Genomic DNA, 57,671 nt, shown 5'->3' with positions numbered 1-57,671 from the left:
GCCGACGCCGGAGATCTTGCGGCCGCGCGCCTTCTCGCCGAGCACGACGGTCAGTGCCGAGTAGACATAAGGCTGGCTCGGTGCCAGCACGCCGACCGGCACGCGACGGCGGCGATCGTCACGGGTGGCGCCCTCGAAGTCCGGCAGCTTTGCCGCCTTGACGCCGGGCACCACGAGCGCGTCCTTGGTGAAGGCATAGCTGCCGACCAGCGCACAGCGGCCATCGGAGAGCAGGGCATTGGCTTCGAGCGCCGGGCTCGAGGTTTCATCGAGCTTGCTTTCAAACCACTGGATCTTGAGCGGACGACCGAGCCGCGCGGCGACAGCCTGTGCGAGCGCGACATCAAACCCGCTGTCGGGCTTTCCACGCTGATGCAGTGATAGGGGAGGCAGATTCTCGTCGAGACAGACCTTCAGCGGGTCTTCAGCCGCGCGCGCAGTCGACGCCAGCGCAAGCAGCGCAGCAGCGGCTGCGAGCCGCCTCTTCATCGATTCCTCCGGCTCGATACAAAGGCCCAGATCTCCGTGATCTCCTGATCACTCAGAATGTCCTTCCACGGCGGCATGTTGTTCTTGCCCTGCTTCACCGTCGTGGTGAAACGCTCGTTATCGTCCGGGAATGCACGCAAGTCGGGTGCGACCGTGCCCGCAGTGACCATGTTGGGACCATGGCAGTGCCCGCATTTCTGCGCATAAGTAGTCCTGCCGGGACCGATCAGCGCCTGATCGATGGCAGCTTGTTGTTGCGCGGTGGCCGGCATCGTCATCCACGTGATGGCTACCACCGCGACGGCGGCAAGAGACGCCGCCGTCCACTTCGACACTTTGTCAATCATTCGCGTCCCGAAATCAGTTCTTTAACGCGAACACCCACAGCGAACCGCCTGTCGGCACTTTCGCAAGCCGTTCATCGCCGGAGAAGATCGAGTAGACGCCGCCATAGCCGCTGGTGACGGCGATGTACTGGACGCCGTCTTGCTGCCAGGTCACCGGTTGTCCCTCGATGCCCGAGCCGGTCTGGAAGCTCCACAGCTTCTTGCCGTCATTGGCGTCAAAAGCGTCAAACTCGCCGGTCAACTGGCCAGAGAACACGACGCCACCCGCTGTCGACAGCACGCCCGAGAAACGCGGAATGTCGCTCGGCACTTCCCATTTTGATTTTCCGGTCATGGGATCGATGGCCTTGAGGTGGCCGCGCGGTCCATCGGGCCACGCCCAGATATCGGTCAGGTCCATGCCGAGATACCATTCGCCCTGTTTGTACACCGCCGGCTCGGCCTTGTAGTTGCCGCCGATATTGAGCGTATTGGCGTAGGCGAGGCCGGTCTGCGGATTGTATGACATCGGCTCCCAGTTCTTGCCGCCGAGGATCGACGGCTGAACCGTGACCTTCTTGCCTTCACGGGCATCCTTGGTGATGTCGGTTTCGATCGGACGGCCGGTCTTCATGTCGATGCCGCTGGCCCAGTTCACCTTCACATAGGGATTGGCCGCGAGCAGTTTCCCGTTCGTCCGGTCAAGGACATAGAAGAAGCCGTTGCGATTGGCATTCATCAGAGCCTTGGTGGGCTTGCCTTCGATGGTCATGTCGGCAAGCACCATTTCGGCCACCGCGTCATAGTCGAACGGATTGTTCGGCGAGAACTGATAGTGCCATTTGATCTTGCCGGTCTTCGGCTCGAGCGCCAGCACCGCGCAGGTGTACAGATTGTCGCCGGGACGGACCGCCGCATTGAACGGTCCGGGGTTACCGACGCCCCAATACACCGTGTTCAGCTCGGGGTCATAGGAGCCGGTGATCCAGGTCGAGCCGCCACCGAGTTTCCAGGTGTCGCCTTTCCAGGTGTCGCCGCCGGGCTCATCGGGACTAGGTATGGTGTGGGTCCGCCACAGGCGCTTGCCCGTCTCCGGATCGTAACCATCGATGAACCCGCGCGTGCCGAACTCCGCGCCGGAAACGCCGGTGATGACGACGCCGTCCGCGACGAGCGGCGCCACGGTCATCGAATAGCCTTCCTTGAAGTCGGCCGCCTTCTGACGCCACAGCTCCTTGCCGGTCTTCATGTCAAGCGCGATGACATGGGCGTCGAGCGTGGTGCGGAAAAGCTTGCCGTTGTAGATCGCGCCACCGCGGTTGATGATGCCGCAACACACGATGCGCGGCGTCTCGGCCGGATACTCGACCTTGGTTTTCCAGATCTGCTTGCCGGTCTTCGCGTCCACCGCCATCGTGGCGTTGTGGCTGGTGACGTAGATGACGCCTTGGTATACCAGCGGCTGCGACTGCGCGCTTCGATCATCGGCGAAGCTGTAGTTCCACACCGGCACCAGGTTCTTTATGTTGTCCTTGTTGATCTGCGTGAGCGAACTGAACCGCTGCAGATTATAGCCCATACCGTAGTTGAGAACGTTGGCTGTATCGGTCGCTCCCTTGACCAATTGCTCGGTCGTCTGAGCGCTAGCGCCGAGCGGCGCAAGAATGACTAGGCTTGCGGCAAACGCAATGCTCTTCATGCGGTCCCTCCCAATGAACTTTATGCGCGCCTATTTTCTGGCGCTGTGGGACAACCATCCCTGAAACGGGAAAAAGCGTCAATACGAAAGTCGAAGACGACGCGCGAGCTCTCAAAGAGGGAGCAAGAAGCTTGTCTCTCCACGCTTTCGGAACGCGGCGGGCGTTGCGGCTGCACCGCACCATTGGCTTCAGAGAAGGAAGATCAGGCAAGGAATGCAGATCGTTGTCGACCGTCGTCGCGCAACATTTGCGTGCCGTCAATTGTCAGTCGGCGGAGTCGAACGACAGGTCCGCTGAGGCGGTTAGAGAACTCGTGGCGAGCGAAGCCGCAGGCTTAAAATCCAATGCGCCGGCGAGCAGGGGAGAATCAGCGTATCGCATCACGCCGTGCTGACCGATCACGAATGTCGGCCGATAGTTTCTGACGTTGGCATCCCAAACCATAGCCATACGGCGATTGTCGAGCATCAACCAACGCCCTTCCAGCCGCGCGGCAGCAACAGCATGGTCTTCGCCTCGTATTATATCGTGCATGATCACGATCCTGAGGTCGTCGGGCGCGATGCCGGCGCGACGCAACGCCACGAATTTAGCAATCGCATAGTCTTCGCAATCGCCGCCGCCCCGCTCGAGCGTGGCGAGCGGAGAGCTCCAGACGTCGATCTGACGGTGTTGGGCGAGGTCGCTCGTAGCCTTGATGGAAAGATTTATCGCGCGGTTGATTTCGCCAAGGCGGGCGCGGCCGTCGCGGAGTCTCGCATTCTCGACGATATCGAGGAACTTGAGCGCCGCCGGTAGCACGCAGCCCTCACGGTCGCCTTCGCAGAGCGCAAGCTGGACCATCTCATCGTCGAGCCGGCGCTGCACGCCAAGCCACTTGTCGTGCAGTCCGCCGCTGGTGAGGGATGAGGTGACAAGCCCGAACGGCTCAGTCGATGGCTGGATCAGTTCGATTGGCGCGGATGGCTCAGGCGTCTCCGCGCGCAGTTCGGCTGACCCCAACCAGGCCAGACCGCACGCGACGATGCCCGCACGCCATGCGTGCGCATAGACTGAGAACCCCATCTGACACCCCTTGTCCGGGCATCGGCGGGCTTGCTCTGCCTGCTCGTGACCGGATCATTTCAGAATGGTCAGGATGGGCAACGGCGCTTTTGATCCGTTTAAAACGAGGGGGAGCCGGTCGGGAGTTTGCGAAACGACGTGAACGCCGCCTTGCCGCTTTGCAGAGGACTTTATCGATCGGCTCGATTCGACGCTCATCAAGGCCGCTCGGCTATCCGGGGGCAGGCTGCGGCATACGGCGCGAAAGTTTACGGTTGCGAAAGGGTCACAGGTCATCCGAATTAACCTTGCTCGCCGAATCGCTCGGTGCGCGATTGCAACCGTTCCGGATGCTTGAAGGGGTGACGGCTTCCCATGAATCCGGCGAACTGGTCAGCCTTGGGCGGATGTCGCATTCCTTAGCACGGGGCAACCGCAGCGCGGCGGCAAAGGTAAGGTATTAAGACTGCTTATCTTTATGTCTTGGGAAGGCTGTGCCTATTTTTTAAGCGGCCCGCGGCAAACGCCGCCTTTTCCTTGCCAAACTGTCGCCCGACAATTTTATCCGGACCTTTTGGGTCTGTTGCCGACTTACCCCATATTGGGGGTATCGCGCCGCATGTGCTTTTGTGTTCCTTACCTGCATGGTATGAAAACTTTGCAGGGAAATTTCATACTTATTAACCATTTAGCTCTGGTGCATCATTGAACTATGCCGGCAAATTCGGATCGGGTGGCCTCGACCCAATTTCCGGCGTGGATGCGGATCTCGGGCCGCTGCTGTCACCGCACGGTCATCTTTCGTCCCCCAGCAAGTTCCACGTCGACAAGGTTTCGACACAGGCGCCTTCCGACGCCATCGTCATTTCTGATGCCCATCTGCTGTTCCATGGCGAGTTCAAGCGGACCGGCGTCGACCTGATCCTCACCAGCCCCGACCGCGAAGTCGTGCTGCGCGATTACTTCAAGGGCGAGAAACGCGCTGCGCTGGCCTCGCCTGATGGCGCCCATCTCACCGGCGACATCGTCAACGCGCTCGCCGGCCACACCCAGCTCGCGCAGGCTGACGGCAGCGCCAGCGTCGCGCCCGCCATCATCGGGCATGTCACCAAGCTGAGCGGGAACGCAACCGCGATCCGCAACGGCGTGGCGATCATCCTGAACCAGGGCGATACCGTTCATAAAGGCGACGTCGTCCAGTCCGGTTCGGATTCGACGCTCGGCATCACTTTCATCGATGGAACCGTGTTCGGCCTCGCCTCGAACGCCAGGATGGTGCTCAACGAAATGGTCTACGACCCCAACGGGTCGGACAACAAGTCGCTGCTCAGCCTGGTGCAGGGCACGATCTCCTTCGTCGCCGGGGCCACCGCCAAGAAAGGCGACATGAAGGTCGACACCCCGGTCGCGACCATGGGTATCCGCGGCACCGCGGTGCTGGTCGAGATCGACTTCGAGGTGCCCGGCTCGGGTATCGCGCCGCCGGCGAAATTCCAGGTGCTGGTCGAGCCCGACGGCACCACCGGCTCCTACATCCTGTTCGACAAGACCACGCTGACGCCGATCGCGACCGTGAACCGGGCCGGCACGCAGACGATCATCAACGGGCAGGGCGCAGTCAGCTTCCAGTCCTCGGTGCAACTGTCGCCCGACGCGCAGAAGATCATCAGCGACGTGTTTTCGCTGAAGTTCAGTGACCTGAACAACCCGAACACCAAGCTCACGACCAATTTCACCGACTCGATCGTCCCGGAAACGGTGTTCCTCAAGCTGGCCAGCAACGAGTTCATCCCGGTCACGCTGCAGTTCGTCAACATCCCGGAGAGAGTTGCGGTTGCTCCGGATCCGGCGCCGGTCGAAAGGCTCCAGCATATTCCGGGCCCGCCGCTGGCGGCCGCGTTCGGCGGCGCCACGACCGAACGCGTCGATGTGACCGCGAGCTCTGCGATCAACAGCATCTCCGGCGTGGTCAACTATCTCGACATCAATGTTGGCGACACCCCGAGCGTCAGTGCGCAGTTTTCTTCCTTTACCTATCAGGACGCGCAGGGCGCCGACGTCACCGCTACGCTGACGACGCAGCAAGAGGCGGCGATCAAGGCCGTCGAGGTGCCGCTGGTCGTGGCGCAGGACCCGAACGGCAAGAACTTCGGCACGGCGACCTGGACCTACAACGTCCCCGATGGCGCGTTCGACTTCCTCGCCGCCGGCGAGACGCTGCAGCTGACCTACATGGCGCGAGTCGATAACAATTATGCGCCGAACAACGAAACGGCGTTCGTGCCGTTTACGATCGTCGTCACCGGCACCAACGACAAGCCAACGCTCTCGGCAACCGGCGGCGCGATCACGGAGCGGATCGGTACCGGCAATACGGCGATCGATACCGTGAGCGGCACCATCACCTTCGCCGATGTCGATCTGACCGACCGTCCCATTGTCAGCGCAGCGATCTCCACGACCGATCCGTTCCGCTACTACGACGCCGAGGGCAATGACATCACCGCGACGCTGACGCCGGAGCAGTTGGCAGCGATCCTGGCCGTCGAAGTACCGCTGAGCGTGGCGCAGGCGTCCGGCAACACCAACACCGGCTCGGCGACCTGGACCTACAGCATCGAGGACAGCAAGTTCGACTTCATCGCCGAAGGCGAGACGCTGACCCTCAACTATGTCGCCCAGGTCGACGACGGCCATGGCGGCGTCGTCTCCACGCCGATCACCGTCACGATCAAGGGCGCGGACGTCGTTGTGGTCGGCACGAACGATGTGCCGACCATCACCACCACCAGCTACGCTTTTGCCGAGCTTTCCAACGTCAACCAGCCGAATCCGACCGGCTCCAACACGCTCCATGTCGCGTCCGGCACCATTAGCTTCACCGACGTTGACCTGACGGACCGGCCGGTGGCGAGCGCCGCTTTTAGCTCGTTCAGCTACCTCAACGCATCCAGCGTCGACATCACTTCACAGCTCACGGCCAAGCAACTCGCGGCGATCGCCGCTGTCGATGAGCCGCTGACGGTGGTGCAGGTTGCCGGCAATACCAACAACGGATCGGCGAGCTGGAGCTATAGTGCAGCCGACGGCGCGTTCGATTTCCTTGCCGACGCCGAGATCCTGACTCTGACCTACACTGCAACGGTCAATGACGGACACGGTGGCGTGGTGACCAAGCCGATCACCGTTACGGTCACCGGCAGCAATGATACGGTCGACATCACCAGCGATCCGCAAGTCGCGATCATTGCGGAAAAGGCCAATACCCACGGTTCGCCCGCGCCGGACACGGCGAGCGGCGCGATCACGTTCATCGATGCCGACCTGACCGATACGCATGAGGTCAACATCGCTGGCGTCAGCGCTTCCGGCGTGACGGCGGGGCTTGCCAATGGCTCGGTCCAACTCAGCTGGCTGTCGCTGGATCCGCTAAGCGACGCCACCGACGGCGTGCAGGGCGTGCAGAACTGGTCGTTCTCGGCGCCGGACAGCTATTTCGACTATCTTGCTGACGGCGAGACGGTCACGCTGACCTATATGGTAGAGATCGACGACCATCATGGCGGTCTCATCTCGCAGGATGTCGTCATTACGATCAATGGCAGCAACGACGCGCCTGAAATTGTCGCCATCGCACAGCAGGGCCTGACCGAGCCGAGCGATACCGCAGCGCTGACGACGACAATTCCGGTCACCTTCACCGACCTCGACCTGTCAGATGTCGGCCACACCGCAACCATCACCGGAGCGGTGGCGTCCGGCGTCACTGCCGGCCTTGCGCTTGACGAGACGGCGCTGATCGCCCTGGTGGCCCCTGGCGCGGTAAGCAAGCCTGCCGGTTCCTCCGACGGCTCGGTCAACCTGTCCTTCTCCGCGGCCTCGACCGCGTTCGACTATCTCGCTAAGAGCGAGGTCCTGACGCTGACCTATACGGTCGCGATCAACGATGGCGATGGCGGGATCACGTCAGAGACTTTCACGATCACCATCATCGGTAGCAACGACGCGCCGGTCCTGACCGCGGCGGCTCCCACGCTGACCACGCTTACCGAGGACGAGACCGTGAATGCCGGCCAGACCGTCGCCTCGTTCCTTGGAGCCAGCATTGCCGACGTCGATCACGGCGCGCTGCAAGGCATCGCAATCACCGCTACGACCCGCGCGCATGGCCACTGGGAATATTCCACCGACGGCAGCACGTTCGTCGCCTTCCCGGCGGTGTCGGTCGGCTCAGCCTTGCTGCTGGCGGCGACCGACATGGTCAGGTTCGTTCCCGACGGTGAACACGGCGGTACGGACACGTTCACGTATGTGGCGTGGGATCAAACGACGGGCATCCATGGCACCATGGCGGACGTCTCGGCATCGGGCGGCTCTACCGGCTTCTCCCTGACGTCGGATACTGCAACGCTGACGGTGATGGCGGTCAACGACGCGCCGACTGCGGCCGCGCCTGCGGCGCACTACGCTACGACTGAACAAACTCCGCTGGTCATCAGCGGCACCGGCTTGCATGTCGCTGATATCGATGGCAATGGCGGCACCGAAACGGTGACCCTCTCCGTCGGCGAAGGCATCCTGGACGTCGATCTGGGTGGAAACGCCGTTTCGATCACCGGCAACGGCACGTCCTCTGTGACGATCACCGGACTGCTCGACGACATCGAAGCGCTGCTCGCCGGGGAAAATTCCGGTACGATCAGCTTCACCGCGAATTCGGACACTCCTAGCGCATCGACCGCGCTGACGCTATCCGTCAGCGACGGTGGCAACAGCGGATCGGGCGGCAGCCAGACCGCAACCGCCACCGCGACCATCGACATCACGCCGGTCAACGACGCGCCGGTCACGACCGACGATGTCGCATCAATTGCGGGCCGTACGGGAAGTATCTCGGGTCACCTGCTCGCCAACGACACCGACGCTGAACACGACACGCTTTCCGTGTCTAACGTCGTCAACGGCGTCGCGGCGTCCGGCTACTTTACGGTTGATGGCACGTATGGCCGGGTTGTCATTGATCAGGCGACCGGCAACTACACTTACACGCTCGGAGTAACGACCGAGCAGGCCGCCGCGGTGGCCGCGCTCGGTCAAGGCCTAACTGCGCACGATGAATTCACCTACACAGCCTCCGACGGCGCGCTGGGGACGAACGGCCATCTCAAGGTCACCGTAACGGGCGTCAATCAGGCTCCCGTGTTGAGCGCCGAAAGCATCTGGGTTGAGGAGAGCGGAGACGCCGCAGTTATCACCACCCTCTTTGACATCAACTTGTCTGATGACGACCAGGCGTCCGATGTGACGATCACGGCAAGCGCTTTGCATGGCACGCTTTCACCGGTAGATGTGGGCAACGTTTCGGAAGTCAATGCCCAGTTTGCCAACGGCATCATTTACACGCCGACGGATTACAACGGCGATACCAAGGTAAACGACATCGTCACGGTGACTGCAACGGACGCAAATGGCCAAAGCGGCATCTTGAATTTCGTGTTCCAGCAATCCGGTTGGGGTGGCGCTACGCTCGATGGGACGTGCGAAAAAGACGTTATCTTCGCAACGGAAGGCAATGATACGCTGACCGGCAACGCCAAAGCCGACCAGTTCGTGTTTGCGCCAGAATCCCAATACGACCCGAGCGCCGATGTCATCACCGACTTCACGCAGGGTGAGGACCATATCGATCTCCGTGCGTTCGCCCACTTCGTGAACGCCGAAAACATCACCGCATGGCTTGCAAATCCAGACCATGTGACGACGAGTGGGGACGACAAGCTGATCATGCTTGAGACTGGCGACACCATCACCTTAAAGGGGCTCCACGCGACTACCTTGCATGCGAGCGACTTCATCGTGTCGCCGTATCACTGAGAATGGCCCTTCGCCGTCCGTGCCAATTCAGGATATCGATGCCATCTTCTGGCTTGTCTGGCGCTCTCAGTTAGCCAACAATCCACGCCATGAAGCTCCGACCCCTACCAAGGTGGTTCAAGCGGCGCATCGGCTATGCCCGGCTGCTCTGCCTTGTGCTCCTGATCGGGTTCGCTGCGCTGCGCGTCGCCGATCCGGCGCCGGTGGAGGAAATCCGTGTCAGGACGTTTGACGCCTTCCAGCGCATTGACCCGCGCAAGAAGACCGTGCGTCCGGTCACCATCGTGGACATCGATGACAAGAGCCTGGAAAAGCTCGGGCAGTGGCCGTGGCCGCGCACGCGGATCGCCGATCTCGTCACCGAACTGACGAGGCTCGGCGCCGTCGTGATCGCCTTCGACGCGGTGTTTTCGGAACCCGACCGGCTCAACCCGGCCGTGGCGGCCGAGACCTTCCCGCAGCTCGATGAGGAAACCCGCGCCAAGCTGCGCACGCTGCCGAGCAACGACCAGATCTTGGCCGATGCGATTCGCAAGTCGCGCGTCGTGCTCGGCGAGTCCGGCCTGCCGGAGGAGATCGCGGCCCTCGACAAGACGCTGCCGGTGACCGGCCTTGCGATGCTCGGCGAAGAGCCGCAGCGCTTCATGTTCGAATTCCCCGGCCTCCTGCGCAACGTGCCGGTGCTGGAACACGCCGCCGCCGGGCGCGGCCTGTTCACGATCAAGCCCGAGCGCGATGGCATCGTGCGGCGGGTGCCGATGATCATGCTGGCGCAGGGCCAGACCATGCCGTCGCTGACCTTCGAGATGCTCCGCGTCGCCACCGGTTCCGGCACCATCCTGATCAAGGCAGAGAAGGGCGGGATCAAGAGTCTGGGCATCGGGAGCGTCCAGATTCCGGTCGACCTTAACGGCCAGCTCTGGGTCCATTACGCCCGCAACGATGCCTCGATCTACGTTCCGGCGGTCAACGTCCTGGAGAAGAACGTCGCGCCCGACATGATATCGGGCAAGCTGGTCGTGATCGGTACCTCGGCGGTCGGCCTCAACGACATCAAGACGACGCCGGTCGCGCGCGCCATGCCGGGCGTGGAGATCCATGCCCAGGTGCTCGAGAGCGCGCTGACCGGCGCGGTGATCTCGCAGCCGATCTACGGCATCGTGCTCGAATTCGCCGCGGCGATGCTGTTCGGGCTGCTGGTGATTGCGTTCGCGCCGCTGTTCGGTCCGGTCTCGCTCGTCGTCGTTGGGAGCGCGTTTGCAAGCGTGCTGGTCGGAACGTCCGTCTATTTCTACACACAGCAGCGGCTGCTGATCGACTTCACCTATCCGCTGATGTCGACCACCTCGATCTATCTCACGCTGATCTTCGCAAGCTTCGTGCGCGAGCAACAGCAGCGGCGGCAGATCCGCTCGCAATTCGCCCAGTACATGTCGCCTGTCCTGGTGGAGCAGCTGGCGCAGCAGCCGGAGCGGCTGGTGCTCGGCGGCGAGGAGCGCGAGATGACGATCATGTTCTCGGACATGCGCGGCTTCACCTCGATCTCGGAGACCTACAAGGACGATCCGCAGGGCCTGACGTCGCTGATGAATCGTTTCCTGACGCCGCTCACCCACGCGATCCTCAACCGCAGGGGATATATCGACAAGTACATGGGCGACGCCATCATGGCGTTCTGGAACGCGCCGCTCGATGACAAGGACCACGAGGTCAACGCCTGCGAGGCGGCGATCGACATGCTGGAGCGCGTCGATGAACTCAACCGGGAGCGCGAGCAGGAAGCGAAGGAGGCGGGGCGTCCGTTCATTCCGCTCAACATCGGCGTCGGCCTCAACACCGGCACCTGCGTGGTCGGCAATATGGGCTCGGACGTCAAGTTCGACTATTCGGTGTTCGGCGACAGCGTCAACCTGGCCTCGCGCCTGGAAGGGCAATCCAAGGAATACGGCTTCCCCATCATTGTCGGCTCGAAGACCGCCCTCGCGGTCAAGGACAGGTTCGCCATCCTCGAGCTCGACTTCATCATGGTGAAGGGCAAGAAGGAGCCGGAGGTAATCTACGCTATCGCCGGCCGCAATGACGTCGCGCAGTCCGGACGCTTCCAGCGCCTGCGCAATCTGACGATCGAGATGCTCGCCTGCTACCGCAGCCGCGATTGGAGCGGCGCACTGGCCGCGATCGAGCGCGGCCGCAAGACCGACGAAGCGAACGCGCTGGAGCTGCTCTACGGATTGTACGAAGCGCGCATCCGCAATTATCTCAAAAATCCGCCGCCGGAGGATTGGAACGGCGCGTTTGCGCTGCTGACGAAGTGACGCGGCAACGCGTCATTGCCGGGCTTGACCCGCGCATCCATCGCTCTTCAGAGGAATTTTGCGAAGGGAGATGGATTGCCGGGTCAAGCCCGGCAATGACAGCGGGCCTACTCCAGCCCAATCTGCGTCAAGTCCTGGAACCAGTGCTGCGCCTGCACGAACTTCTTCACCTTCGGCGACAGCGCATGCGGGTTGGTGTCGTGCACCACCCAGACCAGTGTGGCGTCGTCGACGATCAGCGCATGCGCCTGCGCCAAGAGCTCGTCCTGCTTGGCGACATCAAAAGTCTGCTTGGCCTCGTCGATCAGCGCATCGACCTTCGCACTTCTGTAGCCGCCCCAGTTGACGCCAACAGGGGCGATCTGGCCGGAGTGGAAGAAACGCACGATCGCATAGAGCGGATCTGACGTGACATAGGCGATGTTGTTGGAGGTGATGCCGGCGTTCATTTCATCGGCTGCACCCTTGCGCCAATGCGTATAGAGCGTCTCGAGTTCGACCACCTTGAAGTCGATCTCGATGCCGATCTCCTTGAAACTCTGCTGCAGGAATTCGTTCATCGGCAGCGACAGCATCTGTCCGGTGCCGCCTTGCGCGATGATGAAGGTCGTCTTCAGCGGCTTCTCCTTCGAATAGCCGGCCTCCTCGACAAGCTTCTTTGCCGCCGCGACATCATATTTCAGTTCGAAGGACGGCTTGCCGAACCACGGGCTCGACGGGTCGACCTGACCCTTGGCGGGTTTGGCGAGCCCGTTCATCAGCCCGACCACCGCCTCGCGATCGATCGCAAGATTAAGCGCCTTGCGCAGGCGGATGTCAGTCCAGGGCGAGCCGGGCAGCACGCTTAGGTGATAATTCCAGACATGCGGCGTGACGTTGTCGACGATCTTCATGCCGGCGGATTTGAGCTGCGGCACCGCATCCGGCGCCGGCGTCTCGATCAGATCGACCTGCCCCGCCAACAGCGCATTGGTGCGCGTCAATGCCTCCGGCATTGGGATCAGCACGATCTTGTCGGCCTTCGGAAGTCGCTTCTTGTCCCAGTAATCGCCGTTCTTCGTCAGCTCGGCGAGCTCGCGCGGCACCAGCTTTGTGAGCTTGAATGGCCCGGTGCCGGAGGGCTGGCTCGCGAACTTGTCCCAATCCTTGCCGAGCTTTTCATATTGTGCGGGGCTGGAGACCAGGAACCAGAGCATCTGGTAGGGGAAGAAAGAGTCGATCGCCTTGGTCGTAATCTCGATCGTGTTGTCGTCGATCTTGGCGTAGCTCGCCACCGAAGGCAGGCGTGTCCTGACCTGCGCGCTCTGCCGCTTGTCGAACTGCGGTGCCTTCTCGTTGAGCACCTTGTCGAGATTCCAGATTACGGCGTCGGCGTTGAACTCGCTTCCGTCGTGAAACTTGACGCCCTTGCGCAGGGTGAAGCGCCATTTCTTCTTGTCCTGCTCGTCGACCTTCCATTCGGTCGCAAGCCCCGGCACCAGTTTGCCGGGCCGGTCGGAGACGTCCATTTCCCAGGCGATCAAGGGATCGTAGATCGTATAGGCCGAAAACTGATAAGCGCCGGCGCCGCGGTCGGGCTGGCCGGTGGTCAGCGGAATGTCCGCCATCGATATGCCGTAGCGCACAACGGTCTCCGCTTGCGCTGAAATTGTAGGCAGGCCAAGAGAAAATCCGAGGGCGAATGCTGTGGCAGCAAGAAGCATCGAAATTCGGATGCGCATGATTTAAGCTCCATTGGGCGGGGGTCGGAGCCAAAAAATGCAAGCTTGATGCCAGAGGGAGCATGGAATTACGCTTGCATGCGCCTTCACAGGGTGTTGTGCGGCTAATGGCCCTTGGCGGCGCGCCATCCTTGGCACAGGCGTTGCATACCTTTGCATAAGAATTAGTCACCCAAAGTCGAGAAGGGATTGCTGCATATGCGTAACGACAATTCGAAGAAGACGGCCGCGTGGCTGCTGGCGACGGCGCTGGTGGTCGGACTGCCGCAACTCGCAAGCGCCGAAACGGTGCTGCGGATCGGCATGACCGCCGCCGATATTCCGCGCACGCTCGGCCAGCCCGATCAGGGCTTCGAGGGCAATCGTTTCACCGGCCTCACCATGTATGACGGCCTGACCATGTGGGACCTGTCGTCCCGCGACAAGGCGAGCGTCATGATCCCCGGCCTCGCGACCGAATGGAAGGTCGACGACGCCGACAAGAAGAAATGGGTGTTCAAGCTGCGTCCCGGCGTCAAATTCCATGACGGCAGCGACTTCAATGCCGACGCCGTGGTCTGGAACGTCGAGAAGGTGCTGAAGCAGGATGCGCCGCATTTCGATGCCAGCCAGGTCGGCGTCACCGCCTCGCGCATGCCGACGCTCGCCTCCGCGCGCAAGATCGACGACATGACGGTGGAGTTGACCACCAAGGAGCCGGACAGCTTCCTGCCCATCAACCTGACCAACCTGTTCATGGCGAGCCCTGCGAAGTGGCAGAAGCTCTATGATGCCGCCGAAGGCGCCGACGCCAAGGCGAAGTCGCAGGCTGCCTGGGCGGCGTTCGCCAGGGACGCCTCGGGCACCGGCCCGTGGAAGATGTCGAAGTTTACGCCGCGCGAGCGGCTCGAACTCGTGAAGAACGAAGGTTATTGGGACAAGAACCGCGTGCCCAAGATCGACCGCATGGCGCTGCTGCCGATGCCGGAGGCCAATGCCCGCACCGCGGCGCTGCTCTCCGGGCAGGTCGATTGGGTCGAAGCGCCGGCGCCGGATGCCGTCAAGGAAATCAAGGCGCGCGGCTTCCAGCTGCAGGCGAATGAATCGCCGCATGTCTGGCCGTGGCAGTTCTCGCGCATTGAAGGCTCGCCCTGGAACGACATCCGCGTGCGCAAGGCTGCCAATCTCTGCATTGATCGCGAAGGCCTCAAGGATGGGCTGCTCGCCGGCCTGATGGTGCCGGCCACTGGCACCTTCGAACCCGGCCATCCCTGGCGCGGCAAGCCGACCTTCGAGATCAAGTACGATTTGAAGGCCGCCCAGAAGCTGATGCAGGAGGCGGGCTACGGTCCGAATAAGAAGCTGACGGTGAAGACCCAGACCTCGGCGTCCGGATCGGGCCAGATGCAGCCCTTGCCGATGAACGAATATCTGCAGCAGGCGCTCGCCGAATGCTACTTCGACGTCCAGCTCGACGTCATCGAGTGGAACACGCTGTTCACCAACTGGCGCCGCGGCGCCAAGGATCCGAGCGCCAACGGCGCCAACGCCACCAACGTCACCTATGCGGCGATGGACCCGTTCTTCGCCTTGGTGCGCTTCCTGCAGTCGTCGATGGCGCCGCCGGTCTCGAACAACTGGGGTTACATCAACAATCCCAAGTTCGATGAGCTCGTCACCAAGGCCCGCCAGACCTTCGACCCCGCGGCGCGTGACGCGGCGCTCGCCGAGCTGCACGCCGCCTCGGTGGACGATGCGGCGTTCCTCTACGTCGCCCACGACGTCTCGCCGCGCGCGATGAGCCCGAAGGTCAAGGGCTTCGTGCAGCCGAAGAGCTGGTTCGTCGACTTCTCGCCGGTGTCGATGGCGCCGTGAGGTGAGCACACTGGTAGGGCTCCCCTCCCCCTTGCGGGGAGGGGGTGGGGGAAGGGGTTCACACGGGCAGTGCCGGTGCGGCCACCCCTCTCCCTAACCCTCCCCCGCAAGGGGGGAGGGAACCCTCCTATCGTACGTCCCTTACTGTAGCCTGCGCACCTCATCGTGCAGCATCTCGTTAGGTAAGTCTGTGCTCGTCTACACCCTCAGACGTATCGTCTACGTCATTCCGATCGTGATCAGCGTCGCGCTGGTGTGTTTCCTGCTCGTGCACATCACGCCCGGCGATCCCCTGGTCGCGGTGCTGCCGGCGGATGCCTCGCAGGAACTCGCCGCGCAGATGCGCACCGCTTATGGCTTCGACCGGCCGCTGCCGGTCCAGTTCGGGCTCTGGCTGTGGCGCGCCATCCATGGCGATCTCGGCAGCTCGATCGCGACCGGCCGCCCGGTGCTGACGGAAGTTTTGCGCGCGGTCGGCAATACGGTCACGCTCGCGGTTGCCGCCGCGCTGATCGGCTTCACGCTCGGGCTGTTGTTCGGCCTTATCGCCGGCTATTTCCGCGACACCTGGGTCGACAAGGTCGCAACCTCTTTCGCCATTGCCGGCGTCTCGGTGCCGCACTACTGGCTCGGCATGGTGATGGTCATCATCTTCTCGGTGCAGCTCAACTGGCTGCCCGCGGTCGGCGCCGGTCCCGGCGGCTCAGGCGCGTGGGGCTGGGATTGGGAGCACATGAAATATCTCATCCTGCCGGCGATCACGACGTCGGTGATTCCGATGGGCATCGTCACCCGCACGGTGCGCGCATTGACCGGCGACATCCTTTCGCAGGATTTTGTCGAGGCGCTGCGCGCCAAGGGCCTGCGCGAATGGGAGGTGTTCAAACACGTTGTCAAGAACGCGGCGCCAACCGCGCTTGCAGTGATGGGCCTGCAGCTCGGCTACATGCTCGGCGGCTCGATCCTAATCGAGACGGTGTTCTCCTGGCCCGGCTCCGGCCTCCTGCTCAATTCGGCGATCTTCCAGCGCGACCTGCCGTTGTTGCAGGGCACGATTTTGGTGCTGGCGCTGTTCTTCGTCACCCTCAATCTCCTGGTCGATATCGCGCAGGCCGCGATCGATCCGCGCATCAAGCGGGGCTGATCATGGCCGTAATGTCAGATACCGCGCTGCAGGCTGCCCCCATCACCAAGGCGCGCGGCTATTGGGCCACCGTCGGCCGCCGCATCGTGCGTGACAAGGTCAGCATGGTCTGCGCCTTCGTGCTGGTGCTGATCTTTCTTTCCGCACTGCTTGCGCCGTGGCTCGGCCTTGCCGATCCCTATCAGGGTTCGATGATCCGCCGGCTTCGCCACATCGGCACACCGAACTATCCGCTCGGCACCGACGAGCTCGGCCGCGACATGCTGGCGCGGCTGATCTATGGTGGCCGGCTGTCGCTGATCATCGGTATTCTGCCCGTGATCCTTGCCTTCGTGATCGGCACCTCGCTCGGCCTCGTCGCCGGTTATGTCGGCGGCCGGCTCAACACTGCGATCATGCGCACGGTCGACGTGTTCTACGCTTTCCCGTCGGTGCTGCTGGCGATCGCGATTTCGGGCGCACTGGGCGCAGGCATCGTCAATTCGATCGTCTCGCTGACCATCGTGTTCGTGCCGCAGATCACCCGCGTCGCCGAAAGCGTCACCACCGGCGTGCGCAACATGGATTTCGTCGAAGCCGCGCGCGCCTCCGGCGCCGGTCCCTTCACCATCATGCGCGTGCATATGCTCGGCAATGTGCTCGGCCCGATCTTCGTCTATGCCACCGGGCTGATCTCGGTGTCGATGATCCTCGCTGCCGGCCTCTCGTTCCTTGGTCTCGGCACCAAGCCGCCTGAGCCGGAATGGGGCCTGATGCTCAACACGCTCCGCACCGCGATCTACATTAACCCATGGGTGGCCGCGTTGCCCGGCGTGATGATCTTTGCGGTGTCGATCTGCTTCAATCTCCTCAGCGACGGCATGCGCAGCGCTATGGATATCAGGAACTGACGCGATGAATGAAACGTATCAGTCAGTATTGGAGCAGGTCGAGGACGTCGGAGGCGCGGCGCAGCCGCTGCTGCAGGTCGTCGGCCTGACCAAGCATTTTCCGGTGCGCGGTGATCTCTTCAGCCCGCGCAAGACCGTGCGCGCGGTCGACGATGTTTCCTTCTCCATCGCCAAGGGCGAGACGGTCGGCATCGTCGGCGAATCCGGCTGCGGCAAGTCGACCACGGCGCGGCTGCTGATGCATCTGATGAAGCGCGATGCCGGCGACATCATCTATGACGGCATGCAGGTCGGCCGCGCCTTGTCGCTGCGTGATCTGCGCCGCGGCATGCAGATGGTGTTTCAGGACAGCTACGCCTCGCTCAACCCGCGCCTCACAATCGAGGAATCGATTGCGTTCGGCCCAAAGGTGCACGGCATGGCCGATGCGGCTGCGCGCACCCTGTCCCGCGAACTCCTTGGCAAGGTGGGCCTGAGGCCCGAGACTTTCGCAAACCGTTATCCGCATGAGATTTCCGGCGGCCAGCGCCAGCGCGTCAATATCGCGCGTGCGCTGGCGCTCTCGCCGCGGCTGGTGATCCTTGATGAAGCGGTCTCCGCGCTGGACAAATCGGTCGAAGCGCAGGTGCTCAACCTGCTGGCTGATCTGAAGCGCGAATTCGGCCTGACCTACCTTTTCATCAGCCACGATCTTAACGTCGTTCGCTACATCTCGGACCGCGTGCTGGTGATGTATCTCGGCGAGGTCGTCGAGCTCGGTCCGGTCGACAAGGTCTGGGACGCGCCGGCGCATCCCTATACGCGCGCGCTGCTCGCCGCCATGCCGTCCTCCGACCCTGATAACCGCACCGAAACGCCGCCGATCTCGGGCGATCCGCCCAACCCGATCGACCCGCCGTCCGGCTGCAGGTTTCACACCCGCTGCCCGTTTGCGGAGCCGCTCTGCGCAAATGCGACGCCAAAACTCAGCGATGTCGATACAATGGGCCATCAGGCGGCGTGCTACATGGCCATTGCAGGCTCCGGGCACAGCCGCGCACCGGCCAGCAAGAACGACATGGGAGCAACCGCCGCATGACAAGACCCGATCCCAAACAGGTCAAGGTAATGACCGACGTCGCCGGTGTGCCGCAGGATTCGGAAGTTTCCGCGCGCATCGCCAATTCCATCGGACCTGCGTTCGACGGCTTCGCCCCGGTTGCCGGCACGCTGCCGATGGATCTCGAGCCTGCAACCTTTCTCCTGGTGCAGAACGCCAAGGTGTCAAAATGAGCGGCGAACCGGCCTTGATGTCGCTGGTCGCGGTCGCGAAGGCGATCGCCGGCAAGTCAATTTCCTCCCGCGAAGCGACGCAGTCCTGTTTGGACCGCATCGCGCAATGGCAGCCGCGCGTCAACGCCTTCATGGCGATCGAGACGGAGGAGGCGCTTGCTGCCGCTGATGCCGCCGACGCGGCGCTGGCCAAGGGCGAGATACTCGGGCCCCTGCACGGCGTGCCGATGGCGCACAAGGATATGTATTACGAGGCCGGCAAGGTCGTGACCTGCGGTTCGAAAATCCGGCGCGAGTTCGTCGCGACGACGACCTCAACTGCGTTGCAGCGGCTGAAGGACGCCGGCTTCGTCAGGCTCGGCTCGCTGCAGATGGTCGAGTTCGCCTACGGCCCGACCGGCCACAACGTCCACTACGGCGTGGTTCGCAATCCCTGGAATGTCGATCACATCACCGGGGGCTCGTCATCCGGCTCGGGCTCCGCGGTTGCGGCGCGGCTGACCTTTGCGGCGCTCGGCTCCGATACCGGCGGCTCGATCCGGATGCCCGCGCATTTCTGCGGCGTCACCGGCTTCAAGACCACGGTCGGCCTGATCAGCCGCGCCGGCGCGATGCCATTGTCGCAATCGCTCGACACCGTCGGACCGCTCGCGCAAACCGTGGAAGACTGCGCGCTGCTGGTCGGGCTGATGGCGGGCGCCGATCCCGAGGATCCGACCACGTCGACGCGGCCGGTGCCGAACTACATGGCCGCGACGACGGGCTCGCTCAAGGGTGCGAAGATCGGCGTACCCACCGCCTTCTATGTCGACGACCTCGATTCCGAAGTGGCGCGGGTGCTCGACGAGACCATCGCCACCCTCAAGAATGAGGGCGCCGAAATCGTCAAAGTCGAGCTGCCGGATCAGCGCCAGCTCACCGCTGCCTGCCAGATCGTGCTCGCCACCGAAGCCGCCGCCTTCCACAAGCGCTGGATGATCGAGCGACCGCAGGATTATGGCGGGCAGGTCTTGATGCGGTTGCAGAACGGGCTCGCGATTCCAGCGGTGACCTATCTCGACGCGCTGCGCTGGCGCGGTCCGGCGCTTGCCGCCTACCTCCCGGCGGTCGAAGGCACCGATGCCGTGATCGCACCGGTGGCGCCGATGCCGGCGGCGACCATCGCCGAGAGCGATGTCGGCAACAGCCTCGATGCGGAAGCCGTGATCCAGCGGATCACGCGATTCACGCGGCCCATCAACTATCTCGGCCTGCCATCGCTCTCGATTCCCGCGGGCTTCACCAGCAGCGGCCTACCGGTCGGCATGCAGTTGATCGGCCGCTCCTTCGACGAGGCCACGCTGGTTCGGATCGGCGCAGCCTTCCAGCGCGCGACCGACTATCATCAACAGGTACCCAAATTGGCATGAGCAACCTCGTCGAGATCCGCGACCTCAACATCCGCTTCACCGGCGAGCGGACGGTTCATGCCGTCAACGATATCTCGCTCTCGCTTGGCGAAGGCGAGGTGCTCGGCCTGCTCGGCGAGTCCGGCTCTGGCAAGAGCGTAACGTTGCGCGCGCTGATGCGGCTATTGCCAAAGAAGCGGACGCAGATTTCGGGCACTGTGAAGGTGCTCGGACGCGACGTGCTGGCGATGAACGAGGAGGAGCTTTCGGACTTTCGCGGCCAGACGGTTTCGATGATCTTCCAGGAGCCGGCGCTGGCGCTCGATCCCGTCTACACAATCGGCCGCCAGATCGCGGAGACCGTGATCCGCCACGAAGGCAAAAGCGAAAAGGAGGCGATGGCGCGCGCGCTGGAAATGCTGGAGGTAGTCCGCATTCCCTCCGCCAAGCGGCGCTTGGAGGCCTATCCGCATGAAATGAGCGGTGGCATGCGCCAGCGCGCGATGATCGCGCTAGCGCTTGCATGCAAGCCAAGAATTCTGCTCGCGGACGAGCCGACCACGGCGCTGGACGCTACCGTGCAGATCCAGATCCTCCTGCTGCTGCGCGAGTTGCAGCGCGAGTTCGGCATGTCCGTGATCTTCGTGACCCACGATATCGGTGTCGCCATCGAAATCTGCGACCGCGTTGCCGTGATGTATGCCGGCCAGATCGTGGAGCAGGGCCGCTTGCGCGACATCGTCCGCACGCCGGTACATCCCTATGCCAAGGGGCTATTGGCCTCGACCGTCCACGGCGCCAAACGCGGCCAGCGGCTGGAGACCATCCCGGGTACGCCGCCCTCGCTCGACAGGGCGCCTGTGAGCTGCTCATTCGCGCCGCGTTGTGCGGTCGCGGAGCCGCGCTGCAGCGAGCGCTTGCCGCCCAATGTGCAGGTGTCGTCAGACAGAACAGCGCGTTGTGTGTTGGCGGAGCCGGTAGAAGTTTCCGCGGCAAGCTGAAGCGACGTTCCCCGGATGCTGCGCAACGCGCCGCACTTCGCGGCGTGGTGCGCTGCTTATCCGAGGGCCATGTGTTGCAGCCTGGATCCGGCTCTGCGTCGCATCGCTACCTGACGCGCCGCGTCCGGGACACGAGAGGAGTCAGCCACCCAGCCCGGGATCGGCCCATTGCTCTATCTGTGCCGGTCCCACCACCTGCTTCGGCTGATGGGGATTGAGAGTGCCGGCGCTGGCGGACCAGCCCTTGGCCAGGATTTGCATCGCAAACAGCTTGGCGTCGATTTCAGATTTAAAAGTGCGGGTCGTGCGCGCCGCGCTCTCTGCAGTCTCGTCTGTCCTCTCCGGACCGAAAGTCACATACCAAATATCGTTCTGTTTCATGCCGGCATAACGCGCCTGACATAAAAAAGTTTCACTTCGCAGGCGCAGTCGAAAGCGTGGACGGCTCGTCGTATCGGCCGACCTGAATCCTGGGGGACCTCAAATGGTGATTTCCAACGAAGGCATTCTGGTTATTCTCTTTGTCGGCCTGGTGGCCGGCTGGCTCGCCGGCAAGATCGTGCGCGGCACCGGCTTTGGCATTATCGGCGACATTCTCGTCGGCATCGCCGGCGCGCTGCTGGCGAGCCTGCTGTTTCCAAGGCTCGGCATTCGCCTCGGCACCGGGCTGGTGTCCGAGATCGCCTACTCCACCATCGGCGCTATCATCCTGCTAATGATCGTGCGGCTGCTCCGCACCCGCAGACGGTGGTAACGCGCTATTTCGCCCCGCTCACCGCCTCGACGATCCAGCGCCGCACCGCCGCAATCCGGCGGTCACGCGCCTGTTCGGTGCGCGAGACGAGATAGATCGTCTCGCTATGCGCGGCCTCGAACGAGAAGGGTGCGACCAGTTTCTTGCCGAAGGAGGGCCGCGCCTTGATCAGCGGCGACATCGCGAGCGTGACGCCGAGCCCCTGTTCGGCGGCCTCCAGCATCGCCGGTACGCTGTCGAGCCACAGATGCCCGCGCGGCGTGAGGTGCGCAAGCCCGGCCTCCCGAAGCCAGACCGGCCACGCGCGTGGTTGTGACGTCAGATGTATCAGCACCTGCCGTGACAGATCCTCCGGCTGCTTCAATCCGCCCCTGATCAGCGCGGGCGCACAAACCGGCAAGCCCTTCACGGCGACGAGCGGCTCGAATTTCAGTCCCGTCGAATGTTCGCGGCCATAGCGGATCGCAACATCGACGCGGGAAGCATTGAAATCAGTATATTGATGCGTGGCTTCGATGCGCAGCGTAAGTTGCGGATGACGTCGCTTGAATGCCGGTAGCGCCGGGATTAGCACCGCGGAGGTGAAGAATGGTAGCGAGCTGATCCAGAGTTCGGCGTCCGCATCGCGGCGATTTCGCAGCATGTCGCGGCTTGCGTCGTGCAGCGCCAAGAGCGCCGCCGAGACCTTTGCGAAATAGCGCTCGCCATCGGCCGTCAGCCGCACCGAACGCGCACCGCGCACGAACAGTTTTGTGCCGAACCGCTCTTCCAGCCCGCGGATCTGATGGCTGATCGCCGACGGACTGAGCGAAAGATCGCGCGCCGCGCGGCGAAAGCTCAGTTGCGAAGCGGCGCGCTCGAATGCCAGCAATGCGGTTAATGGCGGGATCGCGCGCAGCGGCGAGGACGGTGCTTCCGAGAGGTGAATAGTATTCATCTGAGATGAGGAAATCCCTTTTGTTATATGCGCTGTCTTCCGCCAGACTAGCTCAACGTGCAATACGCCTCACCCCAGGACATCGCACCATTGGCAATCTTCGAGCCGCTTGGCCCGCATCGCTGGCAGCCAACGCCACTCGCCGCCGGCCCCTTCGCCGGCCTGCAGGGCGGCGCTGTCGCAAGTCTGCTGACGGCGGAGATTGAGGCGCAGGCGCATCAGAGGAATTGGGGCAGGGCCATTGCGACGTCGGCCTGGTTCCTGCGGCCGACCCCGATGACGGAATTGCGAACCGCGCTCTCGGTCGTGACGGAAGGCGGCCGCGTCAGTGTGGTCGACAACACGCTGTGGCCGGCCGGCGAGGAGCAGCCCTGCGCCACCGTCCGGGTGACGCTGTCACGGGAGCGCGCGGTCGACGTGCCCGGATTTGTCGAGCCTGCGCGCGAGGCCGCCGATCCCACGCAGTTTCCGGTCCGCACCAGGCAGGCGGCGCATGGCGGGCCCTGGTTCATGGAGGCGATGGAAGCCGCGAGGGTGATGGCGTCGCCTGGTTTCGCATGAATCAGGCGGTCATCAACGACGCAGGCCCGCTCTCCGCGGTACTCGGCCCGGCCGACTGGACCCATGGCATCGCCCGCCCGTGCCAGAATGTGGTGGCGGATCCGAACCCGAATCTGACGGTCCAGCTGTTCCGCCAGCCGGAGGGCCCCTGGATCGGCATTCGCGCGCAAGCCCGCTGGCGGCCAGCGGGCGGGTTGGGCGCCGGAAGCGGTGTCCTGCTCGACGTCGATGGCGAGATCGGCCGGGTCTCGATGTCCGTGATTCTGGTGCCGTTTCCGCTCCAGGCCAAGGCTCAACCCGCCGAAGGGCTGGCCCGGGCATCAAATTAGCTGCCCCCAAGCGCGCAAACTTCCGTTTTCGCCCTTCATAGGGGTGAACTGGATATAGGTTAACGTGACTTAAAATGGACGGTATCAGAAAACACCGGTAAAACCGCCACGTAGCCCTACCCGCTTGAAGAGATGCGCATAAATGGCAGCCGCTCCCGTCCGGCGTTCCGAGCTCGGTGAAGCGCTGCGCGCTTGCCGCAACGCCTTTATCGGCGTTGGCGTCATGAGCTGCATGATCAATATCCTGTACCTCACCGGCTCCATCTTCATGCTGGAGGTCTACGACCGCGTGCTGCCGAGCCGCAGCGTGCCCACCTTGGTCGGTCTGGTGATTCTCGCCGCCGGCCTCTACATCGCCCAAGGCTGCCTCGACCTGATTCGCGGCCGCATCCTCGGCCGCATCGGAACGGCGCTGGATGAGGCCATCAACACGCGCGTGTTCGAGACCGTGGTTCGCCTGCCGCTGATGGTCGGCAGCCGCAATGAGGGCCTGCAGCCGCTGCGTGATCTCGACAATGTCAGATCATTCCTCGGCAGCATGGGGCCGGGCGCGTTCTTCGATCTGCCCTGGCTGCCGTTCTATCTCGCAATCTGCTTTGCGTTTCACTGGCTGCTCGGCGTCACCGCGCTGGCCGGCGCCATCATCCTGGTGACGCTGACGCTGATCACCGAGTTCCTGTCGCGCGCGCCGGCGAAGGAGGCGATGACGCTGGCAGCGCGGCGCAACGATCTCGCCGCCACCAGCCGTCGTAACGCCGAGGTGCTGGTCGCGATGGGCATGTCCGGACGCCTGAGCAAGCGCTGGAGCGAGGCCAACGAGACCTATCTGGCGGGCAACCAGCGCGCCAGCGATATCGCCGGCGGCCTCGGGGCGGTCGCCAAGGTGTTGCGCATGATGTTGCAATCGGCGGTGCTCGCGGTCGGCGCCTATCTCGTGATCCACCAGGAAGCCACCGGCGGCATCATCATCGCGGGCTCGATCCTGGCCGCCCGCGCCCTGGCCCCCGTTGACCTCGCCATCGCCCATTGGAAAGGTTTTATGGCCGCGCGCCAGAGCTGGCGTCGACTCTCCGGGCTTTTGGAGAAGATGCCGCCGGCGAACGAGCAGACGCTACTGCAAGCGCCGACCAAGCGGCTGTCGGTCGAGGCCGTCAGCATCGTGCCGCCGGGCGATCAGCGCGTCATCGTGCAGGATGTCAACTTCGCCGTCGACGCCGGCACCGGCCTCGGCGTCATTGGCCCGAGCGGGTCCGGCAAGTCGTCGCTGGTCCGCGCGCTGGTCGGCGTCTGGACCCCGGTCCGCGGCAAGGTGCGGCTCGACGGCGCCGCGCTCGACCAGTGGTCGTCGGACGTGCTCGGCCGCTACATCGGCTATCTGCCGCAGGACGTCGAACTGTTCGCCGGCACCGTGGCGCAGAATATCTGCCGCTTCGACCCCGAGGCGAAGTCCGACGCCATCATCGCCGCCGCCAAGGAGGCCGGCGTGCATGAGATGATCATCAAGATGCGCGAGGGTTATGATACGCAGATCGGCGAGCAGGGCGCGGCGCTCTCTGCCGGACAAGCGCAGCGCGTGGCCTTGGCCCGTGCGCTCTACGGCGATCCGTTCCTGATCGTGCTTGACGAGCCGAACTCCAATCTCGACAGTGAGGGCGACGAGGCGCTCACCCGAGCGGTGCGCGCTGCGCGGGCGCGCGGCGCCATTGTGGTCGTGGTAGCGCACCGGCCGATTGGCATCGAGGCAGTTGATCAATTGCTGGTCCTGAAGGAGGGACGCATGCACGCGTTCGGGCCGAAGGAAACCGTGCTCGGTCAGGTGCTGCAGCGCGTGCCGTCACCGCCGCCGCCGATCAAGATCGTGTCCGAAGCGGGAGCCGCGAAAAAATCATGACCGCCGAACTGAAAGGCGCGCGCCGATCAATCCGCTCGCATCTCATCCTGGGCCTTGCGCTGATGCTGGTGGTTGCCGGCGGGTTCGGCGGCTGGGCCTCGACTGTGCAGATTTCGGGCGCGCTGATCGCGCCGGGCTCGGTGGTGGTCGACTCCAACGTCAAGAAGGTGCAGCACCCGACCGGCGGCGTGGTCGGCGAGGTGCGCGCGCGTGATGGCGATGTTGTCAAGGCCGGCGATATCGTGGTGCGGCTCGACGAGACCGTGGTCAAGGCGAGCCTTGCCATCGTCGTGAAGACGCTGAACGGCTTATGGGCGCGTGCGGCGCGGCTGGAAGCTGAGCAGCGCGGCCTCGACCAGATCAAGTTCCCTCCACAGCTCGCCGAGCGCGCCGACGATCCTGACGTTCGCGACGTCATGGCAAGCGAAACAAAGCTGTTCGAGGTTCGCGTGTTCGGGCGCGCCGGGCAGAAATCGCAGTTGCGCGAGCGCGTCGCGCAGCTCAACGAGGAAATCGCCGGCCTAACCGCGCAGGAACAGGCCAAGGATAAGGAAATCGCGCTGGTGGAGAAGGAGCTGGTCGGCGTGCGCCAGCTCTATGAGCAGCGCCTGATTCAGATCTCGCGCCTGACGGTGCTGGAGCGCGATCTCGCCCGCCTGTCGGGCGAGCGCGCGCAATACATCGCCGCCCGTGCGCAGGCCAAAGGCAAGATCACCGAAACCGAGTTGCAGATCATCCAGATCGACAAGGACGTCGTCAGCGAAGTTTCCAAGGACCTGCGCGAGACCAACGACAAGATCGGCGAGTTCGTCGAGCGCAAGGTCACCGCGGAAGACCAACTGCGCCGCATCGACATCCGCGCGCCACAGGACGGCGTGGTGCTGCAGTCGACGGTTCACACCGTCGGCGGCGTCATCACCGCGGGCGATGCCATCATGATGATCGTGCCGAAGGCCGACGATCTCTCCGTCGAGGCCAAGGTCAATCCGCAGGACATCGACAAGCTGCAGGTCGGCCAGAAGACGCTGCTTAGGCTGTCCGCCTTCAACCAGCGCACCACGCCCGAACTGAACGGCGTCGTCACCCGCGTCTCGGCCGACGTCACCACCGACCAACGCACCGGCCAGAGCTACTACACCATCCGCGTCTCGATGCCGCCGGACGAAGTCGCTCGCCTCGGCGAGGTCAAGATCATCCCGGGCATGCCGGTGGAAGCCTTCGTCCAGACCGGCGACCGCACCATGTTCTCGTATTTGATGAAGCCGTTCAGCGACCAGCTCATGCGCTCGTTCCGGGAGAGGTGAGGCTCCTCTTGATCCCCGTTCTCCGCTGTCATCACCCGCCTTGTGCGCAATTGCGCACTGGGGCGGGTGATCCAGTACTCCGGAAACGGCGGTGATGGAACCGAAAGGCCGCGGCGTACTGGATACCCCGCCGGCGCGGGTATGACGGTCGAGGTGCTCGAAAGCGGCGATCCTATCTCCTGTCGTACTCATCCGGCCTCATCGCCCACGCCCAATCCTCATGCCCGGGCGCGTAGGTGCGGTTGGTCTCGGCTGGATTGCGGTTGACCAGCGGCCGCATGAACATCGGATGCGTGGCGCTGCGCACCTCGTGCTCCACCGTGAAGAGGTGCCTACCATCATCGATGTCAACGATATCGCGGAAGCGGTATTGATACTGGTTGTCTTCCTGCGAGATCAGCCCGCGCTCTCGCAGGCGGTGGTAGGGACCGGAAAAGTCCGTGATGTAGATCTGCACGTGATGCCCGTCGTAATCCGGCAGCGCGCGGTCGGTCTCCCGGAATTGCAGGTACTGGTTCTTGCCGGCCTTGACGCGCGCAACGGTGCCGTCGCCGTTCAACAGCTCCGCCTGCATTCCCATGATCGCGGGATAGAACGCGGAGATTGCCTTGGCCGTCCCGACCGGCACATCGAACTCGACATAGGGAAGGCCGAGCGTAATGCGTCCGAAGCGCGCGGCATCCGGCGCGTAGCAGCGGATGCGATTGCCCCAAGGACAGATCGCCTCGACGTGGTCGTTGCGCTCGCTGAATGCAAATGATGTCCCTTCCAGCTTCTTCGCGACCGACGCGAGTCGATCCAGCAGCGCTTCGCGTCCCGCGATGACGATGCCGGTATGGCCGCGCAGCACCTGCGCTGGCCCCTGCGGCAGATGAAACTGGCTTCTGCCGACATTGATCCACATGTTGCTGTCCGAGACCATCAGATAGGGATCGCGGGTCAGCCCGAGGCCGGCGTTGTAGAACAGCGTCGCCAACCGCTGATCGGGAATAGTGACGTTGACGTGCTCGAGATGGATTGAGTTGCCGAGATCCTCTGCGGCGCGGTCGAATGGCTGTTGCATGGGTGCAATCCTCAGTGACAGCTACAGTACCAACTACTAAACCCTCATGGTGAGGAGGCGCCTTAGCGCCGTCTCGAACCATGCGGCCCCGCTGGTGCCACTCATCCTTCGAGACGCGCGTTCCGCGCTCCTAAGGATCAGGTCTGGCAATTCCATGCTGCGCATCAGCGCGACAAAGTCTCCAGCAGCAAATTCAACGCCGTCTTCGCAAACGCCTGCATGTTGGCTTGCCGGTCTGCAATGCCCGTCTCCAGCGTGAACACCGCGCTTTGCGGCCCCGCTACCGCCGTGCAGCAATGGCCGGCCGCGTCGCCATAACGGTTGCCGGTCGGCCCCGTCGCGCCGGTCTCCGAGAGTCCCCAATCCGCTGCAAAGCGCTGGCGCACCTGGCTCGCCAGTAGTTCTGCGTAGGGCTCCGAAGCCGAGCGGAGGCCCTTCATCGCCTCATCAGGAATATCCATCAGCAGCCGCCGTGCGTCCCGCGTGTAGACCACCGCGCCGCCAAGGAAATAGGCCGATGCGCCCGGCACTGACAGCAGCGCCGCCGAGATCAGGCCGCCGGTTGAAGATTCCGCAACCGCAATCGTCTGTTTGCGCGCGACTAATTGAGCGGCGATCTTTTCGGCTATCGTTATGAGTTCTTTCATCTCACCTCCCAAAAATCCCGCCAGTCATGTCCTCCTAGCACAGGAGGTCCACATTTGCCGAGTTGCGGCGCGTGGGGCTCCCTGATTGAATACCTCAAACGACCGCAGCCAAAGCGGCACACGGGGAAACACCATGACGTCGCCGATCACGGGCGGCGTGGATTGCGATCTGCATCCCGCCGTTCCGCATTTGACCAGCCTGTTGCCCTACATGAACGATTATTGGCGCGATCAGGTGACAACGCGCGGCATGACCGACCTGGTCTCGCAATCCTATCCGACCAATTCGCCGATCTCAGCGCGACCCGACTGGCGGCCGGCGCAGGGTAAGCCCGGCGCTGACATTGCCGAAATGCAGAAGCAGGCGCTCGACCGGTTCGCTGTAGCTTACGGCATCTGCAATCCGCTCTACGGCGTCCAGATGGTGTTTTCCGAGGACATGCAGGACGCATTCTGCCGCGCGCTGAACGACTGGCTGGCCAAGGAGTGGCTCGACAGGGAAGCGCGGCTGCGCGGCTCGATCGTGATCCCCTCGCAAAGCGCCGAAAAATCCGTCGCCGAAATCGAGCGTTGCGCAAAGGACAAGCGCTTCGTTCAAGTGCTGATGCTGGTCATGGGCGACATGCCCTTGGGCAAGCGCGCCTACTGGCCGATCTACGCTACCGCCGAACGGCTCGGCCTCACCATCGGCATTCATGCCGGCAGCGCCTATCACAACCCGCCGACCTCGATCGGCTGGGGTTCCTATCACATCGAGGACTATGTCGCGCAAGCGACCGCGTTTCAGACCCAGCTCACCAGCCTGATCGTGGAAGGCGTGTTCGCACGGCATCCGAATCTGAAAATGGTGATGCTGGAGTCCGGCTTCACCTGGCTGCCGGCCTATCTGTGGCGCCTGCACAAGTTCTGGCGCGGCATTCGGATGGAAACGCCGTGGGTCGATCGCGCGCCGCTGGAGATTGTGCGTAGCAACATCCGATTCTCGCTGCAGCCGGTCGATGCGCCGCCCGATCCCGCAACCCTGAACCGCCTGTTTGACCATATGCAGTCGGACGAATTGCTCCTATTCTCGACCGACTATCCGCACTGGCAGTTCGATGGCGACGAGGTGCTGCCGCCGGGATTGTCGAGCGATCTTGTCCGCAAGATCATGATCGACAATCCGCTCGCGACTTACGGCCGGTTGCAGATGGTGAAGGAGACGACGCCATGAACGTCCAGTTCCGCCCAGAGTCTTCCGCTTCCACCAGCGTCAAGACTGCGATTGCCGATTGCGATATCCATCCCGCGCGCGCGACCAGGGACGAACTCTATCCGTTCATGGCCAAGCGCTGGCATTCGCATCTCGAGACCTACGGCATCGGGGCCTATCACGGCATGATGGAAGGGCCGCCCTATCCGAAGGCGCAGCCGAACGCCTCGCGCCGCGATGCCTGGCCGCCGGAAGGCGGACCGCAGGGCTCCTCGCTGTCGTTCATGCAGAAGCAGTTGCTCGATCCCTACAATGTCGCGCTCGGCGTGCTCAATCCGCTCGCCAGCGGGCAGGGCCTGCGCAACCAGGATTTCGCCGGCGCGCTCTGCGCCGCCATCAACGATTGGCAGATCGAGAAATGGACCAGCCAGGACAAGCGCCTGAAGGCGTCGATCGTTGTCGCCAATGAGGACGGCGTGACTGCCGCCGCCGAGATCCGCAAGCGCGCGGGCGATCCGAATTTCGTGCAGGTGCTGCTGCTCTCCCGCAACGTCGAGCCGCTCGGCCAGCGCCGCTACTGGCCGATCTACGAGGCGGCACAGGAGATCGGGCTGCCGGTTGGCGTGCACGCGTTCGGCTTCGGCGGCAACCCGCTCACGCCGTCGGGATGGCCGAGCTTCTACATCGAGGAGATGGTCGGCCATGCGCAGTGCCAGCAGACCGTGCTCGCGAGCCTCGTGCTCGAAGGCGTGTTCGAGCGTTTCCCGAAACTGAAGATGGTGATGATCGAGGCCGGATTCGGCTGGGCGCCGTCGCTCGCCTGGCGGCTCGACAAGCATTTTGAGAAGCTTCACAGCGAGGTGCCGCATCTCAAGCGCAAGCCGTCAGAATATATCCGCGATCACATCTGGTGGACCACGCAGCCGATGGAAGATCCGGAGCGCCGCGATCATCTGTTCCAGGTGATCGAGTGGATCGGCTGGGACAAGCTACTATTCGCGACGGATTATCCGCATTGGGATTTTGACGAGCCGTCGCGCGTGGTGCCGCCCGGCGTCAGCGAGGCCAACCGCGAAGCGTTCTATCTCGGCAACGCCAAGAAGCTGTACGGCATATCCTGATGGTTCGTCACGTCATCGCCCCGGTGCACGAGTTGCCGCCGGGGACGCGAAAATTCCTCGATATCGACGGGCGGCCGATCGCGATCTTCAACATCAAGGGCGAATTCTTCGGCCTGTTGAACCGCTGCCCGCATCAGGGCGCGGCCCTGTGCGAGGGCCCGTTGATTGGCCTCGCGCAATCCTCCAACCCCGGCGAGATCGAGTATACAAAACTCGGCGAAATCATCCGCTGTCCCTGGCACGGCTGGGAATTCGACATCCGCACCGGCCAATCCTACTGCGACCCGAAACGCTTCCGCGCGCGAGCCTATCCCGTCAACGTCGAGCCGGGATCGGCCGTGGTGAAGGGCCCGTATGTGGCAGAGACCATCGCGGTCTCGGTGGAGAGCGATTACGTGGTGGTCGATTTGTAACGGCCGTCCTTCCGGCGCGTCGAAGGCGCGAACCTGGACGTGCAATTGTACGTCCGGAAATCCCAAGATCCTGCTCGGGCTCTTCGAAAACGTCCTGGCTCTTTGCTGATTCCATTGAGTAGATGCCAAGGCATTCAGCAACGGCCAAGGGACCACGTATCCCGGCAGTGGCTAAGGTTCAAACCGTCCTGAGCGAAGTGGCAAGGCAAGGAGCAGTGCGTTAACGGCCCATGGTTGCAATGCACAAGTCGTATGCCGGTCGGCCGCGATCGTCTCGAGCACCTGCAATCCAAGCTCGTGTCACTGATGAGTTCCCCTCTGCGGCGGCGGTTCTTCAGCCGCGGACAATGCTCTGGTCCGCATCTTTCTCGGAGCATTGACCGGCCGTGGAACGGACTTTGCCTTGGCGGAATTTACCCTCGAAAGCAAGCTCAACCTGATTTCATTTGGTTTAAGCATCGGCCTCGGCGGCAAACCATCGTCAGAATGGCCGCCGCAAGAAAAAGACGGGAGGCACGGGGCGGCACGCCGGCACGAAGCCGCAGGGAGGATGTGATGAAAAATTTGGCCGTAATCACGTATGCTGCGCTCGGCCTGTGGGCGCTCGGCTATTCGAATGTTTTGGCTCAGGCACCGAAAACATTCACGCTAAAATTCAATCACGTGCTTGGCCCGAAGGAGCCATACCACGATGGCTTCCTGAAGTGGGCCAAAGCCGTCGAGCAGCGCACCAATGGCGGTCTCAAGATCGATGTCTTCCATTCCGCGCAACTGGGTGTTGAGGAAGACATCATCGAGCAGATCAGGCAGGGAGCCAATATCGGCCAGAACACCGACGCCGCGCGTATGGGAAACTACGTTCCCGGCATCGCCGTGATGAACGGACCATATTTCGTCGAGACGCTGGAAGAAGTTGCCAAGCTGCGCAAAGCGCCGACCGTCGCAAAATGGCAGGAAGAACTTGCGACCAAGTTCGGGCTCAAGGTGGTGTCTTTCAACTGGGTGCAAGGCTATCGACATTTCTTTACCAACAAGCCGATAAAGACGCCGGATGATCTGAAGGGCCTGCGCATCCGCACGCCGCCGGCGCCAATTTGGCAAGAGTCGATACGCGCGCTTGGTGCCGTGCCGGTAGCGATGGCATTCGGCGAGATGTACCCGGGACTGCAGCAGCGGGCGATCGATGGTGTCGAGCTGGTTTACAACAACATTCCGGGGGGCCGCTTCTACGAGGTGCTTAAGGTCGCGAATGAAACAAAGCACATCATGCTGATCAACTTCGAAGTCGTCAGCGGCAAATGGTTCGACAGCCTGCCGAAGGAATATCAGGACGCGTTGGTGGAAGAGGCCGATCGAGCCGGAGAGGAGACATCGCGTCAGATCCTGAGGCTGGAAGCCGAAGTCGAGCAGCAACTGAAGTCTCGCGGCATGACGATCAATAAGGATGTCGATCTCGCCGCTTTCCGGAAGGCCGGCGAAAAGGCGTACGAGGTCCTGAAGATCACCGACGCCAAGAACTCGGTGCATAAGGAAATCGGCAAGTAGGTTCCGCCAAATGCAGAAAATCTACCAGCGTGTATGCGCCGCCGAGGCATGGATCGCCTCCGTGTTTCTCATCGTGATGGTAATCCTTATTTTTCTTGGCGGCGTTATGCGGATGCTGGGCCATCCGATCAACTGGTCGACGGATGTTTCGACCGCCCTGTTCGCCTGGGCCTGCTTTCTGTGCGCCGATATTGCCTGGCGGAAGAATAGCATGATGGCCATCGAAGTTTTCGCCAGTCGCCTGCCGGACAAGCTCCAGACGACCCTCCGTATGGTGAACTACGCATTGATCACCGCGTTTCTGGTTTACCTACTCGTGATGGGCGCCTATTTATCGTGGATCAGTCGGGTACGCAGCTTCCAGGGCATTCCGGAAGTCAGCTACTCCTGGGTCACAATGAGCTTGCCGGTCGGCGCGGCGCTGCTGATCGTGACAACCGCGCTCAAGGTCCGCGGAGAATTCCGGGGCGAGCGCGCCGAATATCGCGCCGTCGACGTCATATGATCCGACGCGCATAGCCATGCTGATCGTAATCATTGCGTTCACGGTACTGATGCTGATCGGAATGCCAGTTGCCTTCGCGATTGGAATTGCCGGCGCGCTTTTCTTCATCCAGCATCCGGAACTGCCGGCAACAATCCCGATACAGGTAACGGTAACCGAGACGCAGAATTTCGCGCTGCTTGCGGTTCCGCTGTTTATCCTCGCCGGCAATTTTCTCAACAACTCCGGCATCACGACCAACCTGCTCAAGCTGGCCACGGTACTGACAGGAAGAATGCACGGCAGTCTGGCGCAGACCTCTATTGCACTCTCAACGCTGATGAGCGGGGTGACGGGATCCTCGATTGCGGACGCCGCCATGAATGCCCGCATCATCGGTTTGCAGATGCTCAAGCGCGGCTATGCCCGCGGCTACGCGGCCGGCGTGATTTCGTACGGTTCTCTGCTGGCGCCAATCATTCCCCCCGGGATTGGTTTCATACTGTATGGCACAGTCGGCCAGGTCTCGATCGGACGGCTGTTTGCCGCCGGTATTATTCCGGGCCTCATGCTGTGGGCAGCTCTCGCCATTGCGATCGCCATCACCGCCCGCCGCCGCGGCTACGGGCCGGAACGCGAGACGCGGGCGACCGGGCGTGAAATCCTGCTGGCGTCGTGGGGTGGCATCTGGGCAATCCTGTTTCCCATCATGCTGTTGGCGGGATTGCGCTACGGCGTCTTCACGCCATCGGAGATTGGAGCCTTCGCGGTCATCTATGCGGTGGCGGTGGGGTTCTTCGCTTACCGGATGCTGACGTTCGCGAGTTTCCGTGAAGCCATCGAGGGCGGCCTGGTCGATGTCGGGGCCGTGATGTTCCTGCTCGCGCTCTCGGCGATCTTTGGTTACGGCATCGTGTTTGAGCGAATACCCGAGGTGATTTCGGATTGGATGCTGGGTGTGACGGAAAACGCGCACGTTGTAATGGTGCTCATCGTGCTCTTCATCCTGATCGCTGGCACCTTCATGGAGGGCTCGGTGCTCATCATCATGCTGACGCCCATCTTCCTTCCGCTGGTGACGAATTACGGCATTGATCCGGTACATTTCGGGCTCGTGTTCATTATTGCTGCGACGATCGGAAACTACACGCCGCCCGTCGGCGCCGCCATGTTCGTCGCCTGCCAGGTGCTGCGTTGTCCTATCAGCGAGTACACCCGGGACTCGACGCCGTTCTTGATCGCCGTCACCGTGGTGACCTTGATACTGATCTTTGTCCCCTCAGTGGTCTTGCTTGTCCCTGATATGATCTTCGGTGCCGATTTGCGATGAGATCGAGCGGACGGTCGCTCCTGGCACATCGCGTCATTTCGCCGGCTGCGGAATTGGTCGCTGTCGGGGAATGGACATCGATCAAGCCGCACCGATCAAGCACGATCAGCGGGTACGCGTCCTAACCCGTCTTACGGATCGCCTCCCTTGCAAACACGCTCGGCGTGCAAAGCTGGCGCTTGCGGGCGCGCCTATTGGCTTCCCCATGCTTCCGCGGAGTGATAGCGTTCCGACCGAACCCGCTCATCTCGGGAATATCTTAAGGAACTGGGCGGGCCTACATTGCTGTTTCCGACCGATCTGACCTCATTCCTCGAGCTCATCCGCCAGCACGGCGATCTGGCCTACAGCCTGATGTTTGCCTATGCGGCCTCGCATAGCCTGCTGCTTGCGCTCTTTGCGGGCTACGCGGCGCACGCGGGTGCGCTGGGTCTTGGAACGCTCATCGTGGTCTGCTGGTTCGGCAGTTTCGCCGGCGACGTCATTCGCTTCTGGATCGGGCGGCGTTACGGCCTCCGCCTGCTGGATCGTTTCCCGCGGTTTGAGCGCCCCGTCCAGACCGCAGTCCGGCTGACAGAGCGCCACTATGTCTGGATGATCCTGTTTCATCGCTTCCCGCACGGTATTCGCGGGATCGCGGGGTTTGCCTACGGAATATCGCGGCTGCCCTGGTCGACCTTCCTTGCGCTCAACTTCGTTGCGGCAGGTCTTTGGTCCGGCGCCGTTGTCTCGGCCGGCTATGCCTTCGGTCAGTTCTCGGAGAAGTCGATCAACAATGCCTCTTCGGGCCTGGGTATCGTGATGTTGGTCGCGTTCCTCGGCCTGTCCTGGTTGCTCAGCAGGAAGCTTGATCAGATCGCAGAGCGGTACTGAAGCAAGGTGCGCTCGCCTGTACTGATGTCGATGGGGCATGCATACCGCCTCAGGCGCCGAGGAATCCTCGTCGCAGCAATCCGGCCAGCGCACCGCGCAGGCTGGCTTCATTGGCGATGTTGCCGTGAGATGTGCTGAAAAGCCGGACCACCAGCTGCCGATATTGTTCGGGGGTAGGTTCAAGGCGCGCCAGCACTGTCTGGCAGGATCGCGAGACCATGGAAATATCGGTCCATCCCAGCCCCTCCAGGTGGATTTGATACCGCCATCCGGCAAGCTCGAGGGCGTTGCCGGCCGGACCCGAAAAGCGCACCGAGCTCGGCGACACCGCAAGTAGGCGGCATGACAAGATTTTGCCTTCGCCTGAAAGCCAGGCGGGCTCATCCGTTTCGAACATGTCACCAGGACGGGGCAGCTCGAAGCAGACGAGAAAGGCGACGAAGGCGATCAGCATTGCGATGCCGGCCCAAAGCAAATTGAAGAAGTCCAGCGAGGAAATCTCGCTGGCTGCATCGGGCGAGACGAACGCCCAGACGATACTGGCGGCTGAGCTTAAGGTGATCAGGCCAAAGATCGCGGCGAGCCTCCAATGCGCGCGGGGCATCGAGCGGTCGCCGCCTTTGTCAGTGATCTTGAACGGCCGGCCGAACGGCTTGGCGATGGCGCTTAGGAGCGTCGCGGTCACCGCAAAGCAGGTGACAGCGTGGGTGGCCTCCATGAATAGCGGCAGCGTCCGCGCCCGCGAGATCCAGCCCATGTAGACGACCTGTCCGAGCAGCGCTGGCACGCCGTAGCGCAGGAAGGTGTGGTAATCGGCTTCGAAGGCGGGCAGGCCGCCGAACCAGTAAATCGTCGGCGCGACCAGCAGCAGCACCATGAATGGTTTGCAAAGCCAGTTCAGCACCCCGTGAAAATAGTGCCAGCGCTGGGTGAAGCTGAAGCCACCTCCGAACAGCGGGCCGTTGCGGAGCAGGGCGACCTGTAGGGTGCCGAGGCACCACCGTGCGCGCTGGGTGATATATTCGGGGATGCCTTCGGCCGAAAGCCCGAAGCTGAGCGGTTCGTTCAGCCACCAGGTACGGTAGCCGTGCGCCAGCATGGTGTAGGTGAGATTGATGTCTTCCGAAATCGCTTCCTGCGGAAAGCCGCCGACTTCGTCGAGCCGGTCGCGGCGCACCACAAAGGAAGTGCCGACACAAAACGCGCAGCCCCAGCCGTCCTTGGCCGGCTGAAAGATGTCGAAAAAGAAGCGCTGGTCGTCGACCCAGCTCTTCTCGGCCAGCAGATTATGCTGGATCGGATCAGCGTTGTAATAGAACTGCGGCGTCTGCACGATCGCTACTTCCGGATCGGACAGCAGCAGGCCGACCGTGCGTCTCAAAAAATCCCGCCGTGGCGCAAAGTCAGCGTCAAGCACCAGAATGACCGGTGCGTTGGTCTCGCGCGCGGTCGCGGCAAGCCCGTTGTTGAGGTTGCCGGCCTTGGCGCCTTTGTTGTCCGGCCGAACCAGATGCTTCGCGCCGACGCGCGCACAATAGTCGCGCAACCAGTCGCGCCTTGTGTCGTCGAGCACCCAGACCGTCGCATTGGGATAATCGAGCGCCAGCGCGCTCAGGATCGACCGCTCCAGGATCTCGAGCGGCTCATCATAGGTGCAGATGAAGATATCGACGGCAGGATAGCCCGCCTTGGCGGATAGATCGCGTTGTGCCGCATCGGCCTGCGCGGTGCGATCAGTGCTCCGGAACAGGATCACGATCGACATCAGCGTGTACAGAATGGCAAGCAACTCGAACGCGATGAACAGCCGTGGCCACAGGCTTTGGGCCGACAGCGCGAACGGCGGCAGCGTATCGTTCCACCGCCAGAGCGCATAGAGAATCAGAAAGACCGAAGCCGTTGCGCCGAACAGGACGCGATCCCAGGCGCGTAGCGGGTCCAGCAGGCGGGTCATGACCAGAAGTCCGATGAGAATTCCGATATCGATGGTCAGGATCGACAGGTCATCGCTGGCGCTCGGGAACATCAGCGCATCCTTTTCCCGGTGAAGGGATTCCAGCCGGTTTCGGCCAGCGCGGCCCACGCCGTCGCGCCGAGGTGAGGGCGGCGGTAGTAGAAAAAGTCGGGCACTGTGCCGGTGGGATCGATCGATAACCCCGTCGTCAGCCGTGCACGCCGAGAGGCGTTGAGCAGACCGGAGCGCGTCTGGTCGGCCTTCAAGCTCGTTAGCAGACGGCTGCTCTGCATCGCATCGCCGGTGATGCGATAGGCCAATGCAGCCTGCGCCGTCCCCTCGACCCACACACCATCCCGGTCGCTGTTGAAGTCGAACCCGCCGTCGACCGCCAGATGCGTTTGCGCAAATCCGAGTGCGCTTCGCCACGCCGCGGGCCCATCGGGCGCGGCCATCCAGGGCCAAAGCTGAACGTCAAGTGCGAAAAGACCTTCATCCGCAAGACTGCCGTCGGGTTTGGTGCCGAGCAGGAAGTGATCCCGGCGAAAGGCGCGATCGATGAGCCGCCGGGCCTGCGCGGCCGCATCCGCGTATCTCGATTCGCCGCTCAGGCGAAACAGCCAGTTCGCGGCGGCGTGGACGTCGGCATTGTGCTCGGTCGACATCCACGTGAGCCTGACCTGTTGCGGATCGAAGCCATGAAAGCCGCCGCAGAAGCCGTCGCCGCAGGCCGTCGTGGCGATGATCCAATCGAGCAGGCGCTTGGCGTCGGCGAGATATTGCGGATCGTGCGTCGCCTGATGCAGCGTCAGCAATGCCAATGCCGCCCATGCGACGTTTCCCGTCGCGGTGCCATCCTGCGCCGAATCCTCCGCCCAGATTTTGGCGCGGTCATCCCACCATCCCGGCAGGTTGGGAGCACCCTTGCCCACCGGACCGGCGCGATAGGCGTTGCGGACACGGCCGTCATTGAAACTGCGGTCGTTGCGCGCCGCCTGGCTCAAGGCGTTGCCGATCGGTTTTGCGACCGGCAGGTTGCCGCAGGCGATTAGCGCGATGACGGCGAGCGCGTTGTCGTAGACGAATGCGGTCGTGGCGATGCCCGACGGCAGGTTCACTTCATCCGTACCGGGTTCATAGCTGCGGATGAAGACCGCGTCGGCGTCTCTGACAAGCGGCGCCACCGCCTTGTTCAGCCCGGCGCAAAACGGGCCGGCGTTCTCAGCCTGCCCGCTCGCAGCGGGCGACGACCCCAGGACAGTGGCACACAACACCATCGCGAGCGCTCGCTTCATCGCGATACCGGCGCGCGGGTTCGGGACGACCAGTTTTGGTCGGGCTGTACTGCCTGCAGCGCCGGGGAACGAGAAGCATCCTGCAGCCGCGCTATGCCGGCGCGGTGGGTTTCCGCGTCAACCGGATGATCCTGCGCGGTCTCGGTTTTATCACCATCGTCATGACTCCAGGACGCCACGAGATTGCCGAGCCGGCGCCAAGTGACCGACATCGAAGGCACGATACCATTGTCGCGCGTGACGGTTACCCATTGCCCGATCGGGCAGGCCGAGGTTTCCGAAGTCTTCGCTTCCTGCACCGGCGCGCCAGGCTCGTTCACCCCATCCGGAGTTATGATCGCATAGAGCTCGCGCCGTTCGGTTTGTGGAAAGGGCACCGCAAACCGCTCGTCGACCTTGTCGCTGGTCTTCGGCAACACCGCGCTGACGATGCCGGTCCGGAACGAACTGCCGTCGATGCGGACACGGGTGCCGGGCATCATGTTCTGGCCCTGCCGATAGGAGAAGATGGCGACCACGAAGGGGTTGTTGCAATCGACGATCGAGCTGATTGTGTCGCCGGCGTTGACATGACGTCCCATTGCTGCGCCGATGGTCAGCACTTTGCCGGGGCCGCGGGAAAGGACGTCGGCTTCTGCAAGGTTCGCCAATCTCTTCTGTTCGGTTTCGATCAGGCGCTCCAGGTCGGCAAGGACGGCAGATTGCTGCTTCTCCTCGATTTCCATGCGCGTGGCGTCGAGGTTGATGTCCCTGCGCTTCTGCGCCAGGTTGTTCAGCGCAACCAGTTCGTCTCCGACATAGATGCCCTTGCTCAAGGCGTCTAATTGCGCGATTTTCTGGTTCAGCTTGGCGCTTTCCGCGTCCGCATTATGTAGCGCCGCGCTAAATTGCTGCGTGGTCGGCCTGAGCATGTCCATGCTTGCGGCATTGCGGGTCACCATGTTGCTTTGCCGGTCCACCAAGGCTTTCTTTTCGCCGCTCTGGGCGTTGGATTGCGCGACGCGGGCGCGCAGCTCCTCGATCTGCGACTGGAATTGGATCTTGAGTTGCTGGGTCTGGCTGGCGAGCTCGGCGTCGAGGGAAGCGACATAGGCGCGGTCGGAATCGCCCTTTGCCCGCGCCGCGTCGAGCTTCTGGCGTGCGTCGGATGATTTTTCTTCCAGCGTGATGAGCGTGCCGCGGTCGACTCTTGGATTGCTGATCTGCGCCAGCCTGTCGCCGTCACGGACGTCGCTGCCGGGAAGCGCCGTCAGTGCGTCGATTTCGCCGCCGATCGGCGCGGTCAGCAGCGTCACCGGCGCATTGACGACAGCGCGATCGGATTGATCGGCGACGATCGGCGGCACCACCGCCGTCACCATCAGCGCAGACAACAACCCGGCCACGCCGATGGCAGAAACTCTCAGGATTGCCGGATGTCGCCGGCCGGAGGATGGATTGTTCATCAGCTCTCTCTCGGTTGGTGGCGCCCGAAAAAGCGCTTCCTCTGGATCGGCTCCGGTTCCGTCTCCGGCTGCCTTTGCGACTTGCACTGCAAACAGTGCGGCGCTCGTTTGGTTCAAGTCATTTTGGGAAAAAGCTGCAGAATTTTTCGGCTGGAACCAGTCGATCAACTTGCGTTGCGCGCGATCACATTCAAGACATCATCAACAAAGATCAGGCTCAACATCATCATGGAGATCTTTCCATGCGTGACCACACGGATGGCTTCGCTTCGTCCGCGATGCCGAAGCACGCTATTCGCATGCCCCCTGCGCCATCGTCTTGCGCTCCATCGCGTAGCGCACCAGCGCAGTGAAGCGGTAGATCCCGTGCACGAACTTGCCATAGGGCATGGTGACGAACAGCGAGAACACCACGCCGAGATGCAGCGCGAGCAGCGGACCCATCGCCGCCGTCTCGCGCAGGATCAAAAGCGCCATGCCGGTCAGGCTGGTGAGGAACAGCATGACAATGAACGCGACATCCATGCCGTAGCGCGCCTCATCGACCAGAACGGTGTCGCGCTTCCATCGTTCGGCCAGCAGGCCGATCGGCCCGATCAAGAGGCCAATGCCGCCGATCGTGCCCAGTATCACCGGCAGATCCCACCACGGATAGGGCGCCTGCCGCGCCAAGAGATAATGATAGAGCGTGGCGACGCAGGTGGAAGCGAAGCACAGCGCAAAGCCGTAGAAGGTGAAATGGTGATAGAGCCTGCGACGGTCAGTCGGGCGATCATCCTCGTTGAAGCAGCCGACGCCGCCGCCGTCGAGATAGCGTAGCTCGCAGGCATCGCGGATCGCCCGGAACAGCGCACCGATATCGGTCTTCATGCCGACGGGCTCGCCGATATCGCGCCAGAACGCGCGTACGCCCATCACCAGCGCCAGAATTGCATAGAGAAATGCCGCGCCGAACAGCGCCGCCATCGCGTTGTGCGGCATCAATTTGTAGAACGCGCCCGGCCCGGTATGGACGCCGAACAGCACCTGTCGGTCATTCAGCGCCGCGAAGCCGAAAATGAATGCGGCAACACTGAGCGCTGCGACAAGGCTGATGACGAGGCCGTTGCGCGTAAATGCGCCTGCGAAAGCGCGGGGCCAGACATAGGCCGCCCAGGATTCGGCGCGCACGATCGCCAGCGTCTTCGGCACATTGACGTTAAACTCATGCGGCGGCGAGAACTGACAATCAGTGTAGCAGGCGCCGCAGGCGTGGCAGAGATTGGCGAGGTAGTTGAGGTCCCCATCGGAGAACGCGCGGCGCATCTCCATCGCCGGAAAGACCGCGCACAGCCCCTCGCAATAGCGGCAGGAGTTGCAGACCGTCATCAGGCGGTCTGCTTCGTTGAGGATTCGCGTTCCGTGCATCCGTTGCTTCCTGCGCTTACGCGATCCCGATCACTTCGTCAGCCCCTTGCTCTCCAGCCACTTCTGGATCAGGCCCGCAACCTCGGCATTGTTCTTGTCCATCATGATCATGTGCGAATTGCCCTTGATACCGGCCTGCGGCAGGTCGACGACATCGACGCTGCCGCCCGCGGCCTTGATGGCGTCTGCGAAGGCAAGGCCGTTGGCGCGGATCTTTGGCCAGCGCGAATCCTTCTCGATATAGTCGCCATAGATGATCAGGGTCGGGATGTTCTTCAGCGCGTCGACCTTGGCGGGATCGCCGACACCCGCCGGCTCGACCGCGATCAGCGCCTTGACCTTGTCCGGCCGGGCCTGCGCCACCTTGAAGCCAAAACTGCCGGCCTGGCTGTGGAACAGGATGATGGAAGGACCCACGCGGTCGATCTCGGCGATATAGGCGGCGATGATGGCATCATCGGTGGTGGTCCAGCGCGGCACGTTCTGCTTGACGAAATTCTCATAGCCCTCGTTGGGAAACTGATTGCCGGGCAAAAGCTTTCGCTTCGCCGGGTCCGGATTGTAGGAGCCGGCGCCGTCGCCGATTCGAAACCGCTCGAACGGATTGGCTGTTGTGAGAAACACCGGCTCGCTCTTGAAGATATCAGGGTATTGTGCCCATCCGGCGCGGCCGCGCTCGACCGCATCAGAATTGTAGACGGCCCAGCCCTTGCGCAGAAAATAGTTCAGCCAGCCTTCGCGGCCGTCCGGCGTCGTCTCATAGGTGACGCCGGTCAGCCCGCCGCCATGCCACATCAGGAGCGGATAGGCGCCTTTCTCGTTCACGGGCAGAAAATACTGCACGTACATCTGCTCGACCTGATAGGTGCCGTTGGGATCGACTTTTGCGGGCACGCCGCCGGGCGTGAAGGTCACCTCCTTGACCGGCTTGCCGGAAATTTCAACCAGCCGCCCGCCGACGTGGAACGAGCCCATGTCGCGTAGAGCGATCGGCTCGGCGGCATTCGCCAGTGTTGCTGACATCAGGACTGCAACAGCAGAAGCAATCACTACGCGCATCGACAAATCCTCCCGTCGTCGTTATTTCCCTCTTCCCGAAGGCGGGGCGAGGTTACCAGTCAATTCCTCGCATTCTTCGCAGCTTCCCGTCCTGCGACGCGTCCGAACACGCTGCCAATGGTCATGCCGATACCGGCCGCATACCCTTTGCCGAGCACATTGCCCGCCATGATCTCGCCGGCCGCGAACATATTGGCGGAAGGCTTGCCGTCCTTCATCACCATCCGCGCCTGCTTGTTCACGCGGGTGCCGAGATAGGTGAAGGTGATGCCGGGCCGCACCGGATAGGCGAGGTAGGGCGGCGTCTCGATCCTGCGTGCCCAATGTGTCTTCGGCGGCGTGATGCCTTCGGTGCGGCAATCATCGAGGATGGTGTGATCGAAGGTGCCGGGCCGAACCGCGGCGTTGAAATCGGCCACGGTTTTTTCCAGCGCGGCCGGCTCGAGGCCGAGCTTGCCGGCGAGTTCTGCAAGCGTTGCGCCCGCAATCGGCGGAAACAGCGTCGGCATGAAGCTGGTGACGACAGTCGAATCGAAAATGATGTAGGCGATCTGGTCCGGCTGCGCCGCCACCAGGCGACCCCAGATCGCATAGCGCTTCGGCCAGATGTCCTCGCCTTCGTCGTAGAAGCGCTGCGCATGCTTGTTGACGACAATGCCGAACACGACTGAGTCATGCCGTGTGATGATGCCTCCGTCGAATTTCGGCGCGCGGGCGTCGATCGCGACCGCATGGCACTGCGTGGGATCGCCGATATCCTGCACGCCCTTGTCGAGCAACATTTTCAGGATCGAGCCGCGGTTATAGGGTGTGCCGCGGATCAGGAAGTTGTCGGCAGCCTCGCCCCAATATTCCTTGAGCCATTCGATGTTGGCTTCAAATCCGCCGGCTGCCGCAACCAGCGTCGAGGCGCGTACTTCGCTGACGCCTTCGATCGGCTGCTTCAGCTTCGCGGACAGGAACATGCCGTCCTCGATCTGGAGATCGACGACTTCTGCGTCGTAGACGATCTCCACACCGAGCTTTTCCGCGGTGAGATAGAGCGCGTTCAGCATCGCCCTTCCGCCGCCCAGGAAGAACGAATTGGTGCGCCCCAGGCTCAGCGTGCCGCCGAGCGAAGGCTGCCAGCGCACACCCTGTTCGACGATCCAGTTCAGGATGTCCTTGGATTCCCGGATCATGAATTTTGCGAGTTCCTCATCGGTCTGCCCGCCGGTCAGGCGGAGCAGATCGTCCCAGAACTCCTCTTCGGTGTAGGGCCCGGTGAGAATGTCAGTCGCCGCATCGTGCGCGCAGCGCATGTTGCGGGTGTGGCGGGTATTGCCGCCGCGATAGAATTTCGGCGCGCCCTCCAGCACCAGCACGGATGCGCCGGCGTGTCGCGCGCTGATCGCGGCGCACAGAGCGGCGTTGCCGCCGCCAATCACCAGCACATCGAACTTCTGATTCAAACCGGCCATGCGCTCTTGTTGTCGTTGTTGGCCTCAAAAATCCAACCGGCACTCGGCCAGGCAAATCCATCCGCCCCAGCGAATGTCTAGCCTGATGCAAAAGCCGCGTCACGCATCTCGTGCGATCGCATGCGTCATCTGCGCGGCTGCATGCGACGATGTCGCATGCCACGCGCGTTGCGGAATATCCTGAAGCTCAGGGATGGTTCTGCACGGAGGCGAGCAGCCATTGCCGGAACGCGGCAAGCTTTGGCGGATCGGCTCGGCCAGCAGGCGAGACGAGATAGAAACCGGCATCAACAGGGAAGGCGATCTTGAACGGAACGACCAGCCGCCCCTTCGCGATGTCCTCCTCCACATATGCCGTGCGGCCCATCGCGACGCCAACGCCGTCGATCGCCGCCTGCACGGTCATGAAGATCATGTCGAACGTGACGCCCGGCTGCTTGGAAAGATCGGCCGGCAGGCCGGCGGCCGTCAGCCACAGCCGCCAGTCGTCGCTATTGGCATTACTGGTGTGCAGCAGCACGTGGTTCTTGAGGTCCTCGGGGCATTTCAGCGGCTTGCTGCCGTTCAGCAAAGCAGGGCTGCATACCGGAAACAATTCGTCCGCCATCAGCCAGTCGGCGCGAACGCCCGGCCATTGGCCGCGGCCGTAACGGATGCCGGCGTCGACCTTGTCGCGCTGGAAATCGACCAGGCTGGTCGAGGTGGTGATGCGCACATCGATTCCGGGATGGGCCTCCTGGAACGTGGTGAGCCGCGGCAGCAGCCATTTGGCGGCAAGCGAGGCGAGCGTCGAAACCGTCAGTACATGGTCGTCGTCCCTGCGCAGCAGGCGGTCGGTCGCAAGGCGCAGATCGTTGAAGGCGGCGCGGATGCCGGGAAGGTAGTCCTGCGCTTCCGCCGTCAGCGTCAGTGAGCGGTTCTGACGGATGAACAGCTGAACGCCGAGCTCTTCCTCCAGCCGCTTGATTTGGTGGCTGATCGCGGTCTGCGTGACGTTCAGTTCGGAGGCCGCCTGCGTGAAGCTCAAATGCCGGGCCGCAGCCTCGAACGCCCGCAATCCATTCAGCGACGGCAGCCTGGCGGTCATTCCGCGATCCCCGATACATGAGTTTATTTCATCCGAAACGGTACAAAGTGTCGTTTGTAGAATGCTCTTTGGAGGCAGATATTAGCGGCAACAGATTAGCTGCAGGAGCCGAAAATGTCCACTTACACCCATGAATCGATGATAAATCATCATGAACCGGGGCTTTTCAGCCAGTTGGCTGACACCCTTTACGTGTGGCGGCAGCGCTACCAGGCCCGCAAGGAACTGGCGAGCTGGTCCGAGCGGGAGCTGCACGATATCGGCCTGTCCTGGAGCGACATCGCCTACGAGACCGAAAAACCGTTCTGGCGGGCCTAAGTAGCAGCCACGCCGGCGTCGCCTCGTTCGAGGGGCGCCGGCCAATTTTTTGAGGACAACGGGAACGCGCGATGACCAGGTTCCGTTTCGACGATCTCAGGCAATATTCCGACGTGCTGCGCTCCCGGCACGGCGAGGCCGTGACCGTGCGCTTCGTCGAGCCGCGCGATGCCGAGGCACTGCAGAATTATTTCCGCTCGCTCTCAACGCGCTCCCGCTACAACCGCTTCCTCGGCGCCACCAGCGAACTGCCGCAGTCCGAACTCGACCGTTTCATCCATGTCGGCGAAGCCGATCGCTTCAGCGTGGTTGCGACCATGCTGGTCGATGGCCGCGAGACCATCGTCGGCGAAGCGCGCTATGCCTTTGACGTCGACACCGCCTCGATTGAATTAGGTCTCTCGATCGACGACCGCTGGCAGGGCCAGGGCATCGGCAAGGCGCTGCTCAAGAATGTCGAATGCCGCGCGGCCTCGTTCGGTGCCGAGCGCCTGTTCGGCGATACGCTGCGCTCCAATGACGCGATGATCGCGCTCGCCCGGAAGGCTGGCTACGCCATCACTAATACGCCAGGCGACTGGAGGCTGACGCGCTTCCAGAAAGCAATTCAGGACAAGGTCCACGTCGGACCGCAGGAAATCCCATGCGCCAGTTGGCGGCTTGCCGCCGTCTCTCCCAGCGCAATGTCCTCGCTTGCGGTTTGACAACTGAGCCCGGTTCCGGCCGCACCAGAACCGGGCTATTTTCTTTAGGCCTCCAGCCGATTGATAAAGCCTCGGACGCGGTCTAGCCTCCGCAGCAAAGGCGTGAGCCATCGCGCTTGCGCGTCCAGGGGCGGGCCGGTCATGGCAGTCGATGCCGGATTCGTGCGGAAGATATTTGCCGGCCTCGAGCGGGGCGACGGCGCAGGCTTCTTTGCCCATGTCGCCGATGACGTCGACTGGACCGTAATGGGCACGCACCCGCTCGCCGGCCACTACAAGTCAAAAGCCGATTTCATCGCGGGCACCTTCGCCAAGCTTGGCAAGATGCTGCCCGATGGCGCGCAGTTGCACGTCGACGATCTGATCGTGGCCGGCGATGTGGCGATCGTTGAGCTGCATTCGGAGGCCACCGCGAAGAACGGCTTTCGTTTCGACAATCATTATTGCTGGATCTGCTATTTCAAGGACGACGTGATTGTGCGAGTGCGCGCGTATCTCGACTCGGTGATGGTGGCGCGACTGTTCACTGAGAATCCGATCTAAGCTCGCACGCTCGTAGCCCGGATGAGCGAAGCGACACCCGGGATCAATCCCACCGCGGCGAGAATTCCCCGGATATCGCTTCGCTCATCCGGGCTACAAGGCGTCCTCAACTTCCCCTGAACACCGGCTTGCGCTTATCGACGAAAGCCTGCACCGCCTCCTTGTGGTCGGCTGTCGTGGTCAGGCGCACGAGACGCTCGGCCTCGTGGTCGCGCGCAGTCGCGAAATCGAATTGCAGCGCTTCGTCGAGATTATCCTTGATGTAGCGGAGCGCCAACGAGGGCCCTTCGGCCATGGATTTGGCAAGCGCGAAGGCCTCGGCCTGCAGCTTCTCATCAGGCACCACGCGGTTAACGAGACCAAGCGTCTCGCATCTGGTGGCATCGACCTTGTCGCCGGTAAACATCAGTTCGCGCGCCCGTGACGTGCCGACCAGCCGCGTCAACAGCCAGGCGATGCCGTAGTCGCCCGAGAGCCCCACACGGACATAGCCAGTGGCGACGAACGCCGATTGCGCTGCGATGCGGATATCGCAGGCCAGCGCGAGCGCGAGGCCCGCGCCAACCGCGGGACCGGGCAGGGCGGCGATCGTGGGCTTGCGTACTGAGACCAGCGCGCCGGTCAGGAGGCGCTGCCGCTCCTGCAGATCGGCAACCTTCTCCTCATGGGACATTTCGAGCTTCTTCTTGTCGCGATGCGCGCCCATGCCCTTGACGTTGCCGCCGGCACAGAACGCGGTGCCCGCCCCGGTCAGCAGCAGCGCGCCGACATCAGGGTTCTCGCCGCACGCCTTGATCATGCTGCGCAGCGCCGGCGTCAGCGTATCCGAGAACGCGTTGCGCGCCTCCGGGCGATTCAGTGTGATGATGGCGACGCGGTCGCGGATCACGCAGAGCAGTTCATCGGTGCCGGTGTCGATCTTGGTCTCGGTGGTCATGGTTTCCCCCTTATTTTCTAGGCGTCATTCCGGGATGGTGCGTCAGCACCAGACCCGGAATTTCGAGATTCCGGGTTCGCTTCGCGCCAAGGAATGACGGCATTGGCTGCTCAAAACTTCTCCACCCAAGGACGCAACTCGATTTCCCACGTCCAGGCGCTGCGCGGCTGCTGCAGCACGTTCCAGTAGCTGAGCGCGACTGCATCAGGGTCGAGCATCGAGTCTGGACGGTCGTCGGGTTCGGTGCGTGTGGTGCTCCGGATGCCCCCATCGATAACGAAATGCGCGACATGAATGCCCTGCGGCGACAATTCGCGCGCCATGCTCTGGGCCAGGCCCCGCAGCGCGAACTTGCCCATCGCAAACGGCGCCGACTGCGCATAGCCCTTGACGCTGGCGGAGGCGCCGGTGAACAGGATCGCGCCATGCTTGTTCGGCAGCATCCGCTGCGCCGCCTGCTGCGCCACCAGGAAGCCGCCGAAGGCCGAGACGGCGATCGAATTGGCGACTTCGGCTGGCACCAGATCGACGAACGCGCCGCGCGCGCGGGCGCTGGCGTTATAGACAACGAGGTCGGGCGTGCCGATCTCGCGCTCGACCATGCCGAACAGACGCTCGACTTCCTCGGCCTCGGTGGCGTTGCAGGCAAAGGCGCGGGCCCCTGTCTCGGCGCAGAGCGCTCCGAGCTTTTCGATCTTGCGCGCGGCGAGCGCGACCTTGATGCCTTCGCGCGCGAACAGCCGCGCCAGCGATGCACTCAACCCCTCGCCGACACCGACGATCAGGGCAATCCTGTATTTTGGCAATTCCATGGGCGCGGTCCTCGGATGGTGGGACTTAGGTATCTAGGAACCCAATTCGGCCTGGCAATCGTCCGCCATGGGCTGGCCTTCCAATTATGCTTGTTGACGGCTCAAGCGCCTGCGCTATCGGTAGTTGACCAATATCGGGCGAAACGAACAAGGGCAAAAAATGCATCCACTCATGCATGACCGCGCGACGGCGTCGGCAAACCAGCCAGGCTTGCTCGCGCCAGACACGACGGGCATGAATTTCTACCGGGCCGATCCGGCACTGACCGATCTGCTTCGGCTGCATCTGCCTGATGCGCTGTTTCGACATATCGAGCCGCATCTCGACCGCCTCGGCGAATTGGCCGGCGGCTATCTCGACGAATGCGCACGGCTCGCCGACCGCCACACGCCGATCCTGCATCAGCGCGACAAGTTCGGCCGCGATACGCAGTATATCGAATATCACCCGGCCTATCGCGAGCTCGAGAAAGCTGCGTTCGGCGAGTTCGGCATCCACGCAATGTCGATCCGCAAAGGCATCATGGGCTGGCCGGACAAATATCCCGTCGTGGCCAAGCACGCCTTTACGTTCCTGTTCAATCAGACCGAGTTCGGCATGGGCTGTCCGATCAACGTCACCGACGGCTGCGCAAAGCTGCTCAACAGTTTCGGCAGCGAGGCACTCAAGGCGAAATATCTCGACGGCCTGACGCAGACCGACATGAGCAAGCTGACGCAAGGCGGCCAGTTCATGACCGAAAAGGAGGGCGGCTCCGACGTCGGCACGCTCACGACAAAGGCCGTGCAGGAGGGCGATCACTGGCGGCTCTATGGCGAGAAGTGGTTCTGCTCCAATGCCGACGCCAAAGTCGTGATGCTGCTGGCGCGGCCGGAAGGCGCGGGACCGGGCACGCGCGGCGTCGGCCTGTTCCTGATGCCGCGTTATCTCGACGACGGCTCGCAGAACCACTACCGGATCGTTCGCCTGAAGGACAAGCTGGGCACCCGTTCGATGGCGTCAGGCGAGATCAAGTTCGAAGGCGCGATCGCCTACGCCGTCGGCAAGCTCGACCGGGGCTTCGTGCAGATGGCGGAGATGGTGAACTCCTCGCGGCTCTCCAACGGCGTCAAGTCCACCGCGCTGATGCGGCGCGCGCATCATGACGCGATGACCGTGGCGAAGAACCGCGTAGTGTTCGGCCGGAGGATCATCGACCTGCCGCTGGCGCGGCGGCAACTGATGAAGATCATGTTGCCGACCGAGCAGGCGCTGTCGATGAGCTTCCTTACCGCCGACGCGCTTGATCGCGCCGAGGCCGGCAGCCAGGATGCGGCGGCGCTGCTACGCATTCTGACCCCGACCCTGAAATTTCGCGCGACGCGAGATGCCCGCAAGGTCTGCGGTGATGCCTTGGAGATGCGCGGCGGCATCGGCTACATCGAGGAATTCGCCACCGCGCGTCTGCTGCGCGACGCCCATCTCGGCTCGATCTGGGAAGGCACCGGCAACATCGTCGCGATCGATGCGTTGACGCGCGCGGTGGGCCGTCACGGCGCCGATGCGGCGCTCGCCGCCGATCTGCACGCCCGGCTCGACGATAGCGCCAACGTGCCGCAGGCCTGGCGCAACACCTTGCGCGAATTGACCGACCGCGCCGTCGGCTTCGCGCGCGAAGTGGCCAGCCGTAGCGACAATGAAGGCGATGCGCGGCGCGCCACCAGCCTGCTCTATCATGTCGCCAGCGCGGTGGCGCTGGCCTGGGAGGGCGGCCGCATTCACGAGATGCGCGGCGACGCAAGAAGGCTGTTGCTCTCGCGCATGGTGATCGACCACCGCGTCGCGGCGGGCGATCCGTTCCGGCTTGCGGAAAATGCCACCCAGCGCGCGATCACCGACCATCTGCTCAGTGATCGCAGCGTCGGCATGGCCGAGGTTGGCGAATTGCTCACCGCAGCGTAGGCTGGCCGTCAGTTCAAATCATAAGAACAGAGCAAAAAGGGGAAACACCGATGAAGGCCGCCGTTCTACATGAAGTCAACAAGCCGCTGGTGATCGAGGAGGTCAGCGTGCCGAATCCCGGCCCGCGCGAAGTCCTGATCCGCACCCGCGTCGCCGGGCTCTGTCATTCTGACCTGCACTTCATGGAGGGCCTCTATCCGCATCCGCTGCCGGCCGTGCTCGGGCATGAATCGGCCGGCGTGGTCGAGAAAGTCGGCTCCGACGTCACCTATGTAAAGCCCGGCGATCACGTTGTGACCTGCCTGTCCGTGTTCTGCGGCACCTGCGATAACTGCACCACCGGCCGCACAGTACTGTGTACCGATACGACGGTGAAGATGCTGCCCGGTCAGTCCAACCGCCTGTCCTGGGCGCGTGAGGAAAAGCTGCACCAGTTCCTCAATCTCTCGTCTTTTGCCGAGCAGATGCTCGTGCACGAGAACGCCATCGTCAAGATCCGCAAGGACATGCCGCTGGAGCTCGCGGCGCTGATCGGCTGCGGCGTCATCACCGGCTATGGCGCGGTGGTGAACACGGCCAAGGTTCAGGCCGGCGAGACGGTGGCGGTGATCGGCTGCGGCGGCGTCGGCATGGCCGCGATCAATGGCGCTGCGATTGCCGGCGCCGGCCGCATCATCGCGATCGACACCAACCCGGTCAAACTGCAGCTTGCGACCAAGTTAGGGGCCACCGACATCGTCGATCCCGCCAAAGGCGACGTCGTGCAGCAGGTGCGCGAGCTCACCGGCGGCGGCGTGCATCATTCCTTCGAGGTGCTGGGCCGCAAGGAAACCGCGGAGCAGGCTTTCGGCATGCTGGCGCCCGGCGGCACCGCGACCATCGTCGGCATGATCCCGTTCGGCCAGAAGATCGAGCTGCATGGCTTCGATTTCCTGCGCGAGCGCAAGATCCAGGGCTCGTCGATGGGCTCCAACCATTTCCGCGTCGACATGCCCCGCCTCGTCGAATTCTACATGCGCGGCAAGCTGCATCTGGAGGATTGGATCTCGGCCAAGCTGAAGCTCTCCGAGATCAACGAGGGCTTTGCCAACATGAAAGCCGGCAAGACGCTGCGCAGCGTGATTGTGTTTGATAGTTAACGGCTATCGTCATGCCCGGGCTTGACCCGGGCATCCATCGATCTTTACAAGAAGCCTTTTCTCAAAGTGGATGGATGGCCGGGTTAAGCCCGGCAATGACAGCTTTCGTCAGCGCGTCACATGCGCTGACACCGCAAGCCATTTTCCATTCTGCTTCGCCCAGCAATCGGTATAGCGACCATGCGCCTGTTGCCCATCCGGCGTGGTGTAGCTCGTCGCCGCGTGGATGATGGCGAAGTCGCCGAAGATACGGATCTTCACGTCTTCCGCGCGCAGGTTCTTGATCGCGACCGGCTTTGCGGTCTGTTGCAGAAACGCGGTGCGATCGACCAGCGACTTGTCGGGATTGGAGCAGTAAAAATCGGCTGCGAGGATTTCGTCAAAGCGCTTGACATCGGAATTCTGCACGGACGCGACATAGTCGCGGTTGAGCTCTGTCAGTTCGGCGAGGTCGCTATTCATGATTTCCTCCGGTTCTTGTTCGTCAATGCAGAGCGGCTATCACGCTGTTCTCGGCGAGCGTTTGATCACGACGCGGGCGAGCGAGCCGAGTATGTAACCCGCGAGCGAGAAGGCGATGGGCGGCAAGAGTACCTTGAGATCAGAGATGGCTCGAGGCAGGAATTGTTCAAGCGCCGGTGGCGCCAGCAGAAAGTCCAGGTTCAGGAAAACAACCGGCGATATCACGAATAGCGCCAAACGGAGCCGGTGTTTGGCAAAGATGCATAGTACTGCAACGACAACGGCCGTGGCGCTGAGCAGGCCATAGGCGATCTCAAAGCCGAGAGCGTGGCGAATGTTGAAACCGCTGGCCAGCAACAGACCCCAAACAAGGCCCGCGATCAGAAGCGCCGTGTCGTCGATGCGCCGGAAAAGCGGCAGACACCCGAGTGCGAGGAATGCCAGGATCGACAGGGTAGGCCAGGCCGCGACAGACGTGCCATGCATCAGCCCCCACAAGTGGAATGTTGGCCAGCCGAGCGCGGCATAGGCATAGCCAAGCGGCCACATCAGCAGGAAGCCGGCAACGACGGCGATGACGCTTCGAATGAAAGTCCGCATGGCGCTTTCAACCGTACCGCTTCACCCTCCCGGCGAGGAGGCGCGCTTGCGCGCAACTCCCCGGCACGAGGGATCTCTAATCGTCAAACATCGGCGGCGGCTTGAAGCCGCCGAATTCGCGCTCGATCAGCTCCGCCAGTTTTAGCGGCGTGCGGTCCTCCAGCCATGGGCCGACGATCTGCACGCCGACCGGCAGTCCGTCCGGCGAAAAGCCGGTCGGGAGCGCGGTGGAGGGCAGGCCGGGCAGGGTGGCGATGCCGGGCCAGGCAAGCTGGTCGGGATAAATGTGATCCTTGCCGTCGATTTTGATGCGCCGCTTTTCCTGATCGTCGGAATGATCGTGCGGATAGGCCGGCGTCGGCATGATCGGGCAGATCACGGCATCGTATGTCTTGAACAGTTCGCGCCACCGTGCGCGCAGATGCGCGCGGGAGATGTCGTCCATCAGCCAGTTGCGGTGGCTGATCGCAATGCCGCGCAGGCGTTCGGCGGCTAGGCTTACATCGCTGGGCGGCAGCGCGGCAGCGGCAGCCTGTGCGCCGGTATATGCTTCCGGCGGGAACGAGGCCGCGAGGAACGACATCAGCATCCGCATGTAGAGGCGAGAGGTCTCCGCAAAGTTCGGCAGCAGCGGGCTGTTGCGATCGATGTTGACGCCGGCTTTTTCGAGATTAGTCGCGAGTTTGTGGATGGTGCCGCGTACTACCTCGTCGGTCGGCATCACCGGATCGGTATCGACCACCAACACGCGAAAATCCCTCAGCGCGCCGTGGCGCGGCGGCGGCAGCGCGAGCTTGTAGCCCTTGCCGGCCTCGAGCGGGTCGGGGCCGGCGATGACGTCCAGCAGCAGCGAGAGATCGGCAGCGCTGCGGGCCATCGGGCCGATCACGGCAAGATCGCGATCGATCAGCAGCGGCTGGAACGGCGGCGGCGTGTGACCGCGTCCCGGGACCAGCGCAAAGGTCGGCTTGTGCGCATAGATGCCGCAGTGAAAGGCGGGCACGCGCAGCGAGCCGCCGATATCGGAGCCAAGCGATAGCGGGCCATAACCGGCGGCGAGCGCGGCCGAGGAGCCGCCGGACGAGCCACCCGGCGTGCGGCCGAGATCATAGGGGTTGTTTGTGGTGCCGTAGATCTCGTTATAGCTCTGCCAGTCGCCGAGCCCGAGCGGCACATTGGTCTTGCCGAGGATGACGCCGCCGGCGTCCTTGACGCGCGAGATCGACAATGCGTCTTCCGTCGGCGTGAAATCCTTCTGCGCCGGGATGCCCCAGGTCGTCGGCAGTCCCGCGATATTGTAGGATTCCTTCACTGTCAGGGGAATGCCGAGCAGCGGCTTCGTCACGCCGCGCGCAAGTTCGGCCTCGGCGACGCGGGCGGCGGCGAGGGCGCGTTCGAAATCGCGAACGCAGATCGCATTGATCTTGGCATCGTGTCGTTCGATGCGGCCGATGGCGTCCTCGGCGAGTTCGACCGCCGAGACTTTCCTGTCAGCGAGCGCAGATGACAACTCGACGGCGGTCTTGAAGCTCCATTGCGATTTGGCCAAGGCATACTCCCCGCGCTGTTCTTCGAATGCGGCGCGGATGATGCTCAGTTTGGGCGCGTGCGGCAAGAGCAATAGCTGTACAGCGGTGAGCTCTCAGTCAGTCATAATCAGAGATAAGCGACTTGCGCTAAGCGTGCTTCACGGCTCACCGCTAAGACGCGCCGATCAATATCCCGACCGCGAGCACGATGGCGCCGCCGAGCACGATCTGAAACACGGCGTGCAGGAACGGCGTGTCCATGTAGCGCGCGCGGATGAAGGCAATCGCCCAGAGTTCGAAGAACACGATGATGCAAGCGATCGCGGTTGCGATCCAGAATGCGTTCGGCCAGGAGTCGGGAACGAGATAGGGCAGGGTATGGCCGATGCCGCCGAGCGTCGTCATTAATCCGCAGGTCAAGCCGCGCAGCCATGGAGAGCCGCGCCCGGTCAGCGAGCCATCGTCGGACAAGGCTTCGGCAAAGCCCATGCTGATGCCGGCGCCGATCGAGGCGGCCATCCCGACCAGAAAGGTCTGCCAGTTCTGATGCGTGGCAAAGGCTGCCGCAAACAGTGGCGCCAGCGTCGAGACCGAGCCGTCCATCAATCCGGCGAGTCCCGGCTGCACATATTGCAGCACGAACATACGCCGCCGCGTCTTGTCCTCTTCCTCGCGGACGTCGGGCTTGAGGATTTCGCCGGTCAGTTTGACCGCGAGCCGCTCGTGGTGCTTCTCCTCCTCGGCGAGATCGCCAAGCAGGCGGCGCACGCCAACATCCTCGGCCTTCTCGCTGGCCTTGGCGTAGAAACGCTCGGCCTCGAGTTCCATCGTCTCGACCTCTTTTCGGATGGTGTCGAGCGGTAGGTTCTTGGTCAGCCAGATCGGCCGGCGTCGCAAGAACCCCTTGACGTCCTCGCGGCGGATCGGCGGCAGATGCGGACCGAAGCGATTTTCATAGAGTTCAAGCAGGCGGTGACGGTGGCCGCGTTCCTCCTCGGCCATCTCCTCGAACACCTTGGCCGAGTCTGGGTAGCGCTTGGCGAGATCTTCCGCGAAGGTCATGTAGATGCGGCTATCCTCCTCCTCGGAGGAGATCGCAACGGCCAGCACTTCCCGCTCGGTCAGATCGGCGAAATTCTTCACGGCATGCGCCTTTTTCTTAATTTAGAATTATTCTAATCTTGGCGCGTGCCACGGTCAATTGTTGGCGGCGTCCTGCCTCGCCTTCGTCCCTCGCAGGAAATTCACCAGCAACCAACTCACCTCGTTAGGCTGCTCCTGTTGCACCCAGTGGCCGGCGCCATCGACGAGGTGGCAGCCGACCATGTTGGTGCAGGCCTTCTTCTGCATCATCTCGTAGACGCCGGGCCGCTGATAGGTGCCCCAGTCCTGCTTGCCCGAGATGAAGGCGGAGGGAACGTCAATGGTGCGGCCGGACCATAACTGCAGCTCCGGCACGAATGCCGCCGAGGTGCCGCAGCGATACCATTGCAGGCCGCCCTGGAATCCGTTGCGCTCATACTCGGCGCTGTAGAAGGCAAGCTCGCTGTCCGGCAGCCATTTGTTGGCGGCGATCTCGGCGGGCGAGGGCATTTCCTCGGCAACCGTAGCGGCCATATCCTTGGCGAGGTCCATCACATAATAGGTCGGCAGCTTGGCGATTTCGTCGGCGGTCCAGGATTTCAATGGATAGGGCTTGTTGTCTTTCCAGTCAGCGCTCTTGTGGTGATAGTAGGCGCGCAGAAAATCGTGCACGCCCTGCGGGGCGCGATGCATGTCGTTATTCGCCTCGCGCGTCGAGTAGTACCACTGGTAATGCTTGCGCGGCCGCGGCAGCGCTGCGAGATCGCGGTGGATGGGATCTTCTGCGGCTGATGTGGCCGGGCCATCGACAGTGTTGAACGGCAGCGAGGGCGGCCCGCCGAACGGCGCGCTCATCATGACGACCGAGCGAAACACGTCGGGGCGGATCAGAGCGCACCAGGCCGCGACCGGCGAGCCGAAATCATGCCCGATGACGGCGTCAACGCTGCGATAGCCGAACGCCGACACCAGCCCCAGCACATCGCGCACCAGGTTGGGGATACGGAAGGAAGCGAGATCGCCATCGTAATCCGGGTCCCATCCGGTGGTGCGGCCATAGCCGCGCTGGTCCGGCGCGATCACATGATAGCCGGCCTCCGCAAGAATCGGCATCACCTTGCGCCAGGAATAGGCAAGTTCGGGAAAGCCGTGCAGCAGCACCACGCAGGGCCGGCCACGCGTCTCGAAGCCGGCTTCGAGCACATGCATGCGTAGCCCGTTGATGCCGTCGACATAGCGGGAGCGGATGGAAGAGGGAAGCGGGATCTCGGGGAGGCTGGGCATGGTACTACCTCGTCACGGCCGCGTTATGCCGGCCATCCACGTCTTTCTTCTGCGAGACTGTAAAGACGTGGATGCCCGGGACAAGTCCCGGCAATGACGGATCATCGTTCGCGACGCGCCGTTACTTATCCTCCCCTGGAGGTGGGGTGACGGTCTTTCGGGCGCTGCCCGTGTTGAGAGATCACCCCACCCCGCCTCACATCTCGCTTCGCTCGCTGTGAGCCGACCCTCCCCTCCAGGGCCCTCCAGGGGAGGGTGATACAGCTACGCCTTCGCCGCCTTCGGCCAATACCGGTCGCGCAGATGACGCTTCACCAGTTTCCCCGTCGGCGTGCGCGGCAATTCGGCCTCGAAGTCGATGCTCTTCGGGCATTTGATCGGCGACAGATGCTTGCGGCAGAACGCGATCAGTTCGGCTTCCAGCTCCTTGCCGGCCTTGGACATGTCGTGCGGCTGCACCACCGCCTTCACCTCCTCGCCCATCTCTTCGTTCGGCACGCCAAACACCGCGACGTCGGAGACGGCGGGGTGGGTGATCAGGACGTCCTCGGTCTCCTGCGGGTAGATGTTCACGCCGCCGGAGATGATCATGTAGCTCTTGCGGTCGGTGAGATAGAGATAGCCTTCGTCGTCGAGGTAGCCGACGTCGCCGAGGGTCGACCAGCCCCTGGCGTTGTAGGCCTTCTTCGTCTTCTCGGGGTCGTTGTGATAAGTGAAAGCCGGCGCGTCGGCGAAATAGACCGTGCCGATCTCGCCGGTCGGCCGCTCCTCGTCATTCTCGTCGAGGATCTTCACCTTGCCGACGACCGCGCGGCCGACTGTGCCGCGATGGGTGAGCCATTGCTGCGAAGTCGATACCGTGACGCCGTTGCCCTCGGAGCCGGCGTAATATTCGATCAGGATCGGCCCCCACCACTCGATCATCTTGGCTTTGACGTCGATGGGACAGAGCGCCGCGGCGTGGATGGCGCCCTTCAGCGATGAGACGTCATAACGCGCGCGCACCTCGTCCGGCAGCTTCAGCATGCGCACGAACATGGTCGGCACCAGCTGCGACTGCGTGACCTTGTGTTTCTCGACCAGTCTCAAGAACTCCTCGGCGTCGAAATGCTCCATGATGATGGAGGTGCCGCCGAGCGTGATCGCCAT

At 62.7% G+C, this 57,671-nt stretch carries 50 protein-coding genes (2 of these 50 running past the window's edge); 26 read left to right on the top strand and 24 right to left on the bottom strand.

Going from position 1 to position 57,671, the window contains the following annotated elements; all coding sequences use genetic code 11:
* The 4 genes from J6524_RS11125 to J6524_RS11110 form a co-directional block, all read right to left on the bottom strand.
* On the bottom strand, positions 1-489 hold the 5' portion of the coding sequence (locus J6524_RS11125; RefSeq protein WP_225670420.1) for a substrate-binding periplasmic protein. It extends 432 nt beyond the left edge of the window; 489 of the gene's 921 nt are visible here — the first part of the coding sequence; the start codon lies at positions 487-489; its stop codon lies off the left edge, out of view.
* Positions 486-836 carry a c-type cytochrome gene (locus J6524_RS11120; protein WP_225670418.1) on the bottom strand — a complete coding sequence of 117 codons (351 nt, stop codon included), beginning with the start codon at positions 834-836 and terminating at the stop codon, positions 486-488. Before J6524_RS11120 ends, J6524_RS11125 begins: the two co-directional genes overlap by 4 nt.
* A gap of 13 nt (positions 837-849) precedes the next feature.
* Positions 850-2,514: a methanol/ethanol family PQQ-dependent dehydrogenase gene (locus J6524_RS11115; protein ID WP_225670416.1), complete on the bottom strand. Its 1,665-nt coding sequence runs from the start codon at positions 2,512-2,514 to the stop codon at positions 850-852.
* 265 nt (positions 2,515-2,779) lie between these two features.
* Positions 2,780-3,580 carry a transglutaminase-like cysteine peptidase gene (locus J6524_RS11110; RefSeq protein WP_225670414.1) on the bottom strand — a complete coding sequence of 267 codons (801 nt, stop codon included), beginning with the start codon at positions 3,578-3,580 and terminating at the stop codon, positions 2,780-2,782.
* A 684-nt stretch (positions 3,581-4,264) separates the two neighbouring features.
* Between J6524_RS11110 and J6524_RS11105 the strand changes: the two genes are divergently transcribed.
* The gene (locus J6524_RS11105) at positions 4,265-9,433 is read left to right on the top strand and encodes a VCBS domain-containing protein (RefSeq protein WP_225670412.1); all 5,169 of its coding nucleotides are present in this window, start codon (positions 4,265-4,267) and stop codon (positions 9,431-9,433) included.
* 89 nt (positions 9,434-9,522) lie between these two features.
* A complete protein-coding gene (locus tag J6524_RS11100; protein WP_225670410.1) occupies positions 9,523-11,748 on the top strand; it encodes a CHASE2 domain-containing protein in 2,226 nt (741 codons plus the stop codon).
* A 107-nt stretch (positions 11,749-11,855) separates the two neighbouring features.
* Here the strand turns inward: J6524_RS11100 and J6524_RS11095 are convergent, their stop codons facing one another.
* Positions 11,856-13,469: an ABC transporter substrate-binding protein gene (locus J6524_RS11095; protein ID WP_225670408.1), complete on the bottom strand. Its 1,614-nt coding sequence runs from the start codon at positions 13,467-13,469 to the stop codon at positions 11,856-11,858.
* Positions 13,470-13,667: 198 nt separating this feature from the next.
* Here J6524_RS11095 and J6524_RS11090 point away from each other — a divergent pair, with 198 nt between their 5' ends.
* From J6524_RS11090 to J6524_RS11060, 7 genes are all read left to right on the top strand, one after another.
* Complete coding sequence (locus J6524_RS11090) at positions 13,668-15,323, top strand: ABC transporter substrate-binding protein (RefSeq protein ID WP_225670406.1); 1,656 nt, start codon at positions 13,668-13,670, stop codon at positions 15,321-15,323.
* Between the two features lie 190 nt (positions 15,324-15,513).
* Positions 15,514-16,467 (top strand): ABC transporter permease, encoded by a 954-nt coding sequence (locus J6524_RS11085; protein ID WP_225670405.1) that lies wholly within the window; start codon positions 15,514-15,516, stop codon positions 16,465-16,467.
* An 11-nt stretch (positions 16,468-16,478) separates the two neighbouring features.
* Complete coding sequence (locus tag J6524_RS11080; protein ID WP_376712013.1) at positions 16,479-17,357, top strand: ABC transporter permease; 879 nt, start codon at positions 16,479-16,481, stop codon at positions 17,355-17,357.
* Positions 17,358-17,361: 4 nt separating this feature from the next.
* Positions 17,362-18,435, top strand: coding sequence for an ABC transporter ATP-binding protein (locus J6524_RS11075; protein WP_225670401.1), 1,074 nt, complete (start codon positions 17,362-17,364; stop codon positions 18,433-18,435).
* Positions 18,432-18,629, top strand: coding sequence for a hypothetical protein (locus J6524_RS11070; protein WP_225670399.1), 198 nt, complete (start codon positions 18,432-18,434; stop codon positions 18,627-18,629). The genes J6524_RS11075 and J6524_RS11070 overlap by 4 nt, the downstream gene beginning before the upstream one ends.
* On the top strand, positions 18,626-20,038 hold the full coding sequence (locus J6524_RS11065; RefSeq protein ID WP_225670397.1) for an amidase: 1,413 nt from the start codon (positions 18,626-18,628) through the stop codon (positions 20,036-20,038). Before J6524_RS11070 ends, J6524_RS11065 begins: the two co-directional genes overlap by 4 nt.
* Positions 20,035-21,018: an ABC transporter ATP-binding protein gene (locus J6524_RS11060; RefSeq protein WP_225670395.1), complete on the top strand. Its 984-nt coding sequence runs from the start codon at positions 20,035-20,037 to the stop codon at positions 21,016-21,018. Before J6524_RS11065 ends, J6524_RS11060 begins: the two co-directional genes overlap by 4 nt.
* A gap of 141 nt (positions 21,019-21,159) precedes the next feature.
* Here J6524_RS11060 and J6524_RS11055 read toward each other — a convergent pair whose 3' ends face one another.
* Complete coding sequence (locus J6524_RS11055; protein WP_225670393.1) at positions 21,160-21,399, bottom strand: hypothetical protein; 240 nt, start codon at positions 21,397-21,399, stop codon at positions 21,160-21,162.
* 103 nt (positions 21,400-21,502) lie between these two features.
* On the opposite strand from J6524_RS11055, the gene J6524_RS11050 reads away from it, so the two are divergent.
* The gene (locus J6524_RS11050; protein ID WP_225670391.1) at positions 21,503-21,772 is read left to right on the top strand and encodes a GlsB/YeaQ/YmgE family stress response membrane protein; all 270 of its coding nucleotides are present in this window, start codon (positions 21,503-21,505) and stop codon (positions 21,770-21,772) included.
* Between the two features lie 4 nt (positions 21,773-21,776).
* Here the strand turns inward: J6524_RS11050 and J6524_RS11045 are convergent, their stop codons facing one another.
* Entirely contained in the window at positions 21,777-22,709 is a 933-nt protein-coding gene (locus tag J6524_RS11045; RefSeq protein ID WP_225670389.1) for a LysR substrate-binding domain-containing protein, read from the bottom strand.
* A gap of 90 nt (positions 22,710-22,799) precedes the next feature.
* Here J6524_RS11045 and J6524_RS11040 point away from each other — a divergent pair, with 90 nt between their 5' ends.
* The 4 genes from J6524_RS11040 (at position 22,800) to J6524_RS11025 (ending at position 26,794) form a co-directional block, all read left to right on the top strand.
* On the top strand, positions 22,800-23,270 hold the full coding sequence (locus J6524_RS11040) for an acyl-CoA thioesterase domain-containing protein (RefSeq protein WP_225670387.1): 471 nt from the start codon (positions 22,800-22,802) through the stop codon (positions 23,268-23,270).
* A complete protein-coding gene (locus tag J6524_RS11035; RefSeq protein ID WP_225670386.1) occupies positions 23,267-23,599 on the top strand; it encodes a hypothetical protein in 333 nt (110 codons plus the stop codon). Before J6524_RS11040 ends, J6524_RS11035 begins: the two co-directional genes overlap by 4 nt.
* Before the next feature lie 142 nt (positions 23,600-23,741).
* Positions 23,742-25,490: a type I secretion system permease/ATPase gene (locus J6524_RS11030; protein WP_225670385.1), complete on the top strand. Its 1,749-nt coding sequence runs from the start codon at positions 23,742-23,744 to the stop codon at positions 25,488-25,490.
* On the top strand, positions 25,487-26,794 hold the full coding sequence (locus J6524_RS11025) for an HlyD family type I secretion periplasmic adaptor subunit (RefSeq protein WP_225670384.1): 1,308 nt from the start codon (positions 25,487-25,489) through the stop codon (positions 26,792-26,794). Before J6524_RS11030 ends, J6524_RS11025 begins: the two co-directional genes overlap by 4 nt.
* Before the next feature lie 172 nt (positions 26,795-26,966).
* On the opposite strand, the gene J6524_RS11020 is transcribed toward J6524_RS11025, so the two are convergent.
* On the bottom strand, positions 26,967-27,857 hold the full coding sequence (locus J6524_RS11020) for a hypothetical protein (RefSeq protein ID WP_225670383.1): 891 nt from the start codon (positions 27,855-27,857) through the stop codon (positions 26,967-26,969).
* A gap of 164 nt (positions 27,858-28,021) precedes the next feature.
* Positions 28,022-28,504 carry a CinA family protein gene (locus J6524_RS11015; protein ID WP_225670382.1) on the bottom strand — a complete coding sequence of 161 codons (483 nt, stop codon included), beginning with the start codon at positions 28,502-28,504 and terminating at the stop codon, positions 28,022-28,024.
* A gap of 133 nt (positions 28,505-28,637) precedes the next feature.
* On the opposite strand from J6524_RS11015, the gene J6524_RS11010 reads away from it, so the two are divergent.
* The 7 genes from J6524_RS11010 (at position 28,638) to J6524_RS10980 (ending at position 35,462) form a co-directional block, all read left to right on the top strand.
* Positions 28,638-29,717, top strand: coding sequence for an amidohydrolase family protein (locus J6524_RS11010; RefSeq protein ID WP_225670380.1), 1,080 nt, complete (start codon positions 28,638-28,640; stop codon positions 29,715-29,717).
* Positions 29,714-30,817: an amidohydrolase family protein gene (locus tag J6524_RS11005; RefSeq protein ID WP_225670378.1), complete on the top strand. Its 1,104-nt coding sequence runs from the start codon at positions 29,714-29,716 to the stop codon at positions 30,815-30,817. Before J6524_RS11010 ends, J6524_RS11005 begins: the two co-directional genes overlap by 4 nt.
* Entirely contained in the window at positions 30,817-31,230 is a 414-nt protein-coding gene (locus J6524_RS11000; protein WP_225670376.1) for a Rieske (2Fe-2S) protein, read from the top strand. The genes J6524_RS11005 and J6524_RS11000 overlap by 1 nt, the downstream gene beginning before the upstream one ends.
* A gap of 252 nt (positions 31,231-31,482) precedes the next feature.
* The gene (locus J6524_RS10995) at positions 31,483-32,775 is read left to right on the top strand and encodes a C4-dicarboxylate TRAP transporter substrate-binding protein (protein WP_225670374.1); all 1,293 of its coding nucleotides are present in this window, start codon (positions 31,483-31,485) and stop codon (positions 32,773-32,775) included.
* A gap of 10 nt (positions 32,776-32,785) precedes the next feature.
* Positions 32,786-33,280 (top strand): TRAP transporter small permease, encoded by a 495-nt coding sequence (locus tag J6524_RS10990; protein ID WP_213287063.1) that lies wholly within the window; start codon positions 32,786-32,788, stop codon positions 33,278-33,280.
* A 16-nt stretch (positions 33,281-33,296) separates the two neighbouring features.
* Complete coding sequence (locus J6524_RS10985; RefSeq protein WP_225670372.1) at positions 33,297-34,589, top strand: TRAP transporter large permease; 1,293 nt, start codon at positions 33,297-33,299, stop codon at positions 34,587-34,589.
* A gap of 282 nt (positions 34,590-34,871) precedes the next feature.
* Complete coding sequence (locus J6524_RS10980) at positions 34,872-35,462, top strand: DedA family protein (protein WP_225670371.1); 591 nt, start codon at positions 34,872-34,874, stop codon at positions 35,460-35,462.
* Positions 35,463-35,511: 49 nt separating this feature from the next.
* Here the strand turns inward: J6524_RS10980 and J6524_RS10975 are convergent, their stop codons facing one another.
* The 7 genes from J6524_RS10975 to J6524_RS10945 form a co-directional block, all read right to left on the bottom strand.
* Positions 35,512-37,488, bottom strand: a complete 1,977-nt coding sequence (locus J6524_RS10975; RefSeq protein ID WP_225670370.1) for a glycosyltransferase family 2 protein — start codon at positions 37,486-37,488, stop codon at positions 35,512-35,514.
* Complete coding sequence (locus J6524_RS10970; RefSeq protein ID WP_225670369.1) at positions 37,488-38,711, bottom strand: glycoside hydrolase family 127 protein; 1,224 nt, start codon at positions 38,709-38,711, stop codon at positions 37,488-37,490. Before J6524_RS10970 ends, J6524_RS10975 begins: the two co-directional genes overlap by 1 nt.
* Positions 38,708-40,156, bottom strand: coding sequence for an HlyD family secretion protein (locus tag J6524_RS10965; RefSeq protein WP_225670368.1), 1,449 nt, complete (start codon positions 40,154-40,156; stop codon positions 38,708-38,710). The genes J6524_RS10970 and J6524_RS10965 overlap by 4 nt, the downstream gene beginning before the upstream one ends.
* A gap of 291 nt (positions 40,157-40,447) precedes the next feature.
* Complete coding sequence (gene tcuB / locus J6524_RS10960; RefSeq protein WP_225670367.1) at positions 40,448-41,563, bottom strand: tricarballylate utilization 4Fe-4S protein TcuB; 1,116 nt, start codon at positions 41,561-41,563, stop codon at positions 40,448-40,450.
* A gap of 30 nt (positions 41,564-41,593) precedes the next feature.
* The gene (locus J6524_RS10955) at positions 41,594-42,622 is read right to left on the bottom strand and encodes an alpha/beta hydrolase (protein ID WP_225670366.1); all 1,029 of its coding nucleotides are present in this window, start codon (positions 42,620-42,622) and stop codon (positions 41,594-41,596) included.
* Positions 42,623-42,681: 59 nt separating this feature from the next.
* The gene (gene tcuA / locus J6524_RS10950; RefSeq protein WP_283843303.1) at positions 42,682-44,073 is read right to left on the bottom strand and encodes an FAD-dependent tricarballylate dehydrogenase TcuA; all 1,392 of its coding nucleotides are present in this window, start codon (positions 44,071-44,073) and stop codon (positions 42,682-42,684) included.
* A 196-nt stretch (positions 44,074-44,269) separates the two neighbouring features.
* Complete coding sequence (locus tag J6524_RS10945) at positions 44,270-45,169, bottom strand: transcriptional regulator GcvA (protein ID WP_225670364.1); 900 nt, start codon at positions 45,167-45,169, stop codon at positions 44,270-44,272.
* A 114-nt stretch (positions 45,170-45,283) separates the two neighbouring features.
* Here J6524_RS10945 and J6524_RS10940 point away from each other — a divergent pair, with 114 nt between their 5' ends.
* The 3 genes from J6524_RS10940 to J6524_RS10930 all read left to right on the top strand — a co-directional run bounded on the left by J6524_RS10940 (position 45,284) and on the right by J6524_RS10930 (position 46,734).
* The gene (locus J6524_RS10940; protein ID WP_225670363.1) at positions 45,284-45,487 is read left to right on the top strand and encodes a DUF1127 domain-containing protein; all 204 of its coding nucleotides are present in this window, start codon (positions 45,284-45,286) and stop codon (positions 45,485-45,487) included.
* Between the two features lie 71 nt (positions 45,488-45,558).
* The gene (locus J6524_RS10935; protein ID WP_225670362.1) at positions 45,559-46,191 is read left to right on the top strand and encodes a GNAT family N-acetyltransferase; all 633 of its coding nucleotides are present in this window, start codon (positions 45,559-45,561) and stop codon (positions 46,189-46,191) included.
* Positions 46,192-46,332: 141 nt separating this feature from the next.
* On the top strand, positions 46,333-46,734 hold the full coding sequence (locus J6524_RS10930; RefSeq protein WP_225670361.1) for a nuclear transport factor 2 family protein: 402 nt from the start codon (positions 46,333-46,335) through the stop codon (positions 46,732-46,734).
* 106 nt (positions 46,735-46,840) lie between these two features.
* Here J6524_RS10930 and J6524_RS10925 read toward each other — a convergent pair whose 3' ends face one another.
* On the bottom strand, positions 46,841-47,671 hold the full coding sequence (locus J6524_RS10925; RefSeq protein ID WP_225670360.1) for an enoyl-CoA hydratase: 831 nt from the start codon (positions 47,669-47,671) through the stop codon (positions 46,841-46,843).
* A 110-nt stretch (positions 47,672-47,781) separates the two neighbouring features.
* Positions 47,782-48,483, bottom strand: coding sequence for an SDR family NAD(P)-dependent oxidoreductase (locus J6524_RS10920; protein WP_225670359.1), 702 nt, complete (start codon positions 48,481-48,483; stop codon positions 47,782-47,784).
* A 160-nt stretch (positions 48,484-48,643) separates the two neighbouring features.
* Between J6524_RS10920 and J6524_RS10915 the strand changes: the two genes are divergently transcribed.
* Positions 48,644-50,425, top strand: a complete 1,782-nt coding sequence (locus tag J6524_RS10915) for an acyl-CoA dehydrogenase family protein (protein ID WP_225670358.1) — start codon at positions 48,644-48,646, stop codon at positions 50,423-50,425.
* A gap of 50 nt (positions 50,426-50,475) precedes the next feature.
* Positions 50,476-51,564 carry a Zn-dependent alcohol dehydrogenase gene (locus J6524_RS10910; RefSeq protein ID WP_225670357.1) on the top strand — a complete coding sequence of 363 codons (1,089 nt, stop codon included), beginning with the start codon at positions 50,476-50,478 and terminating at the stop codon, positions 51,562-51,564.
* A 108-nt stretch (positions 51,565-51,672) separates the two neighbouring features.
* Here J6524_RS10910 and J6524_RS10905 read toward each other — a convergent pair whose 3' ends face one another.
* The 6 genes from J6524_RS10905 to J6524_RS10880 all read right to left on the bottom strand — a co-directional run.
* A complete protein-coding gene (locus J6524_RS10905; RefSeq protein ID WP_225670356.1) occupies positions 51,673-52,026 on the bottom strand; it encodes a nuclear transport factor 2 family protein in 354 nt (117 codons plus the stop codon).
* A 39-nt stretch (positions 52,027-52,065) separates the two neighbouring features.
* Complete coding sequence (locus tag J6524_RS10900) at positions 52,066-52,626, bottom strand: hypothetical protein (protein WP_225670355.1); 561 nt, start codon at positions 52,624-52,626, stop codon at positions 52,066-52,068.
* Between the two features lie 76 nt (positions 52,627-52,702).
* Complete coding sequence (locus J6524_RS10895; RefSeq protein ID WP_225670354.1) at positions 52,703-54,175, bottom strand: amidase; 1,473 nt, start codon at positions 54,173-54,175, stop codon at positions 52,703-52,705.
* A 151-nt stretch (positions 54,176-54,326) separates the two neighbouring features.
* Complete coding sequence (gene mbfA, locus J6524_RS10890; RefSeq protein ID WP_225670353.1) at positions 54,327-55,298, bottom strand: iron exporter MbfA; 972 nt, start codon at positions 55,296-55,298, stop codon at positions 54,327-54,329.
* A gap of 54 nt (positions 55,299-55,352) precedes the next feature.
* Positions 55,353-56,522 (bottom strand): alpha/beta fold hydrolase, encoded by a 1,170-nt coding sequence (locus J6524_RS10885; RefSeq protein WP_225670352.1) that lies wholly within the window; start codon positions 56,520-56,522, stop codon positions 55,353-55,355.
* 264 nt (positions 56,523-56,786) lie between these two features.
* Positions 56,787-57,671: the 3' portion of an acyl-CoA synthetase gene (locus J6524_RS10880; protein WP_225670351.1), read on the bottom strand. It continues 657 nt past the right edge of the window; the window shows 885 of its 1,542 coding nt (coding positions 658-1,542); its start codon lies off the right edge, out of view; its stop codon occupies positions 56,787-56,789.

Source organism: Bradyrhizobium hereditatis, from assembly GCF_020329435.1.
Taxonomy (GTDB): domain Bacteria; phylum Pseudomonadota; class Alphaproteobacteria; order Rhizobiales; family Xanthobacteraceae; genus Bradyrhizobium; species Bradyrhizobium hereditatis.
The sequence above is the reverse complement of the archived record's forward strand: the minus strand, read 5'-3'. Positions and strand labels throughout refer to the sequence as shown.

Excerpts from the sequence above, each read along its gene's own strand:
- J6524_RS11120 (WP_225670418.1), bottom strand. The coding sequence starts at position 836 with ATGATTGACAAAGTGTCGAAGTGGACGGCGGCGTCTCTTGCCGCCGTC.
- J6524_RS11115 (WP_225670416.1), bottom strand. The coding sequence starts at position 2,514 with ATGAAGAGCATTGCGTTTGCCGCAAGCCTAGTCATTCTTGCGCCGCTC.
- J6524_RS11110 (WP_225670414.1), bottom strand. The coding sequence starts at position 3,580 with ATGGGGTTCTCAGTCTATGCGCACGCATGGCGTGCGGGCATCGTCGCG.
- J6524_RS11100 (WP_225670410.1), top strand. The coding sequence starts at position 9,523 with ATGAAGCTCCGACCCCTACCAAGGTGGTTCAAGCGGCGCATCGGCTAT.
- J6524_RS11095 (WP_225670408.1), bottom strand. The coding sequence starts at position 13,469 with ATGCGCATCCGAATTTCGATGCTTCTTGCTGCCACAGCATTCGCCCTC.
- J6524_RS11090 (WP_225670406.1), top strand. The coding sequence starts at position 13,668 with ATGCGTAACGACAATTCGAAGAAGACGGCCGCGTGGCTGCTGGCGACG.
- J6524_RS11080 (WP_376712013.1), top strand. The coding sequence starts at position 16,479 with ATGTCAGATACCGCGCTGCAGGCTGCCCCCATCACCAAGGCGCGCGGC.
- J6524_RS11075 (WP_225670401.1), top strand. The coding sequence starts at position 17,362 with ATGAATGAAACGTATCAGTCAGTATTGGAGCAGGTCGAGGACGTCGGA.
- J6524_RS11070 (WP_225670399.1), top strand. The coding sequence starts at position 18,432 with ATGACAAGACCCGATCCCAAACAGGTCAAGGTAATGACCGACGTCGCC.
- J6524_RS11065 (WP_225670397.1), top strand. The coding sequence starts at position 18,626 with ATGAGCGGCGAACCGGCCTTGATGTCGCTGGTCGCGGTCGCGAAGGCG.
- J6524_RS11060 (WP_225670395.1), top strand. The coding sequence starts at position 20,035 with ATGAGCAACCTCGTCGAGATCCGCGACCTCAACATCCGCTTCACCGGC.
- J6524_RS11055 (WP_225670393.1), bottom strand. The coding sequence starts at position 21,399 with ATGAAACAGAACGATATTTGGTATGTGACTTTCGGTCCGGAGAGGACA.
- J6524_RS11050 (WP_225670391.1), top strand. The coding sequence starts at position 21,503 with ATGGTGATTTCCAACGAAGGCATTCTGGTTATTCTCTTTGTCGGCCTG.
- J6524_RS11045 (WP_225670389.1), bottom strand. The coding sequence starts at position 22,709 with ATGAATACTATTCACCTCTCGGAAGCACCGTCCTCGCCGCTGCGCGCG.
- J6524_RS11035 (WP_225670386.1), top strand. The coding sequence starts at position 23,267 with ATGAATCAGGCGGTCATCAACGACGCAGGCCCGCTCTCCGCGGTACTC.
- J6524_RS11030 (WP_225670385.1), top strand. The coding sequence starts at position 23,742 with ATGGCAGCCGCTCCCGTCCGGCGTTCCGAGCTCGGTGAAGCGCTGCGC.
- J6524_RS11025 (WP_225670384.1), top strand. The coding sequence starts at position 25,487 with ATGACCGCCGAACTGAAAGGCGCGCGCCGATCAATCCGCTCGCATCTC.
- J6524_RS11020 (WP_225670383.1), bottom strand. The coding sequence starts at position 27,857 with ATGCAACAGCCATTCGACCGCGCCGCAGAGGATCTCGGCAACTCAATC.
- J6524_RS11015 (WP_225670382.1), bottom strand. The coding sequence starts at position 28,504 with ATGAAAGAACTCATAACGATAGCCGAAAAGATCGCCGCTCAATTAGTC.
- J6524_RS11010 (WP_225670380.1), top strand. The coding sequence starts at position 28,638 with ATGACGTCGCCGATCACGGGCGGCGTGGATTGCGATCTGCATCCCGCC.
- J6524_RS11005 (WP_225670378.1), top strand. The coding sequence starts at position 29,714 with ATGAACGTCCAGTTCCGCCCAGAGTCTTCCGCTTCCACCAGCGTCAAG.
- J6524_RS11000 (WP_225670376.1), top strand. The coding sequence starts at position 30,817 with ATGGTTCGTCACGTCATCGCCCCGGTGCACGAGTTGCCGCCGGGGACG.
- J6524_RS10995 (WP_225670374.1), top strand. The coding sequence starts at position 31,483 with ATGCCGGTCGGCCGCGATCGTCTCGAGCACCTGCAATCCAAGCTCGTG.
- J6524_RS10990 (WP_213287063.1), top strand. The coding sequence starts at position 32,786 with ATGCAGAAAATCTACCAGCGTGTATGCGCCGCCGAGGCATGGATCGCC.
- J6524_RS10985 (WP_225670372.1), top strand. The coding sequence starts at position 33,297 with ATGCTGATCGTAATCATTGCGTTCACGGTACTGATGCTGATCGGAATG.
- J6524_RS10975 (WP_225670370.1), bottom strand. The coding sequence starts at position 37,488 with ATGTTCCCGAGCGCCAGCGATGACCTGTCGATCCTGACCATCGATATC.
- J6524_RS10970 (WP_225670369.1), bottom strand. The coding sequence starts at position 38,711 with ATGAAGCGAGCGCTCGCGATGGTGTTGTGTGCCACTGTCCTGGGGTCG.
- J6524_RS10965 (WP_225670368.1), bottom strand. The coding sequence starts at position 40,156 with ATGAACAATCCATCCTCCGGCCGGCGACATCCGGCAATCCTGAGAGTT.
- tcuB (WP_225670367.1), bottom strand. The coding sequence starts at position 41,563 with ATGCACGGAACGCGAATCCTCAACGAAGCAGACCGCCTGATGACGGTC.
- J6524_RS10955 (WP_225670366.1), bottom strand. The coding sequence starts at position 42,622 with ATGCGCGTAGTGATTGCTTCTGCTGTTGCAGTCCTGATGTCAGCAACA.
- J6524_RS10945 (WP_225670364.1), bottom strand. The coding sequence starts at position 45,169 with ATGACCGCCAGGCTGCCGTCGCTGAATGGATTGCGGGCGTTCGAGGCT.
- J6524_RS10940 (WP_225670363.1), top strand. The coding sequence starts at position 45,284 with ATGTCCACTTACACCCATGAATCGATGATAAATCATCATGAACCGGGG.
- J6524_RS10935 (WP_225670362.1), top strand. The coding sequence starts at position 45,559 with ATGACCAGGTTCCGTTTCGACGATCTCAGGCAATATTCCGACGTGCTG.
- J6524_RS10930 (WP_225670361.1), top strand. The coding sequence starts at position 46,333 with ATGGCAGTCGATGCCGGATTCGTGCGGAAGATATTTGCCGGCCTCGAG.
- J6524_RS10925 (WP_225670360.1), bottom strand. The coding sequence starts at position 47,671 with ATGACCACCGAGACCAAGATCGACACCGGCACCGATGAACTGCTCTGC.
- J6524_RS10920 (WP_225670359.1), bottom strand. The coding sequence starts at position 48,483 with ATGGAATTGCCAAAATACAGGATTGCCCTGATCGTCGGTGTCGGCGAG.
- J6524_RS10915 (WP_225670358.1), top strand. The coding sequence starts at position 48,644 with ATGCATCCACTCATGCATGACCGCGCGACGGCGTCGGCAAACCAGCCA.
- J6524_RS10910 (WP_225670357.1), top strand. The coding sequence starts at position 50,476 with ATGAAGGCCGCCGTTCTACATGAAGTCAACAAGCCGCTGGTGATCGAG.
- J6524_RS10905 (WP_225670356.1), bottom strand. The coding sequence starts at position 52,026 with ATGAATAGCGACCTCGCCGAACTGACAGAGCTCAACCGCGACTATGTC.
- J6524_RS10900 (WP_225670355.1), bottom strand. The coding sequence starts at position 52,626 with ATGCGGACTTTCATTCGAAGCGTCATCGCCGTCGTTGCCGGCTTCCTG.
- J6524_RS10885 (WP_225670352.1), bottom strand. The coding sequence starts at position 56,522 with ATGCCCAGCCTCCCCGAGATCCCGCTTCCCTCTTCCATCCGCTCCCGC.